This window comes from Thalassobellus sediminis (genome assembly GCF_044386045.1).
In the GTDB taxonomy this organism is placed as follows: domain Bacteria; phylum Bacteroidota; class Bacteroidia; order Flavobacteriales; family Flavobacteriaceae; genus Thalassobellus; species Thalassobellus sediminis.
Window position 1 is genome coordinate 1 of record NZ_JBISCD010000039.1, and the last position, 57,671, is coordinate 57,671.

The following is a 57,671-nucleotide window of genomic DNA, read 5'->3' on the forward strand; positions in this document are numbered from 1 at the left end:
AAACTACTGCCAACAAAGTATAAGAAATAATGCTTAAATTTATTCCTAAATCAAAAAGTTAGCGCGTATTTGGTCTCTCTGATTTTCCTGCGGAAAATCCTCGGACACAAAACCGCACTATTCTTATACACAACCGTTGTACACAATATAAACCAACAGAATGAACAGAAAAATAATCACACTTTTACTTTTATTAATTACAAATTTTGGATATTCTCAATCTGACAAAATCGATATCAAAACCGAAAATTTGACAGAAGTGAATTATCTAAAAATGGATCATTTTTATTTAACTCATTACTTATACATTGACTTGTTTTTAAGAGAAAATCTGTATCCAGAAGCAAGTCATGAAGACGTTTCATCTATTCTAGAAGCATTGAAAAAATACGTTTCAGTTGAAAATAAATTGGATATCGAAATTGAAAAATCTGGAAAAAGGAATTACTTAATCCGATTCGCAATTTTAAAGAAAGATGACGGAACCGAACTTTTAATAGCTTTCACGAATTGGAGCGTTAAGACAAAAGTGTTTGAAAAAGATATTAAAATGGAAAATGATTCCTATACGAGATGGTATTTTCTAAATGGTAACAAAATGACTTACCGAAAAGATATGTCTGACCAAAGCGATTATTCAACTTTAAATAAATCTGACTTGGCTAATGCTTATCTATTCGATGAAATATCTGAAAATGATTCTGAGATAAAAAATACAATAGACCAGTATCTAAATCAGAGCGAATTAAGTGTTTCAGATAAAATTATGGCGAATTTAATTTTATTGAAATACCAAATTTTTCAAAAAGAGAACGATAATGTAACTAAACAAACTGAATACTTAACTGAACTATTTGAGAAAAATAAGTCAGAATCTAATTTAAGAGGTTTACAAGCAGCATTTAATGCGACAAAATTTCAAATAGAATTAAGTAAATAAATACTGTGTACAACAAAGTATAAGAAATAATGCTTAAATTTATTTCTTAATCAAAAAGTTAGTGCGCATTTGGTCTCTCTGATTTTCCTACGGAAAATCCTCGGACACAAAACCGCACTATTCTTATACACAACCGTTAGCTGTAATTTGATGAAAATCACAAACGAAAAATATAAAAATCTGAATTTAGCCAATGAAGAAGAACGTGGCGAAAATCTAATAATTGATTTTATCATTTCATCAATTTTTGGACTTGTAATTGCTTTTCTGACTTTTAAAAATTTTACTCTTGCATTTCTGATTTATTTAATCGTGAGATTTATTTACTATTTAGCTTTTGAGTCTTTACTTGGCAGAACACCTGGCAAATATCAAACCAGAACAAAAGTTGTAAACAGAATCAGAGAAAAACCGACTTTAGTTCAGTTATTTAAAAGAAATTTAAGCCGATTTATTAGTATTCTTTCTGGAATTAGTGACGACGAAAGAGCTATTCACGACAACTTATCAAACACTTTTGTGATTAAGAATAATGAATTAAAAAAAATTGAGTTTAAGCAACCCTTGATTTTGATTTTTAATCTCTCTTTGGTTGGATTTTGGATATATTATTTCGGAACAAAATCTAAATTAGAATCGATTGATAGAATAATGTTAGTAATATTGATTTTAGCATTTATTTACGGTTTGGTATTCGGAATTAAAAAGATAAAAAACTACAGCTAACAAAGCATAAAATTAATGGCTAGTTTTAGCTTACTTGGAAAATTCCTTCGGAATTTTCCGCTGGCAAGTTTCTATTTATTAAATTAGTGCTTAAACGCGCCACTAATATTATACGTAACCGTTGTGTGTAATTTGAGAAATGAGACAAACGATAACGAAAAGTGATAAAAATTTAAAGATTCTGAACAAGTTAATTGAGAACGGATTCTATAATGGATATATTGGAACTGAAAAGTTTGAATTAATGCGGAATTGTTTCCCGAATAATCACAGAATAATCGGAATTGTAAATGACACAGGTAATTACGATTTGAAATTTGACTTTAAGTCACCAATGAATATTTTAGCGAAAGTTTTACTCGGACTCGGAATTCTGATTTCAATAATTTCACTAATTAAAGGAAATTGGGTTTTGCCAATTGTGTTTTTTGTTTTCGGACTGATTATGTTTGCGAACTTTAAACTAAAAGAGAAAAAAGAAATAAATATATTTACTGACAAACTTTTGGGATTTCATAAAACAGAATTTGAGTAAATGGAAAAAGATTGGAAATTAAAACTGCGTTATGGAAAAACAACAACAGAATACAAACACTTTACTGTGCTTGCGGACGGAATTCTTAGAGAATTAGTTGATGGGTTTGACTGTCAATCAGGAAATGCGTGGATGTCAATGAAAACTTGGTCAAAATCTGCAGATGAATCGGCTGATATGATTAAATATGTTGCTGAACAAATCGGATTTGAATGCAAAGGAAAAATTGAAATCTATGAAACCGAGCCAAATGAACCACCAAAAGAAGAACCATTTGGTTATGGAATTAATTTCACACCATATGATTCTGAATAAAAAAACTACACACAACAAAGTATAAGAAATAATGCTTAAATTTATTTCTAAATCAAAAGGATAGTGCGTATTTGATCTCTCTGATTTTCCTACGGAAAATCCTCGGACACAAAACCGCACTATCCTTATACACAACCGTTGTAAGCAAGCTGAAAAATGACTAATAGAATGAAATTTAAAAGTAGAAAAGATATAATAATTCATTTCCTAGCATTAGGATTTGGCTTGATTTCAGTTTTTTTTATTTCCCGAATTTTTTCTGTGGGAATAGAAAATTATGATTTTACACCAGCTGAAATAATTCTATTTTTATCCACTTCATATATTTTATGGTTATATTTTGGAACTGAATATGAACTTACCTCAAAAGAATTCATTTATAAATCAGGACCAATTAGGGGAAAGGTAAACATAGAAAATATTAGTGAAATAATTACGAATAAAAATGTTTGGGCTGGAATAAGACCTGCATTATCGATAAATGGAATGCTAATAAAGTTCAATAAATATGATGACATTTTTATCAGCACGAAAAATAGTGAAAAGTTTATAGAAAAAATTTTAGAAATAAATAATGAAATAAAAATAACGAGAAATTGAAAGAAAAGTAAAAAGCCTGCTTACAACAAAGTATATAAAAAATTGCTATTTTTAGCTTAACCAAAGTTTGTTGCTTTGTTTGCTAGCTTCTGATTTTCCTTCGGAAAATCCTCGCACACAAACACGCAACATTTCATATACATAAACGTTGGCAACAATTTAAGAAATGACAAAATACATTCAAATTCTTATAATCTTTTTGACATTATCTGCTTGCGGACAAAAAGAAACTAAAAAGAAAACACCAGAAAATGTGAATGAAAAGTCTGCGGAATTGGAACAAAAAACTGAATCCGAAAAAGTGAAAAAATGGACTGATTCTAATGGAAATGTTTTCACCGAAAAAGGAAATGAAGTTTCTATAATTCCTGCCGAATACAATAAAACTGGAAAAATATATAAAGTGTTTATTTACAATAAAACTTCTGACGAAATTGGAGTTATTGAAAACCTAAAAATAAAACCGAATGAGTTCCGAGTTTTTAACTTAAAGGACATTGACACACTTAAATTAGATAATGGAGTGAAATTTATGTTTGGAGAAACTTATGGACTTGAAATTGAGGATAAGCAATCTCAAGTTAGTGGTCTTGGAGGAAAATTTTTAGATGAATATAAAGTTCCTGACGAGGCTGAATGGGCTTTTGTTATAGTTCCAAAAGGACAAGGAGATTAGAAATAAAAACTGTTGCCAACATACGTATAAAATTAATAAAAAGTCCCTTTTTAACTATCAGTAGCAGGTCTAATATCAACCGCAACATGCATTTTATTTTTACCAGTGCTGTAAATAACACCTTTTAATGGTGGTACATCATAATAATCGCGTCCGTATGATACTGTTATGTGTTGGTTTTTTGGTATTTGGTTGTTAGTAGGATCGAAATCTACCCAGCCAAAACTAGGTATGTATAAGGAAAACCAAGCATGAGACGCATCGGTACCAACTAATTTTTCTTTTCCTGGTGGCGGTAAAGTTTCAATATAACCACTTACATATCTGGCAGGCAAACCAACCGAACGCACACAAGCAATAGCAATTTGAGCAAAGTCTTGACAAACGCCTTTTTTTTGTTTTATAACATCGTGAATAGGCGTTGCAACATTGGTTACTTGGGTGTTAAACTCAAACTCGGTATAAATACGTTGCATAAGCTCGTAAGCAGCTTCAAATATAGAACGCTCTGGTTTAAAAGATACTTCGGCATAGGCTCTAATTTCGGGTGTAATTTTAGCCACCAAAATAGATTCTAATATAAATTGTTTTATATCTAATAATTCAGGGTCCGGTTTTTTTAAGCTTGCTAAAGCTTCTTTTAAAGTAATACTTTTTCCTGTTTCAGACTCGTAAATATTAGGTTCTAAACTGGTATCTCTTTCTATTTTACTAAAAGCCGTTACTTCTAGTTTTTTATGATGTTGTTGTATAGAAAACCGCGTAACAGTATTACCAAAAAAATCTAATTTCTCTGAAAATTCGGTAGGCGTAGGGCTTATTTCTAAACGGTAGTCTAAAACCTTTTGTCCAAGCATATCTTTAGGTTTTAAAGTCGCTATGTTATGGCAAAAAGTAACGCCACTTTCATAATTATAACTGGTTGTATGAAATATTTGAAAGGTCATGTTAAGAAAGTGGGAAATTTTGATTTACCAATTGTTTTTGTTGGTAAGCATGATTGAAATAGGTATCGGAAACCGCTAAAGAGGTTTCGTGTAATAAATCACTTAATTCTGCTAACGTATCATCAAGATTTTGTCTTAATGTTTTATCGTCATTTAATTCTAAAAGTGCATTGATATCTAAATTTTGAATTTTAGTATAGGCTTCAGAAATATGTTTTTTACAAATAGAAACACTTTCTGAGTTTTCAGAATTAGGTAATCGGTCTATATCTTTTTGTATGCGCCTAATTTGATAGGTTAAAGATTTTGCATACTCTTTATCCAGTAAAATTAAATTAATAACATTTTCTATATTTAAATAAGAACGGTAACTGTATCTATAAATATTTAAACTTTCATGACTTGTAAGTAAGGATTCTAAAATGTCATACTGTGTATGTTCATCTAGGTTAAAAACAAGTAAAGATCTGCATTTAGCAACATTCATCATGGCTTGTTCAGACTGTAAACCTATGAAATACAGTAGCAAGCCTTGGTTTACCAAAATACTTTCTTCAATAAGTCCCATAAAGGCAATTAAACGTGTAATAATACGGTCTAATAGTTTAGAAAGATTAGCAATTGTATAATCATCTTCTTCTTTAAATTTTCGCCATTGTTTTTTTATACCATCAAAAACGCGCCACATATCTTTAGACCATAAACTTCGTAAGGAATAATAAGCATTGTTAAAGCTAGAAAAGGTTTGAGCAAAACTTCCAGGTCTGTTTTCGTCCATGATTAAAGAAATGATTTCTTTAAGCGGATTTTTTAAAAGCTCTTCGGAACCTTTACCAACAAAACCAGGAAATGTAGATGTAATATGTGTGATAGATTGATATAAGAAAACCAAACTTTCTGATTCATTTCGGTCGTTATATTCTACATTATTCATTCTATTCAGCACCATACGTAAGTAACGCGCTGTAACGAGTGCTCTACCTAAATAACGCCCAGACCAGTATAGGTTTTCGGCTGTATTACTAGGTAAATCATTAATGTCTGAAATAGAAATTCTACAAGAACTATCCCATGAATAATTTTGAATATTGGTTTGTGTATCGTCTGAAACTACCCAAAAATCTTTACTAATGCCTCCACGTTGATTGGATACAAATAAGTTTTCGCGTTCGGCAGCAACACGTACTAAGCCACCAGGCATCACACTATAACTATCGTTTTTAGCAATAGCAAAAGTGCGGCACATAATTTTTCGAGGTTCTAAAGTATCTTCTACAAGGTTTGGAGCTGTAGAAAATGATATTTTTTCTTGAGCAACAAATTTATAAGGAGATAAACGAATTTCTCTTTTTAACGCATTTAAAGCTTTGGTATCTAAAAATTCACAGAAAAAAATGTTTTCTCTATTAGAGCGATCAATACGTTTAACAACCAAATCTTTTAAATGAGTGAGCACATAATCGCGTTCTTTTTTTTGTCCGCACCACCAAGAGGCTATTTGCGGTAAAATTAAATCTTCTTTAAAGAAATATTTACAAATAACATTCATAAAAGGAATAAGGCCAGAGTTTTCTAAAATACCACTACCTACAGGGTTTACAATAGCTACTTGTTGTTCTCTAACCACATCTAATAAACCAGCAACGCCTAAATAGGAATCTTCTCGAAGTTCTAACGGATCCATAAACACATCGTCTACACGTCTTAAAATAACATCAACTTGTTTGAGTTCTTTTAAAGTTTTCATCCAAAGTTTACCATTTCTAACCACTAAATCGTTACCAGTAACTAACGGATAACCTAAAAATGAAGCCATATAAGCATGTTCAAAATAAGTTTCGTTATGCGGTCCCGGTGTTAAAATTACAATATTAGGATTCTCTTTGTTTTGTGGAGCTGCTTCAATAAGCATTTGATTAAACTCATAAAAAAACTGAGAAGGTTGTTTCACATTAATATCTTGAAACATATTAGGAACCACTCTACTTAATGAATATCTATTTTCTAAAGCATAACCCATGCCAGAAGGTGCTTGCGTTCTGTCGCTTACAACCCACATTCGGTCGTCTGGTCCTCGAGCTAAATCTGCCGAATAAACCAGTAAATTTTTGGCTGTTTTATATTGAATTTGATCGCATTGCCTTAAAAATCCTCGATGCGCAAAAATAACCTCTTGAGGAATAATTCCGTTTTTTATAAGCTTACGCTCGCCGTAAATATCTTTTAAAATTAAGTTTATTAATTCTGCACGTTGGGTGATGCCTTTTTCAATGGTTTCCCATTCTTTTTGATGGACAATAAAAGGTACAATGTTTAAATCCCATGTACGTTGCATGCCTTTAGGATCGTTATAAACATTGTATGTTACGCCGTTTTCGTCCATAAGCCAATCAATTTCATTTTGTTTGGCTAATAAATTGTCTTTTCCAATTTGTTTAAGATTACCAAGTAATTTTTCCCAATTAGAATTTATGGACATATCAGGTTTCAATACCTCATCGTATTTTTTGGCATTAGAAAAATAATTTTTAAATAATATATTACTATCTGTAATCATGTATTAATAAAGGTATGCTATTTTTTTCTTAAATCGAGTGTGTATGGGAATTCAAAATTAATAGGGAGCTCTTTATAGCTGAATTTTTTAGAACTTCCTTGTTTTTTTACTGTTTTTGCTCCTGTACTATCTTGATTTATAATTTCTTTTTCGGTAATATTACCTTGTGTATGACCAAATTCCCAGAAACGATTGATTCTTCTCGATTCTGCTTCAAAACTGTTTACCGGGTAACTATCATACGAACGTCCTCCAGGATGTGCTACATAATAGGTACAACCACCAATAGAACGTTTGTTCCAGGTATCAACAATATCAAACACTAACGGTGTATCTGGCTCAATAGTTGGATGTAATGATGAATAAGGATTCCAAGCTTTATAGCGTATGCCTGCAACATATTCGCCTTTAACGCCAGTGCTATTTAATTGTACTTTAACACCATTACAGGTAAGAACAAAACGATCTTCAATAAAATGAGCAACTTTTACTTGTATGCGTTCTACAGACGAATCTACATAACGGGCAGTACCACCACCTGTCATTTCTTCACCTAAGACATTCCAAGGTTCTATAGCTGCACGTAATTCTAAATGAATATTATTAATTTCAACCATTCCGTGAAGTGGAAACCTAAACTCGAAGAAAGGATTGAACCAATCTTCTTTAAACGGATAACCAGCTCTGTTAAGTTGATCTACAATATCTTTAATATCTTCTCTTACATAATGTTCAATTAAGAATTTATCATGTAATTCTGTGCCCCAACGAACCAAATCATGTTCATATGGTTTTTTCCAGAACCAAGCTACCAATGTTCTAACTAGAAGGTTTTGCATCAAACTCATTTGTGGATGCGGCGGCATATCAAACGCACGAAGCTCTAAAATACCTAATCTTCCTGACGAAGAATCTGGTGAGTATAATTTATCTATACAGAATTCTGCACGGTGTGTATTTCCTGTTAAATCGGTTAATAAATGACGGAACAATCTATCGGTTAACCAAAATGGTACCTCTCCATTTTTAGGAATTTGGCTGAAGGCAATTTCTAGTTCGTATAGATTTTCCATACGAGCCTCATCAATTCTAGGTGCTTGACTGGTAGCACCAATAAATGCTCCAGAAAATAAGTATGAAAGTCCAGGATGGTGTTGCCAAAAGGTAAGTAAACTTCTTAGTAAACTTGGTTTACGAAGCAACGGACTATCGGCAGGAGTTAATCCTCCCAATGTAACGTGGTTTCCGCCGCCAGTACCTGTATGCTTACCATCAAGCATGAATTTTTCGGTTCCTAAACGTGATTTTTTAGCGTGTTCGTATAGTGTTAACGTATTATTTACAAGCTCTTCCCAGTTTTTTGCTGGGTGAACATTTATTTCTATAACACCCGGATCTGGTGTTATTTTCATAGATTCTAATCTGTGGTCTTTAGGCGGATCGTAACCTTCTAAAACAACAGGGATGTTAAGTTCTTTCGCCGTAGCTTCAATAGAAGCTATTAAATCTAAAAATATTTCAGCAGAATCTACCGGTGGTAAAAATAGATAGAGCTTACCATCTCTAACTTCAGCACATAAAGCCGTTCTTATAAAATAATTATTCGTTGTGTCTTTTGCTCCATTTGTTTCAATATCTTGATAGCGTTCTTTAGCTATTTTTTTAAAACTAGGTAGTCTTCCTTTGGTTGAAAAATTATCGGGATCGTATTTAGGAAATTCACCGTGTTCAGGTTTTCTAATTAAAGAATCTAATGGTAGACGTAAACCAATAGGGGAGTTACCTGGGATTAGGAATAAGTGGTTTCTTCTAAAACTCCAATCGGAGGTATACCAAGTTCCCATGGAATTATTTAGTGGTAAAACATAACCAACCGTTTTAGATTTACCATCCTTTAAAATTTCTTTTAACTTGTTTTTTACTAATAAAGCACCGTCATCTTTTGTAGGATCGATATCTACTGGTAATTTGCCTTCTTCCCACATAAAATAAAAGGCATCTTCGTAGGTAGGAACCAAATGCTTATTGGTTATTCCTAGATACTTTGTAAGCGTTTCTAAGAATTTTTTATCGGCATCTTTTGGGATTTCAGTATTTTCAGAAAATAAAGCAAATAGGTTTTTATTGTGCCATATGTTTCTACCGTCTTTTCGCCAGCATAACTCAATAGACCAACGTGGTAAATGCTCTCCAGGATACCATTTACCTTGTGCTTGATGTAAAATACCGCCTTTGGCAAATTCATCATATAGTTTGGTAGATAAATCTTTGGCTAAGGCTCTTTTGTGAGGACCATCGGCATCCGTATTCCATTCAGGAGCTTCCATATCATCAATAGAAACAAAAGTAGGTTCACCACCCATGGTAAGGCGTACGTCGCCTTTTTCTAGTTGTTTTTCAACTTTAAAACCTAGTTTATGAATAGCGTTCCATTGTTGTTCTGTATAGGGCTTGGTAACTCTAGGTGATTCAAAAATTCGTTTTACAGAATTTTCAAATTCAAATTCTGTTTCACAAATATCTGTGGCTCCAGAAACAGGAGCAGCACTTTCAAATGAAGGTGTACAGGCTAAAGGAATATGACCTTCGCCAGCTAATAAACCAGATGTGGCATCGAAACCTATCCAACCAGCTCCAGGTAAATATACTTCAGCCCAAGCATGTAAGTCGGTAAAATCTTCTTCAGGACCAGAAGGACCATCTAACGATTTTTCATCAGACTTTAATTGTACTAAATATCCAGAAACAAAGCGTGCTCCAAAACCTAAATGACGCAGTGTTTGTACAAATAACCAAGCGTAATCTCTACAAGAGCCGTTTTTCTGATTTAAGGTTTCTTCGCAAGTTTGCACACCAGGATCCATCCTGATGTTATAGTTTAAATATTCATATATTTTTCTATTAATATCTATTAAAAAATAGATGGTTTTTCTAGGCGTATAATCTATAGTTTTAATAAAATCTTCTAATAACTTACCCTTGTCTGTAATTTCTAAATAGGGTAGTAGCTCTTTCTTTGTGGTTTCGTTGTAAGTAAACGGATATTCTTCAGCATACTCTTCAACAAAAAAATCAAATGGATTTATGGTTTTTAAATCGGCTATAATTTCAACATCAATAGATAGTTCTGTTGTTTTTTCCGGAAAAATTAATCGTGCTAAATAATTTCCAAAAGGATCTTGTTGCCAATTAAAGAATTGATTTTCTGGAGTTATTTTAATTGAATAAGCTTCAATTGGTGTTCTACTATGTGGCGCAGGACGTAATCTAAAAATATGTGGTGATAGAGATACAGGTCTATCGTATTTGTATGTTGTTTTGTGAGAAATTACAATTTTTAACGCCATAAATTGTGTTTTTTAGAATGAATTAAGCAAAATATATTAACATAAAAATAAGCTATTTTTATAGCTTTAAGACTTTTGTTATTAAAAGAGAATCCCTCTCTTTAAATATTTATAAGATTTTAAATATTGTTTCTTAAAAATGATAATTTGATGATTTTTGGCTTATGTATTTTTATATTAACAATAGCGTTTCTGTAATAATAAAGTATGTTTAAAACTAAAACTATGTATTGTAGACTCTATTTTCTTGTTCGTTAACTCTAATAAAAGTGGTGCGTTTAGTTAGTTCTTTTAAACGTGCAGCTCCTACATAAGTACAGGTGCTTCTTAAACCACCTAAAATATCTTGGAGCGTGTTTTCTACAGAACCTTTATATGGCACTTCAACTGTTTTACCTTCACTAGCTCTATAATCGGCTACGCCACCAACATGTTTTTCCATAGCTGTTGAGGAGCTCATACCATAAAACTTTCGGAAAGACTTTCCATCGCGTTCTACAATGTCTCCACCACTTTCATTATGTCCAGCAAGCATGCCGCCAAGCATCACAAAATCGGCACCAGCACCAAATGCTTTTGCTATATCACCTGGAGAGGAACAGCCTCCATCGCTAATTATTTGTCCGCCTAAACCATGAGCAGCATCGGCACATTCAATAATAGCAGAAAGTTGCGGATAACCTACTCCTGTTTTTACACGCGTAGTACAAACAGAACCAGGACCAATACCAACTTTAACAATATCGGCACCAGAAAGAAGAAGTTCTTCAACCATTTCGCCAGTAACAACATTACCTGCAATTATAACTTTTTCTGGATAAAGTTCGCGTGTTTGTTTCACAAAGTTTGAAAAATGTTCAGAATAACCATTAGCAACATCTATACATATAAATTTTATTTGAGGATTTGCAGCAATTATAGCGGCTAATTTTATAGAATCTTGCTCACTTATACCAGTACTTACTGCAATATAATTTAAGGCATTCTCTGAGGTGTTAGAAATAAAATCTATCCATTCATTCTCTGAATAATGTTTGTGTATAGCAGTGAATAGGTTTTTGTTAGATAAAGCTTTAGCCATTTCAAAAGTTCCTACAGTATCCATATTTGCTGCTATTATGGGAATGCCTGTCCAAGTTAAAGGGCTATGTAGAAATTTAAAGCTACGTCCTAAACTAACCTCCGATCTGCTTTTTAATGTAGAGCGTTTTGGTCTAATCATGACATCTTTAAATCCTAGTTTTATATCGTATTCTATTCGCATATGTAATTTAGATTATCTTTACTTAAAAAGTGTTCTTTTTAGAATTTGAAAATTAGTAAAAATACAAATACTATAACAATTAATTAAACATAATAGTTTTGTTAGTTATTATAATAATAGATAAGTTTGTTTAAAAACATTCCAAAATTAATGAGGTTACTTCCTAAATCAATTAAATCAATCAAGAAAAGAAAAGTTTTATCTTTCTTTATTTTTGTTTCAATAGCTATTATCCTTTTTTTAGGATACAGTTTTATTGAAAAGAAGATTGATTTAAAAAATATAATCTTGTTTTTGTTTGTGCTTGCTATACTTCAAGTTTTTGCTTTGCAGTATTTTTATAAAAATCAGTTAAAAAACGGCTTGATTATTTTAAACCTTAAAGCGCGAATTGACGAACTTATACAGGAAGTTAAAAAAGCAAAAGAAATAGCCAATCATAAATCTATTTATTTGGCTAATATGAGTTATGAAATACGAACGCCACTTAATACGGTTTTAGGAATGTTGAATATGTTGAAGCAAACCGAATTAGATGACGATCAAAAAGCACAAGCTGAAATTGCCGAATATTCTTCAAGACATTTGTTGCAACTTGTCAACCTAGTTACCGATAATGCTAATGTTGATTCAGGTAATGTTAAGTTTAATATGTTAGCCATAGATTTAAAATCTGATTTATCACATCTTTTTAAAGTTTTTGAATACCAAGCTTGGGAAAAGGGATTAGAATTTGAATTTAAATTTTTATTTGAAGAAAAAAATAGAAAATTTTCGCTTTTAGGAGATACCGTAAGAATTCAACAGGTTATTATTAATTTAATTAATAATGCTATTAAGTTTACAAATTCAGGAAAAATATCAATTATTGTAGATCAAACAGTTGGTATAGATGATGATCAAATTGTTACTTTTTATATTAAAGATACGGGAGTTGGTATGCACGCCAATGAAGTGAAACACTTTTTAAATAACTCTACAACGTTTAATCCTAAAGTTATTAAAGATTACAAAGGAGGTGGTTTAGGTTTGTCTATTTCTCGTCAATTGGTAAGTTTAATGGGAGGAGAATTAAAGCTTGAAAGTAAAGAAAATGAAGGGTCTACATTTTATTTTAGTTTACAATTAAAAAAGACACTTAATATTAAAGCAGAAGATGAAGAAGCAGCTCCTATATTACAAGAAAAGTTTAGTGTTTTAGTTGCAGAAGATAACAGAATGAATCAAAAGGTTATTAAGTTTTTATTAGAAAAACAGGGGGCTGATTGTACGTTTGTTAAAAATGGTATTGAAGCTGTAGAATTGTATAAAATACTAGATTTCGATATGGTATTTATGGATATTTACATGCCGGATATGGATGGATATCAAGCAACAAAAGCAATTAGACAAACTGATAAATATAAAGCCAATAAAACTCCTATTATAGCGGTATCAGCCAGTGCTTTTGAAGAAGATATTGTTAATGCCAAACGTTCTGGTATAGATGAGTTTTTAGCAAAACCCATAGAGCTTGCTAAGCTTAAAGGTTTATTGATTAAATATGCTGATAAAAAAGATGCTTCTGCTTAAAATTACTTAACAGCAATCACACTTATTTCTACATTTACATCTTTTGGCAACCTAGCAACTTGTACTGTTTCACGTGCAGGCGCTGTAGCATCGTCAAAATAACTTCCATAAACATCATTTATTTTTGTGAAGTCATCCATATTACTAATAAAAATAGATGATTTAATAACGTTATCAAAAGTCATATCTGCAGCTGCTAAAACAGCTTTTAAGTTATTCATAACCTGCATGGTTTCAGATTTTATATCATCTAAAACTAATACGCCTGTTTCTGGATTAAAAGCAATTTGTCCAGATGTATATAAGGTGTTTCCACTAAGTACAGCTTGGTTATATGGTCCAATAGGAGCAGGAGCATTGGGGGTTGTAATAATTTTTTTCATGTTATATACTTTATTAACTCTTAAAGTTGAATGTCTGGTTGATTACGTTTTTCGTATTTTAAATCTTGTAAAATACTAGATTTTATACCAATAAAGAAATTCCAAGAAGCTCTAGTACTAAAAGGAATCCAACTAAAATTCATTCGCCAACTCATCAAATCGCGTTCAAAACGTAATTGTGTATAGGTAAACCCTGCGTTTTTTAAATCGTATCCAGAAGAAGCCCCTATTTTCCATTTTTCACCTAAACTAATATCACCAGAAAACATAAGAGAGTGTGATGATATTTCATTTTGTCTTCTTGAGTTAGAGTAATTTACTGAGTATGCAACACGTAAACTCCAAGGCACTTGGAAATTATAAAACTCACTAGGAACTTTATCATTATCGTCTTCTTCCTCTTCCTCAGGCCTTAAACGGTTAATTTGGTCGTTGGTAAAGTCTAAATCTTTGGGGAGGAAGTCTTCTGGTTGATTAAGGTTTTCATTATTGTTATCCTTTTTATCACCTTTTTTACTAGAAAAAGAATAGCTAGTTGTAAGATTAGCGCTTGTTAATCTAAATAAGCTACCGCCATTATCAATATTAAACTTGTCTATTTTATTATTGTTGTTATCTAATGCATACGGATCTAAAGTTGCACCAAAATTAATGCTCATTTTGTTATTTAGAATTTGAGTGCTACCACTCATTCTAACAGGACTCCATTGAAGCGAGTCGCCTGCAACGTTATAAGATGTAGAGAAGTTTAAATTGTTTAAAAGAATAATCTTTTTTGCTTCAGTAGCGGTGCTATCTTTATCTCGTACTTTAGCCTCTATATTGTTTGAAACAGACATGCCTATTGAACTTGAGAAATTTTTTCCAGGCACACCAAAAATACCTTGTTCAAAACGTGAATAGTCTACGTCACTTGTAGTTAATCCATCGGCACTAACAACTTCATAAGTATCATAATACTTTTCAAAAGCGGGGTTTATGTTGTAACTTAACGAAGGACGAATAATATGCCTTATAGCCTTAATCTTGCGGTCTTCTCCATTTTTTTCGAAGTTAAACATACCATATACTGTGGTTCCTACACTTGTACTAAAATTGTAAGTTCTATAAGAATCAAAACCATTTATAGTTTCTGTTACTGCTTTTCTTTCTATAGGGTCAAATGTCTTTTCAATTGTTTTAAAAGTCCAAACTTCATTAAAATTAGTACTTGCACTTAGACTAAAATATTTAAAGACTTTAAAATTTGTTGTTAAAGGAATGGTGTGTTGAAAACCAGCTTTGGCATCATCAAACATTTCTTTTTTAAAGAAAAGAGAATCTGTTGTTTGTATTCTGTTTTCGCCTCGTAGGTTATATTGTAAATTTATATTTTGTATGATACCTTTTTTTGCTCCAGTTTTTGATGCGAATGGATACATTCTACCAACACTTCCTTGAAATGTAGGTAGCGTCATGTTTATCTGTTGGGTGTTGGTGTTTTGTGAGTGTGTTGCTGTAACACTAAAATTAACCTGTGGCTCGCCTTGAAAAGTTTTTGAATAGGAAACCGAAGAGGCTAAGGTGTTGGTTAAAAAAGAAGCCCCCGAATTTATTTGATTAATGGAATTTCTATAATATTTGCTACTACCTAAGTTAACAGAAGCAGAGAAACGTGAATTCGGATTCGCTTTAGAGTCTTGACTGTGTGACCAGCGTAAGTTATATATAGTATTTTTAGCATAATCAGGAAAACCTTTTTCGCTTGTTATTAAGCTTTCGTATCTAAAACCTAAATTTCCACTAAATTTATAACGTTTTCTATAGGTGCTTTCTGTTCGAATACCATAACTTCCATTAGTATAATAGTCTCCAAGAACAGCTAAGTCTACGTGGTCATTTATAGCAAAGTAGTACCCACCGTTTTGTAAAAAGAAACCACGTGCGTTATTCTGACTAAAAGTAGGCATTAAAATACCAGACGTATGTTTTTCAGACTGAGGGAAAAAGCTAAAAGGGAGCCAAATAGGTGTTGGTATATCATATATATATAAACCAGCTGGACCTGTTATAATTTTTTTACCAGGAACAATTTTAGCTTTTAGAAGTCTTATGTAATATTCGGGATCTTCTTGGTCTTCTGCAGTGGTGTATTTTGCATTTCTTAAAAAGTATATCGAGTCATTTTCTTTTTTTGTAATCGATGCAATAACATGCCCTTCGCCTTGTTCTGTTTTAGAATTGTATATAAGAGCTTTTTTAGTTTCAGTGTTAAAAATAATCGAGTCTGGTTCTACAACGTTTGTACCTTGAGTAAACACAGGCTTTTGTGTGTAGCCGTCTGTAGAATCAATAATTCCTTTGGCATAAACAGTATTGTTCGTATAATCAAAAATAATACTTCCTGCAGTAATATTCATATCACCATTAGTAATACTTGCTTCGTTGAATAAAAACAATTTCTGCTTTTTTTTGTTGAATTTTGTTGAATCCTTGGCGTGGTAAACAATAATATGTTCTAAAAAATCTTTTTTAGGCTTTATAGAGTCTGTAAGAGTAGAATCCTGAATTTTTTCAGAAGCAAGAGGGTTGATTAGGCTATCAGAAGGTTTTAGAATAACAGTATCCTCAACACTAGGTTTGATAGGTTCCTTTGTTTCTGGAATATCTTGGGCGAAGCTTAACGTGTTAATAAACACTGTAAAACTTAATGCAAAAAGTATTTTAAAGTTGTTTGTATGCAACGCTTTTAAATGTATTTTTGTAAAAGTATGGCTCGGTTTTTGAAAAGCCAAAATTACATATATTTTTCTGTGATTGATTTATTATTCAGTTAAAAATTTAAAATTAAAATAAACCGAATTTTTTAGTCGTTAAATCGCTAATACATCATCTCTAATTATACTTTGTAAAAAGTAAAAATATACTTGATGTTACATAGGTTCGATTAAGCACAATATTTATACCAAGATGAAAACGAATTCAATATTAATTTTCGTATGCTTTATAATAGTATTAACATTTTCTTCATTTGTTGATGATGAGCAAGATGTTAATAGAGATAAATTTATTGTTGTTTTAGATGCAGGACATGGAGGTAGAGATCCAGGTAATTTAGGAAATGGTTATAAAGAAAAAAACATTGCTTTAAAAGTAGTGCTAGCAGTAGGTAAAGAGCTAGAGAAAAACCCTAATATAAAAGTTGTTTATACACGTAAAACCGATGTTGCTGTAGATTTAAAAGAACGACCTAAGATAGCAAATAAAGCGAAAGCAGATTTGTTTGTATCAATACATTGTAACTCGCATCATACACAAGCTCATGGAACAGAAACTTTTGTTTTAGGAGTTGCAAATACAAAGCGTAATTTTGAAATAGCAAAAAAAGAGAACTCGGTTATTCTTCTCGAAAATGATTATAAAAAAAAGTATGAAGGATTTAACCCTAATTCGCCAGAGACTACAATTGGTTTAACTTTAATGCAAGAAGAATATACCGATCAAAGTATTCAACTGGCAAGTATTATAGAGAAGAATTTCACAAAAGGACCCAAAAGATATAGTAGAGGCGTAAAACAGGCAAGTTTATGGGTTATTCATCAAACGGCAATGCCAAGTGTTTTAATTGAACTAGGTTTTTTAACAAATAACAAAGAAGGTGTTTATTTAAATTCAAAAAAGGGACAACAAGAAATTTCAAAATCTGTAGTAAAGTCTATCTTAGAATATAAGGCCTCTTTAGATAATAATGTAGGCGATTTTGTTTATGAAAGTGATGATGTTAATTTGGAGCCAGTTATAGAAAATGAATCTATTTACAATAATATCACATTCAAAATTCAAATAGCGGCAAGCTCAAAAAAACTAGAAACAAAACCATATAATTTTAAAGGTTTGAGCAATATCTCAAGAGTTAAAGAAGGAAACTTATATAAATACTTTTATGGAAGTACTTCAAATTATAATGAAACAAAAAAGTTAGCAAGCGATGCTAAAAGAAAAGGCTATGCCACTAGTTTTATTGTTGCTTTTAAAGATGATAAAAAAATATCACTAACAGAAGCTTTAAAAACAACAAGTAATTAAGTGAGTTCTTTTTAAATTTATTTTAAATTTGTACATCTAAAACATTATAGTTTGAAAATATCAAAAGAAGTTAAAGTTGCTTTATTAGTTGTTTCAGGAATTATTCTTGTTATTTTTGGGTTTAACTATTTAAAAGGCCAAAATTTATTAGTCCCTAACGATGTTTATTATACAGAATTTGATTATAATGCTTTATCAAAGTCTTCTATTGTAACAGTTAAAGGTAACCAGGTAGGTAAAATTCAAGACATTGAATATGACTATAAAACAGGAAAAACTATTGTTACTTTTTTTGTAAATGAAGAATTGAAATTCTCAAAGAATAGTATTGTTAGAATGTATGAAACCGGATTAATGGGAGGTAATGGTCTTGCTCTAATTATAAGTGAAGAAGGTGAGACTGCAAAGCCTGGAGATAAACTTAAATCGACTATTCAAGTTGGTCTAGTAACAAGTCTTTCAAAAAACTTCTCAGGTTTAAGTACAGATTTAAATGCAACTTTAAAATCTACAGATACATTAATGTCTAGTTTAAACGAGCTTGTAAACGATGAGTCTGATAAAGGATTAAAACATACTATAGCAGAATTGAACGAAACTTTAAAATCGTTTAAAAACACTTCTAATTCTGTAAATGGTTTTATCTCTGATAAAGATGGAAACATTACAGCTATGTTAGAAAAATTTAAAACATCAAGTGAGAATTTAGCAGCTTTAACAACAGAATTAAAAGACGCTAATGTTGGTACTACTGTAGCATCATTAAATAAAACCTTAGATAATTTAAATACTGTATTAGCTAAAATAGATAACGGTAAAGGAAGTTTAGGGAAGCTAATGAACGAAGAAGGTTTATATAATAATCTTGAAGGGGCAACTAAAGAAATGGAAGAACTTCTTAGAGATATAAAACTACACCCGAAACGCTATTTTAGAGTATTATCTAAAAAAGAAATACCTTACCAAGAGGAACAAACTAACTAAATAACCAAATGGAATACATTCCTAACATAATTTTTGCTGTCTTATTAATTTTAGGGATAGGCTATTTTACTAAAAATGTAAAGACGCTTATTCGTAATATTAAATTAGGGCAAGATGTAGATGTAAGCGATAATAAATCGCAACGTTGGAAAAACATGGCAATGATAGCCTTGGGGCAAAGTAAAATGGTTCGCCGCCCTGTTTCAGGGTTTTTACATGTTATTGTTTATGTAGGTTTCATAATTATAAACATTGAAGTTTTAGAGATTATAATTGACGGACTCTTTGGTACGCACAGAATTGGTTTAAGCATATTGCCACAAGCTGTTTACGGATTTTTAATAGGAGCTTTTGAGGTATTAGCCGTTTTAGTATTAGTATCTGTTACTCTTTTTTGGATTCGTAGAAACGTAATAAAAATAAAACGTTTCTGGAAAAGCGAAATGACCAGTTGGCCAAAAAACGATGGTAATTACATTCTGTATTTCGAAATGGTATTAATGACCTTGTTTTTGGTTATGAATGCTACCGATATTCATTTTCAAGCAGCCAATTCAGGTAATGTTATAAGTCAGTTTATAACACCTCTGTTTAGTGGTTTAACCGAAAGCACACTTCATATTATAGAACGCGGAGCCTGGTGGTTACATATCATTGGTATTTTAATATTCTTAAATTACTTATATTTTTCAAAGCACCTTCATATATTATTAGCGTTTCCAAACACCTATTATGGTAAAATAGCTCCAAAAGGGCAGCTAAATAATTTAGAAGCTGTTACCAACGAAGTAAAAATGATGATGGATCCAAACATCGATCCGTTTGCAGCACCAGCCGAAGGAGCAGACGAAGAAGTTCCTGCAAAGTTTGGAGCCAGCGATGTGCAAGATTTAAGTTGGGTACAATTACTAAATGCCTATACCTGTACAGAATGCGGACGTTGTACAAGCGAATGTCCAGCAAATTTAACAGGTAAAAAACTATCGCCACGAAAAATAATGATGGATACCCGCGACCGTTTAGAGGAAGTCGGGAAAAATATTGATGCTAATAAAGGTGAGTTTGTAGACGATAACAAACAGTTATTGGGCGATTACATTATGCCAGAAGAACTTTGGTCATGTACCACCTGTAACGCATGTACAGAGGCTTGCCCAGTAAGTATAGATCCTTTATCCATTATTTTAGAAATGCGTCGTTATTTGGTTATGGAGCAAAGTGCAGCACCAACCGAGTTAAATAATATGATGTCTAATATCGAGAACAATGGAGCACCTTGGCCATATAATCAAATGGATAGATTAAACTGGAAAGACGAGTAAAATAATTTGGGCGTTACCCGTAAAGGGTCGGGCTTTTCGCTGTATCTTTTTTGTGAAAAAACAAAAAAGGATGCCGCTACAATCCCTAACGCGCAGTACAACAACCTAACAAATTAAGAACATGAGTGAAGCTTTAAAAGTGCCTACCATGGCAGATTGTATGGCAGAAGGCAGACAACCAGAAATTTTGTTCTGGGTAGGTTCGGCAGGAAGTTATGATGATAGAGCTAAAAAAATAACGAGAGCTTTTGTTAAAATATTAAACAACGCTAAGGTCGATTTTGCTGTTTTAGGAACCGAAGAAAGTTGTACAGGCGATGTTGCTAAACGTGCAGGAAACGAGTTTTTGTTTCAAATGCAAGCCGTAACCAATATAGAAGTTTTAAATGCTTACGAAGTAAAGCGCATTGTTACTGCATGTCCACACTCTTATAATACACTTAAAAATGAGTATCCTCAACTAGGAGGAAATTACGAAGTACAACATCATACACAGTTTCTAGAAGAGTTAATCTCTGCAGGACGTTTAAAAATAGAAAGCGAAAATACCTTTAAAGGCAAACGTATTACATTTCACGATCCTTGTTACTTAGGGCGTGCAAATAGTGTGTACGAAGCTCCAAGAACATTATTAAAGGCTATGGGCGTTGAATTGGTTGAAATGAAAAGCCACAAAGGAACAGCATTATGTTGCGGCGCAGGAGGTGCACAAATGTTTAAAGATGCAGAAAAAGGCGATAAAGAAATTAATGTTTTGCGTACCGAAGATGCACTTGATACAAAACCAAGTATCATAGCAACAGGTTGCCCATATTGCAACACCATGATGACAGATGGTGTAAAATTTAAAGAAAAAGAAGCAGAAGTAACAGTTTTAGATGTTGCCGAATTAATTGCTAATGCTCAAAATTTATAAAAAATTAAAAAAAATAATATGCTTAAGTACACATTTCTTTTATTCATAGCTCTATGTTTTACTAGTAATATTTTTTCTCAAGACAAAACTAAAGACGAGGTTTTACAACTAATAGCAGAAGATACTTGTGAGTGTATAAAGAATGATGAGACTTCATTTACTTCTGATAAAACTTTAAACCAAAAAGAAATTGCATTAGGGTTGTGCTTGATGAAAAGCTTTAATGAAAGAAAAGCTGAATCAAAAGAATTAGCAGATACAGGAATGGATCAATTTGAAGCTATAGGAGAAGAAGTTGGTTTAAAAATGGTTGGAACATGTGGTGTTGAGTTTATGGCAATTTTTACTAATGATCAGTTGGCTGAATTTGTTAATGATGAAGTTACACCAGCACCTCCAGCTGTAAAAAACGAGAATGATCTTCAATTAGAAGCTCAATTAGTAGCGCTAAATAACGACGTTATATCATATTTTGAAGTTAATGATGATTTTGATAAGTCTCATGTTTTTTTAATAAATGAACAATTTGAAGGTTATCAATTATTAAAAAAGTCTAATTTTAAAAAGTCATTTAAAATTTATTATAAAGAAATAGACTTATTTGATTTGAGTGTGCGTAAGTATGTAAAAAAGAATGTTGTTAAATATTTAGAATTACTTTGATAAAAATATGTTAGTAGACTTTAATAGATTACCAGAAGAATCTCGTGTTTGGATATATCAAGCAAATCGTTCGCTTACCGAACAAGAAATAGAAGAAATTCAGGGTAAAATAGAAATTTTCATAGGGAATTGGACCGCTCATGGTGGTGATTTAGAAGCGGGTTATTTGGTTAAATATAAGCGCTTTATAGTTCTTGGTTTAAATCAAAATTTAAATAAGGCAACTGGCTGTTCTATAGATGCGTCTGTGCATTTTATTCAGCAGTTAGAAAAAGAATACAATATAGATTTAATGGATAAAATGAATGTATCCTACAAACAAGGAGAATACATTGCATATAAAACACTTACCGATTTCAGAAAAATGGCAAAAGATAAAGCCATTTCAAAAAACACCATTGTTTTTAATAACTTAGTTAATAATATTGCTGAATTTAATGAAAATTGGGAAGTACCTGCAAGTGAAAGCTGGCATAGTCGCTTTTTAGCTAAATAATTGTTAATTATTCTTCACTAGAAAATATTATGTAATTTTTTGCGTTTTTTTGAGACTTAAGTTGTTTATAGTATAGCTAACAAAAATTACTGTCAGATTTAAAAAAGTAATTTGCTTTTATTTTTAAAAACGTTTTAATGAAGAATATTTATTTTACAAGTTTATTCTTGTTTTTACTCAGTTTATCAACTTTTGCTCAAGATTGGACAACAAATTTTGAAGCAGCAAAGCAACAAGCTTCAACTAAAAATCAGAATATAGTTTTGGTGTTTCAGGGCTCAGATTGGTGTGCGCCTTGTATCAAGTTAGATAAAGAAATTTGGAGTTCTCAAGAATTTCAAAAATTAGCTAAAGATCATTTTGTGATGCTTCAAGCCGATTTTCCTAGAAGAAAAGCAAACAAATTATCAGAAGCATTAACAGCTCAAAACTCTAAGCTAGCAGAGGCTTATAATAATCAAGGTTATTTTCCTTTAGTTGTTGTTTTAAATGACAAGGGAGAGGTTTTAGGAAAAACAGGTTATGAAAAAATAACACCATCAGCTTATTTTAAAAAACTAACAGCTTTTGAAAAATAAAGTAATATTCACATGTCTTTTTGTTTTTATAGTCAGTATTTCTGGGTTCTCTCAAGAGGTCTATAAGCGAACGCTTAAATTAATGGGTAGTCGTTTTGATATTTCCGTGGTTGCCGGAAATCAAAAAGAAGGTGATGCTTATATAGATTTAGCGGTTAATGAAATTTCAAGAATAGAAACATTAATTTCTTCTTGGGATGTAAACTCACAAACATCTCAAATAATTAAAAATGCAGGTATTAAACCTGTTGTGGTTGACGACGAGTTATTTCAACTTATAAAACGAGCCATTAAAATTTCAGAGTTAACTAAAGGCGCATTTGATATATCGTATGCATCTATGGATAGAATTTGGAAATTTGATGGAAGTATGACGCAAATGCCTTCCGCGGAAGCGATAAAAAAATCAATAACTAGAGTCGGGTATAAAAACATAGTGCTAGACGAAAGTGATCATTCTGTCTTTTTAAAATTAAAAGACATGAAAATTGGTTTTGGAGCCATAGGAAAAGGCTATGCTGCAGATAAAGCTAAAATTTTGTTACAAAAAAATGGTGTAAAGGCAGGTATAATAAATGCTTCGGGTGATTTAAATGCTTGGGGAAAACAACCAGACGGAAAAGATTGGATGGTTGCTATTGTTAATCCGTTAAATAAAAGCAAAGTTTTTTCATGGTTGCCTGTAAGTAACGGTGCAGTTGTTACATCTGGTAATTATGAGAAATACGTAACATTTAATAATGTTTTGTATTCACACATTATTGATCCTAGAACGGGTTATCCGAGTACTGGTATTTTAAGCGCTACTATTTTTACTAAAAATGCAGAGTTAGCTGATGCTTTGGCGACGTCAATTTTTGTAATGGGTGTAGATGTGGGCTTAGATTTTATAAACCAGTTAAAAGGGGTGGAATGTATTCTTGTTGATAAGAATAATAAGCTTCAAACATCAAAAAATATAAACATAAATCAAACAAATTAGTATGAGAAAGTTTGTAACAGCATTATTAATTATTGCTTCGTTAACATCATGTACGGTTGTTAAAGAGTATGAAAAAGTAAATATAAACGACCCTGATATGGCTTTAACTAAAAAAGGCTCTGATAGGTTTATAACAAACTTTCAAGTGTATAGGGAATCAGCATCAGGTGCCAATGGAGGTAAGTCTGGTGGAGGTTGTGGTTGTAATTAATTTTTGATTAGGTTTTATATATGAAAAATATATTTATAGTTATATGTGTTTTAAGTGGTTTGTTTTCTTTTTCGCAAGAAGATCAATCTACAGCATATAAAAAGCGTGTTTTAGAAACTACCGAGGTAGATTTTTTAACAAGTTATTATTCGCAAGATGGAGATAATGCTTCGGTTACAGGAGGAATTGGAGATGAGCATTTAACCGATTTTACACCAACATTTGTAATAAGTGTACCGTTAAATGATGATGATGTTTTAACAATAGACGCAGGTATATCTGCATATACATCAGCTTCTTCAAGTAATTTAGATCCGTTTGATAGAACTAAAGATGTTACAATAACCAGCACTACTGTAGTTTCTGGTGCATCAAGTTCAAGGTCTGTAAATAGTAGTTCTGTAGCTAAAGTAGTTTCTCCAACACCTTGGGCAGCTTCTACTGGAGCTTCAAGTAGTGATACTTGGGCTAGCATAAGTGCAGATTATAGTCATAGTTCTGATGATAGAAATACTATTGTTAATGCCGATGTGTCTTTTGCTAGCGAATATGATTATATGTCTATTGGTTTTGGCGGAGGCATAACCAAGCTGTTTAATGAAAAAAACACAACATTTAATATAAATGCTAAAGTATATTTAGATGCATGGCAACCAAAATATCCAACAGAATTAGATACTTATTTTGTTGATGCTAATCAAAGCTTAAATAACAGCTTTTTTGCAAATGTTGATATATTAGACCAAAGTGGAACCGCTATAGATAAAAACGGAACTAATGTTTGGGCTCCGGTAAAATCTCCAATTATAAGTAATAAGGCTAGGAATTCGTATTCATTATCATTTAGCTTTTCTCAAATACTAAGTAAGAATGCTCAAATGTCATTGTTTTTCGATTTGGTGCAACAAGATGGTTGGTTGGCTAATCCAATGCAACGTGTATATTTTGGTGATGTTGATAATTTTTATATTGGTAATGCATCAAGTATTCCAAACTACACATCACGCTCTAATGATGATGTATTTCAATTAGCTGATGATATTGAACGTTTACCAAGTAAACGATTTAAAATACCAGTAGGCATGCGTCTTAATTATTATTTAAGTGAAATTTTTACACTTAGAACCTATTATCGTTTTTACTCTGACGATTGGGGTATTACATCGCATACCGCAGAGATTGAGTTACCTATAAAAATTTCTAGCAAGTTTACGCTATATCCATCATATCGTTATTACAATCAAACAGCAGCCGATTATTTTGCACCTTATGAAGTACATGTGTCTACTAGCGAATTTTATACTTCAGATTATGATTTATCTAAGTTTATTGCCAATCAATATGGGTTAGGTGTTAGCTATACTGATATTTTTGCAAAAACACATATTGGTAAATTTGGTTTAAAAAGTATCGATTTAAAATATAATAGTTACGAGAGAAATACAGGTTTAACGGCTGGTATTATCTCAGCAGGATTTAAGTTTGTAATGGATTAAATTTGTTTACAACCTTATTATAATTCTATCTTAAAGTCTTTTTATCTTCTTAGTAAAAGTGTTATTTTGGCATGATTATTAGTATTATAACTAATACTAATAGTCTGCTTAATTAATACACTTTTATGCGCCATACTATATATATACTTTTTTCTTTTTTTATAACGTTTACTGTAGTTGCTCAAAAAACAGATAATCCATTAAAAACCATAGATGTAGAACTACAACAAAAATGGGTAGATAGTGTTTATACATCAATGACTTTACAAGAAAAAGTAGGTCAATTATATATGGTTCAGGTTATGTCCGACCAAGATAATACGACTAAAAACAAGGTTGTAAAATTAATAAATGACCATCATATAGGAGGGATAATTTATTCAAACGGAGGTCCTGTTAGGCAAGCTAAATTGAATAATGAGTTACAGGTGCTTTCTAAAATCCCTTTGTTAATAGGAATGGATGCCGAGTGGGGGTTAAGCATGCGTTTAGATTCTACCTATGCATTTCCTTGGAATATGACATTAGGAGCTATAAAAGACAACAAACTTATTGAAGAAACAGGTAAACATATTGGCGAGCATTGCAAGCGTTTAGGGGTTCATTTTAATTTTGCACCTGTGGTTGATATTAATACCAATCCGTTAAACCCTATTATTGGAAACCGTTCTTTTGGTGAAGATCGTGATAACGTTACTGAAAAAGCACTGGCTTTTATGAAAGGTATGCAAGGAGCTGGTGTGTTAGCCAATGCAAAACATTTTCCAGGTCATGGCGATACCGATCAAGATTCTCATAAAACATTACCAACTATTAATTTTAATGAAAAACGTATAGATTCTATTGAGTTATACCCTTATAAGAAATTAATTAAAGAAGGACTTTCTAGTGTTATGGTAGCACACTTAAATGTGCCTAGTTTAGAACTTCGCGATGGCTATCCTTCATCCTTATCAAAGCACATTGTAACAGATATATTAAAAGAGCAGTTAGGTTTTCAAGGTTTAATATTTACCGATGCTCTTACCATGAAAGGAGCTGCTAATTTTAGTGAAACAGGGGATATAGATTTAGCTGCCTTTAAAGCAGGAAATGATGTCATGTTAATGTCTGAAGATGTTGGTATTGGTGTTTCTAAAATTATAGAAGCTTATAATAAAGGCGATATCACTGAAGCACGTTTGGCTCATTCGGTTAAAAAAATACTTCAAGCAAAATATAAAGTTGGTCTAAATAATTACGAACCTATTGGTATTCATAATTTGGTTCAAGATTTAAATAGACTAAAAGATGATATGTTGTATGAAGAGCTTATTGAAAACGCTTTAACTATTTTACAAAACAAGACAGCTATATTACCAATTCGGCAGTTAGAAACAAAAAATATAGCTTATGTTAAAATGGGAGATGCTGATGGTTCTGTCTTTTTTAATGAACTAAAAAAGTACACGAAAGTACACGAAATTAAAGCCGATAACTTAGATGATTTAATGGGGCGTTTACAAACATATAATACCGTTGTTATTGGTTTCCATAAGTCTAATGAAAGCCCATGGAAAAGTTATAAGTTTACAGATAAAGAACTTGTATGGTTATATGAAATAGCTAGAAAACATACGGTTGTTTTAGATGTTTTTGCAAAACCATATGCGTTAATGGATTTAAAATCTATTGAAAACATTGAAGGTATTATAATAAGCTATCAAAATAGTAGAATAGCTCAAGAAAAATCGGCGCAACTTATTTTTGGAGCTTTAGGTGCAAAAGGACATTTGCCGGTATCTGCTGGCGATAATTTTGTTGAAGGAGAAGGAGTTCCTTCTTTTGGAATAAAACGTTTAGGATATACTATACCTGAACGAGTAGGAGTAAATTCAGAGAAATTAAATAAAATAGATTCTATTGCTAACATGGCTGTAAATAGAAAAATGACACCAGGGATTCAAATTTTAGTTGCTAGAGAAGGTAAGGTTATTTACAATAAGAATTTTGGAAAGCATACTTATAAGGGTAAAGAAAAAGTGTCGTTTGATGATATTTATGATGTCGCATCTTTAACCAAAATACTAGCCACTTTACCACTTTTAATGGAATTAGAAGAACAAGGTGTGGTTACTTTAGATGATAAGTTATCTAAAATATTACCAGAGTATAAAGGTTCTAATAAAGCCAACGTTACTATAAAAAAAATGTTATCGCATTATGCTAGATTAAGACCTTGGGAACCTTTTTATTACCACACATTAGATACCATTACTAAGCGTCCTAGTAAAAAGTATTATAGAAGCGAACGAAGTGCCGAATTTAATATTGAAGTATATAAAAATTTGTATTTACGTTCAGATTATCAGGATTCTATTCAGAAAATAATTAAAGATTCAGACTTGCTTGAAACTTTAAGATACCGTTATAGTGATTTTCCTTATTACATTTTAAAGAAATTTATTGAGAATTATTACGACAGAACATTAGATGAGTTAGTACAAAGACATTTTTATAAATCATTGGGAGCTAATAACACCATGTATAACCCTTATAGAAGAATAAGTAATAAAAAGATTGTACCTACTGAAATTGATGATTATTACAGGCATCAAAAGGTACAAGGGTATGTACATGATATGGGAGCAGCTATGCAAAATGGCGTAGGCGGACACGCTGGTGTATTTAGTAATGCCAATGACGTAGCTAAAATTATGCAAATGTATTTGCAAAAAGGTTTTTACGGAGGTAAACAATATTTTAATTCAGAAACCTTTGATAAATTTAATACCTGTTATTATTGTGAAAGCAATAATAGAAGAGGAATTGGTTTTGATAAACCTCAATTAAGTGATGAAGGGCCTACTTGTGGCTGTGTGTCAATGACCAGCTTTGGCCATTCTGGTTTTACAGGAACTTATGCTTGGGCAGATCCTGATGCTGAAATTGTATATGTATTTTTAGCAAATAGAACTTATCCAAATGCAGGTAAAAATCTATTGTTAAAAGAAAATATTAGAACAGAAATACAACGCTTAATTTACGAAGCGATTGAAGAATAAAAAAAGTTAGTCTTGAAAATTTAGAATAAATTTTTATGAAAATAGGTATTGTTTGTTATCCAACATTTGGAGGTAGTGGTGTAGTTGCTACAGAGTTAGGCTTAGAACTTTCTAAGCGCGGACACGAAGTGCATTTTATCACCTATAATCAACCTGTTCGGTTAGAGTTAATAAGTAATAATGTGCATTATCATGAAGTAAATGTACCAGAATATCCATTGTTTCATTATCAGCCTTATGAGTTGGCTTTATCTAGTAAGTTAGTAGATATGGTTAAGCTTCATAAAATTGAAATATTACATGTGCATTATGCTATTCCACACGCTTATGCGGCGTATATGGCTAAAAAAATGCTAATAGAAGAAGATGTTTATGTACCCATTGTTACAACCTTGCATGGTACCGATATTACGCTTGTTGGAAGTCACCCCTTTTACAAACCCGCAGTAACATTTAGTATTAATAAATCAGATGCAGTAACTACAGTTTCTCAAAGTTTAAAAGACGATACTTTACGGTTGTTTGATATAAAAAACGATATTTCTGTAGTGCCTAATTTTATTGATTTAGATAAGTATAATCATAATTTTACAGATTGTCAGCGTGCTATGATGGCAAATGATGATGAAAAAATAATTACACATATTAGTAATTTACGACCTGTAAAACGGGCACAAGATGTTATTTCTGTTTTTTATAATATTCAAAAAGAAATGCCTGCAAAGTTAATGTTGGTAGGCGAAGGTCCAGATCGAGAACAAATAGAGATTCGTTGTCAAGAATTGGGTATTTTAGATAAAGTAATTTTCTTTGGAAGAAGTAATGAAATTGATAAAATTCTTTGTTTTAGTGATTTGTTTTTATTGCCTTCAGAAACTGAAAGTTTTGGTTTAGTAGCATTAGAAGCTATGGCTTCTGGTGTGCCTGTAATATCAAGTAATACTGGTGGGATTCCAGAAGTTAACATTCATGGTGTTTCTGGGTTTTTAAGTAATGTTGGAGATTTAGATGATATGACCAAAAATGCATTGCATATTTTAAGTGATTCTGAGCGTTTAAAAACATTTAAAAAGAATGCTAGAACAGAAGCTTTAAAATTCGATTTACATGCCATAGTACCACAATACGAAGCTATTTACGAAGATACTTTAGCTAAATGCCTCGTATTGTAGTTTTTATCTTTATAAATTAAGTACGCTTTAATTGTTTTTTAATTTTTTTAATAGCCGATTCAATTGATTTTTCTGGTTCAATAATATTGTATTCTCCCCAAAATTCGGGGTCTGAAAAACCAGAAGTTTCATCAGTTAAAATCGTAGTTGGCCTAATAATGTTTTCTCTTGTTCTGGCGAACTTAGTGTCATTAGTTTTCCAATCTGTTATGGCCATTTCGCTATTTAAGGTGTATATACTATTAAAAAGTTTCCCTTTCCAATTTACTTTAAATGTTAGTAAAATATTACTATAGGCATAATGCCATTTTCCATTTTGTGTTCTATAGTTAACTCTGTAAGTTGCTTGAGTTGGGTAAACATCAACTTTTCTTGGCTTTTTACGAATGTACATACGGCTAGAAAGTTCTCTGTTTTCAACATTTAAACTGTAAACGGCATTTGTAAGAGCTAAGGTTTCAGAATCTATATAGAGTTTGCCATAATATAGAGGAGTAGTAACACCTAATTTTTGTTTAAAGTTTATCACATAAACCATGTTTTTGTTTATTTGTGTAGATGTATCAAAACTAAAATCATATAAATCGATATCTTCTTTATCAAAAATATATTCTGGATATTTTATAATATCAGTATATAAGTTGCTAAAAGGGCCTCCTTGAAGCTTAATAGCTAGCGTATCTAGTTTTGTGTAATCTGTTTTTTTTCTAGATTTTATTAATTCAATTCCATCTCTTTTTACACTGCCATAAGGACTCTTGTGTATTTGTACAACAGCTTCAGATAAAGAAGCATTTTTTTTTCTTTTTTTTATGGTTTCTCTGTAGAAGGCTGTCATTAAAGCATTGTTATTATTGTAATTAGAGCTTTTGTTTTTTAGAGTCTCTTTTAAAAGCGCCTTGGCATCTGTATAAGTGGCAATACTAATAGGAGTTAGTTCTGTTGCAGCTTGTGTTAATTTTATTTTTTGATTACTTTTTAATGTAGAAATTAAGATTTCTTCTTTTTGATAACCTAAACGAGAAATCGTAAGTATGGCATTATTTAGAGTGTTAGGTATTTTTAAAACAAATTCACCATCTGTATTAGAAATGGTACTGATATTTGAGTCTTTAATAACTAAATCTGTAAATATTAATGGGTCATTTGTTTTACTGTCAATTACTTTACCTTTAATTTCAGTAAATGAATCTGTAGTTTGTCCATTTATGTTTAAAATATTACATAAAAAGAACGCGCTAAATACTGTAAGTGTTAAGAATAGCTTGTTTTTCATGACTTATTTAGTTTTATAAAAATTAACGTTTATTAAATTACTAAAAACCAAGCATAAAACATACTGTATTATGTTAATTTTAACTTTAATGTGTTGTTTTGTAGTGTTTTAGTTTTGGGTTTTTAGTGTGTCTATGTAAAGGTTTGATTAATCGAGAGGTAGGTTTGTTGAGGTGTGATGTTTTAAATATGGTTTTCTAACCGTTAAATATAAATGATAATTAAAGGGGGAGTTTTATTTTAATAAAAGTTGTTAATTATACATTATATCGCAATTTTTTACCATCTGGCTATTTTTATTTAACATCGAATTTTAATGAAATATATTACGTTTTTAATAAATCAAAAAACTTGAAGCTAACCAACCTTTTTTTTATTAGTAGTCTTTTTTCTTTTATAGTTTCTAATTCTCAAAGCCTTGTTAAACAAACACTAGCTATTCAAGGGGATTCTCATGCCGTTTATTTTAATAATAAGAGTTTTTATTTAATAGAAAGCATTGGTCAAACTAGTGTTATTAATACTTTTAACGCTAATAGTCATATAGTTAGACAGGGTTTTTTACAACCAGTATCTGCCTCGGTATTCTTTAGCGATTCAAAAGCTTCTTTAAAAGCTACTGTTTTTCCAAATCCATTTTTAAATCAGGTTCAAATTAAATTTAAAGAACCTATTATTGATGTTTTAAACCTTGCTCTTTATGATGTCATAGGTAGAGTAGTTATAAGACAAGAGTATAATCCTATACAGTCTATTCCTTTAGATTTAACAAATTTAAGTAATGGCAGTTATTTTCTTAAAATCAAGATGCGTTCTAAAGTTCTAAGCGCTAAAATTATTAAAAGATAGTATGCAAAAACAATTATTAATTTATGTGTTTTTTTTAATTACAGGTTCAATATTTAGTCAACAACTGTATTTCGAATATGGTGTGACTGTTTCTTCTTTCGATTATCAAAATTCACAATCAGAATCTTTAGATAACTTATTGTCAGAGTCTAATAATTATATAGGAATGGGATATCGGGATAATATTAATGAAGCTAAAACCGTGTTTTTATCAATTGGAGCTACATATAATGGTTATGGAGCCGTAGGTAGCGATAGAACTTTAGATAATTATTTTGAATGGGATGTATCGTACTTGGGCATTAACGCAGGGTTGGATATTAAATTATTTCAATCTCGAGATTTTTCTTTTTATTTAAAAGGAACATTAGGCGAAGAATTTTTAATTAGAGGCAATCAAACTATAAACAATCAGATTTATAATTTGGTAGGTGAAGACGAGTTTAATAATAATCTTTTTTTTGTTAAAGGAAGTTTAGGCATGCAATATCCAATTTCTAGAAATACGGCCATTTATACCAGTTATACTTATGGTAAAACTTTATTATTTAATAGTGGTGAAAGTGAAGAAAAATTAAAATTAAATACGCATCAATTTGGAATAGGATTTATAATTAGTCTGCCAAATTGTAATTGTGACTTTTAAACTAACCAATATCGATATATTATTATGAAACATATTTTACTCAGTTTATTACTTATTCTATTTAGTTTATTTGGCTTTACTCAAACCGATGGTATTTCTTATCAAGCTGTAATTATCGATAATAATCCACAGGAAATCCCAGGAGTGGATATACCTGCTAATAATTTGCCTAATGTAGCGTTAAGTGTGCAATTTTCAATTATTGATAATTCTAATGCTGTTGAATATCAAGAATTACATGATACGACTACAGACCCTTATGGAATGATTAATTTAATGATTGGTCAAGGTAATGCAATTATAGGTGTCTTTAATCAAATTTATTGGAGTGATGAAAAATTTTTAAAAGTTGAAATTAACTTGAACGATGGTAATGGGTTTGTAGAGTTTAGCTATCAAGACTTAACTTATATCCCTTATGTAAAACATAGAGAAATTATTGCTACATCTACCTTAGATGTTGATGGTGCTACTAATTTAAACGATAGTTTTACCGTTAACAATGCAAGTCCTTCTTTATTAACAGGAGATTTAAAAGTAGAAGGTATAGTTAGTTTTGATGGAGGTTTAGACGTAGGTGGTGATACGCAGTTATATGCAGACTTAACAGTTGATGGTATTACAAATTTAAATAGTGAGTTAAATGTTAATAACGGAAGAACTACTAACTTATCTGGAGATTTAAACGTACAGGGAGCTTCTGTATTTCAAGACGGAAATTTTCAAAATATTACTGTGTCGCAAAATTCAAATTTAAATACATTAACCACAAGTGGAAGAAGCAATTTAAATGGGCAGGTTGTTATTGATGTCGATTTGGATGCTAATGGAAGTGATTTAAACTCCGGAGCTCATCCATTAAGAGTAATGGGGAGTCAACAGGGAATCGTAATTGAATTAACAGGGATGTCTGGTAATAATCCAAGTAACAGTAATAACTTTCTATCTTTTAATAATGCTAATAATGTTAGGTACGGTCGTATTGAAGGGCAAACACAAACAGAACTTACAAGTAGTTTTGAATATGTATGGTATAGTGTACAAGAAGGGTTACAATATGCTTTTCAATTAGCAATGATAGTTGTTGATTTAATTGGAGTAGATGATGCTGATGCAGCTGTTGTTGAAGGTATTGAGATGGTTGATATTATTGCTAATTGGGCAGTGATGAATACTCATAGATTTAATAATGTTGGAGTTGCTTTTGAATCTGGCTTTGGAGATTATGCTGAATGGTTAGAAAAAAGTGATGTGAATGAGGTATTTAGTTATGGTGATATTGTTGGTGTAAGTGGAGGGAATATTTCAAAAAATGCTACTAATGCAGATCATTTTATGGTTATTTCTAAAAATCCTATTGTTTTAGGTAATATGCCAGCAAAAGAAAATTCTAAAAACTTTGAAAAAGTAGCCTTTATGGGACAAGTTCCTGTCAAGGTAAAAGGTATTGTAAATATAGGAGATTATATAATTCCATCAGGTTTTAATGACGGATTTGGAGTCGCTATAAACCCTAATGCACTCTCAATTTCCAATTATAACAGTATTGTAGGTGTAGCATGGTCATCATCATCTAATAAAGGTGTCTCTCTTGTTAACTTGGCAGTTGGTATAAACACTAGAGATACTGCTATCATGTTAGAAAAGCAGAATAATGAAATTAACATGTTAAAAAAAGAATTGAATAGTATAGTTAGTTATTTACAAAAAAAAGATACTAGTTTTGAAGGCAAGATATTCGAAGTTAACAAAAGTAAGCCTTTCTTAAATGAAAATATTTCAGAAAAAGAGGCATCTGAAAATGTAGTGATTGCAAAATCTAATTTTGGTAAGTCATTATCTAAGTCACATAAGAGTAAACTTAATAAAGTGATTAAAAACTTAAAAGAGAATCCAGATGTGTTAAATCAAATAATGTTAGACACAAAAGAGTATTTAAATGCTAAAGGGGTAGATTATAAATTATTTGATCAAACTAATAAAATGTTAACAGATAAGACGTATTTTTTAAATTTTTTAAAGTCTTTATCTAACTAGGTTTTTATAGAATTAACGATTTTTTTAGATTTCAAAAATTAGAATAGCTGTATATTTACATTATTAATATAAAACATGCAGTTAAAACATATTCCATTTTCTAAAACAGGATATTTTTCATCATTAATATGTAATTATTTAAATGAAGATTATGAATTGAAGCCGTTTTACAATCGCTTTCCTAATCTTGATAATTTTAAATTTCAGATAGAAGAAAAACAAGCGTCGTTTAAATTACAATCTCGCACTGCTTTATTTGAAGCTTTAACAAACCAATACAAAACCTTAGAAGCTTCAGAATTAACGCTTCAACATATTAAAAGTTTACAATTAGAAAACACTTTTACAGTAACTACAGGGCATCAGCTAAATTTATTTACAGGACCGCTTTATTTTTTATATAAGATTGTATCAACAATAAACTTATCAAATCAATTAAAAGAAAAATACCCTGAATCTAATTTTGTACCTATCTATTGGATGGCTACTGAAGATCATGATTTTGAAGAAATAAATTATTTCAATTTTAAAGGAAAGAAAGTACATTGGAATAAAGATGCTAGTGGCGCGGTAGGAGAGTTAAATACAAACGGATTAGAAGCTGTTTTTAATTTATTATCAAAAGAATTAGGTACCACCAAAAATGCCGAATATTTAAAAAATCTTTTTGAGAAAGCTTATTTAAAACATCAAAATTTAGCAGATGCCACTCGTTTTTTAGCTAATGAATTATTTAAAGACTACGGATTAGTTATTATTGACGCTAATGATAAAGGTTTAAAAAAGCAATTTATTCCTTTTATAGAAGATGAATTATTAAATCAAACATCTTTTAAAAAGGTATCTGAAACCAATAAACAAATTAGTACATTACCTAACGAGCCTTATAGAATTCAAGTAAACCCTAGAGAAATAAATTTATTTTATTTAAAAGAAAATTTAAGAGAGCGCATTGTTTTTGAAGATGGTATTTATAAAGTACTCAATACAGACAAACAATGGAGTAAGAGTGAAATACTAAAACACCTCTATGAGGTGCCGGAAAGGTTTTCACCTAATGTTATTATGCGTCCGTTATATCAAGAAGTTATTTTGCCAAACCTTTGTTATATTGGTGGCGGCGGTGAAATAGCGTATTGGTTTCAATTAAAGCAATTTTTTAATAAAGTGAACGTGTCATTTCCAATCTTGCTTTTGCGGAATTCGGTTTTAATTAAATCAGAGAGTCAATCTAAAAAACTTCAAAATCTAAACATTTCTGATGAAGATGTGTTTTTAAAGCGAGATACTTTTATTAATAAAAAAGTAAGAGAAATATCGAATATAGAAATTGATTTTTCTAAACAAAAAGAAACCTTAGAGAATCAGTTTGAAGCATTGTTTAAACTTGCAGAACAAACTGATAAATCCTTTTTAGGCGCTGTAAAAGCTCAAGAAGTTAAGCAGGTGAAAGGACTCGAAACACTAGAGAAGCGCTTGCTTAAAGCACAAAAAAAGAAATTGTCAGATCAAGTTTTAAGAATGACTGATATTCAAAATGAATTGTTTCCTAATCAAAGTTTACAAGAGCGTAATACAAACTTCTCTGAATTTTATTTAGAATATGGAGACCAATTAATCCCTAAACTTATAGAAACCTTAAAGCCTTTACAAGGCGAATTTATCATAATAACATTATAAAAAAGCAAGTCAATAACTTAAATTGAAACTTGCTTTTTTTTAATTTAATAAATATATAATTTAATTACAATTAGGTTCAACTGATTCTGCTTCACTTGTAGTATGTATAGCATTTTCAATAGTAGTTTTGCCTCTAACTGTTAAATGTATAAAATCAGATCCAATTCTAGTAACTACACCGCCATTAGCGTTGGTAAATAAAAACTGAGTGAATATTTCATCTCCAGTTAATTCTTCTGAGCTATTTATGTATGTGCCTTTAATTCTGTATTTCTGTATATAGGGCATTTCAATCTTACTATATTTTTGAAATGTATCGTACACCAATACAGCATTTCCAGGAGGAACACTTATTTCTCTTGTTCTAGTAACTGTTTGTTGTTTAGTTTCTGATTGACCTGTAAATTGAGTATTTACACTTGTTATAGAAGATTGAGACTCGTAAGATGCTGTTGCTTCTCCACTAACAGTTACACCTTGACCAAAAAAACTAGCTTTAGTTTCTGCTTTTATTGTTAACGATCCTCCGATGGTTTCTGTGGATGTCATGCTAAAGGACTCTTCAAATGAAACGTTAGATGTTTTACTTTCATCTATTAAGATTTCAAAAGATTCTTTTAGTGGGCCGTTGGTACAATTCGTTAATTTGGCATTACTCTGAAAAGAATCAGCATTTCCAGCAGGAGGTAAAATTGGGCTTGTATATATAGCTTCTATTTCTTGAATATCCCAATCTATTTTCGGAGTTAAAATTCTAAAATAAGCGACTTCGTAATCTTGATTTGATGTCGCTATAAGTCGAGTTTTTCCATCAAAAACCTTTTTTCTAATAATGCCTTTTGCTTTTGGAGAAATTTTATAATAATTTGTATTATTATCTCGAACAAATTTAAATCTATGATCAACAGGTAATGCATTTAGGTCTGTGTCTTCAACAAATCTAGATTGATCTTGAAACAAATATGCATCTCTTATTCTCAAGAATAAATGTTTAGAACCAGATGTTACACCACTAATAATTGCAAAATATTCTGGATCATTTGGAATCCTTTTAAATGTAAATTGATGAAGGTTTTTTGAAGGATTATTATCATCAAAATCATAATTATCTCTTAAGTTAACTGGAACACCAAATGTACCCCCGCTGCTATAGTTAACATAGGCAACCAATTTACTTTCATTTTGGTTTTCTTTTACTAATTGAATATAATAAGGAATATCCTCTTTAAAAGTTAAATTATTTCTAATATCGCTTAATGTATTATTATCTAGTTCTTGAGCTTCAGGATTACTCCTAAAGGATAATATTGAAAAACTTTTACTTGCCAGTATATTATCATTTTCATCTAAAATAGAAACATCTATGGGGACACCATCTTTTAATTTGTCTTTATCTGCTTCAGTTAAATCTTTTAAGTCTTCAGGTGTAAGAGATAATTGAGCTAAATTAGTGTCTGGATCAATTGGAATAGTTTGGCTAAAATCCCCTACATCCGTATTTACAGTAATATTTGCATTAGTGGCTTGATGTCCCTTTTTTGCAATCTCTCTAGCACTAAAACTTAAGCCTAAGTCTCCAGCATAGGTATCTAAATCATCTGTAGTTAGTATATCATCTTCTTTTACTAGTTTATCATTTTCATTATTTGGGTTTTTCGTAGGTTCATCTTTACTACAGCTTATCGCAGATACAATAGCCAATAGCAATATGAAAGTTTTAAATACATTGTTTTGTGGTTTCATAATATATTGTTAATAGGTTATTAATACTGTTTTGTGTGACCTTGCGCCTTAAAGGTCTGCAGTCCAGTGTAGCGCAAGACACCACAAAACGGTTCTGTCAAATTAATGACAAAACAAACCTATAGTATAAATATGCTGAATTAAAAAAAGGTGAGTGGACATATAGTGGACACACCAAAATTGTCTATCAGACAAAAAGGGGACATCAAAATATAAGTATCTTACTCTAAAGGTTTAAGATTAAATCTTGAAGAGAATCGTCTGTATTAATATTTAGTTTTTTTCTGAGTCGATAACGTGCCTTTTTGATACCTTCTGGTGAAATATTGAGAATATTTGCGATCTCTTTTGACGAGAGATTCATTTTTAATAAAGACATTAAACGTAATTCATTTGAAGTAACTTCAGGGTATTTTTGTTTTACATTACTATTAAAATCTTTATGGACATCTTGAAAGTATTTGCTGAAATTCTTCCAGTTATTATCATCCTTTAAATCAAAATTTATAGTTCTAATAAGTTGTTGATAACCATTAGAATTATTTTCGGAAGTTTTAAGCTCTTTGGCTTTTTGTCTTAAACCCGCTAATACTTCATTTTTTTTGGCAAGATGTAAAGCATGGGTGGTAAGTTCTTTCTTTTTAAATGCTAATTCAGTGTTCAACTTTAGTTTTTCAAGTTTGTTACGTTTTAATTTCTGTCTTATGCCATAAAACCCAATTAGAGATAAAAAAAAACCTATAGCTAATAATAAACGTTGTAAATTATTGTTTTCTTCTTTGTGCTTTAATAACTCAATTTCTTTGTCTTGAATCAGGATTTGTTGTTCTTTTATTTCTGTTTGATACTTTATCTCTAACTCATTTATTTTATCAATGCTTTCTCTTTTAAAAATACTATCTTTTAATTTAGTCTGATATGATCTATTTATATATGCTTTTCTATAATCTCTCTTTCCAAAATATGCCCTAGATAAATTAAAGTAGACATCTATTAATAAGTGTCTATGCCCTATTTCTTGACCAATTTTTTTAGAATCTTCTAAATACTCTATAGCATCATTGAATTTTTTTTGACGATTACTTATTACACCCAGATTATTTAATGAAACTGCAATTGTTGGTTTATCCTTAACAGCTTTTCCTAAATTTAATGCCTCTTTTAAATAGCGTTTTGCTAACTCAAGACTATCTTTAGAAATATAAAGGCTACCTAGATAATTATAGTTATGTGCTAATGCATTCTTATTTTTTAAAACTTCATATATTTTAGAGCTTTTTTTATAATACTTAAGAGCGTTATCGTAATCTTTTGCTTTTTTATAGCTTAATCCAAAACTACCCCAAACTGATGCTAAACTTGTTGAGTCGTTGCTTTTAGTATATATATCTTCTAGCTTTTTGTTATAAAAATTTGATTTTTCGTAGTTTAATATTTTTCCATATAATGTTACTAAAGACCTATAGCTAAAAGCTTTTTTATTTTCTGCATAACCAAGTTCATCTTGTAGTTTCAAAGATTTCATGACACTCTCAATAGATTTTTCAAATTTGCTAAGCCTTTGTTGAGTTCTACTTATATTATTATAAGCCACAGCAAGTTTTTTTTTGTTCTCTTTTTTGAGGTAAATCGAGACTATTTTTTCATCAAGTTCTTCAAGTTTTTTAAAATCAGATATCCGATAATAATATTCTCCTAAATTGTCGTATAACTTTAAAGTTTTAGATTGTTTAGTTTTGATTTCTTTTAGATTATTAGAAATATAAGTTGCTGAATCCAAATATGTTTTTGATAGATCGGGTTTCTTTCTTAAAGTTTTTTTAAAAATTAAAATGTAAGAGTCAAATTTTAAGCTATCATGTAATGTTGGAATTAACTTTTGTATACTATCAATAACTTTATCACTTTGTGCATTGGAAGTTTGGGTAGTGTAGGCTATTAGAAAGAAAATAAATATTCTAAATGTTAAGTTTATTTTAATAAGTCTTAAAATAAAATATTTCATAATTATTACTAGCTGTTTTTTATAAAATTACTTATTTATTAATAGCAAGCCAAATAGATTTGATAATAGTAATAATGATTAGTGTTTTAAAGTCAATTAATTCATTAGTTAGTGTTAAATTTGTAAGCTTAAAACAATTTTTTAAATTTAATTATAGGTATAATGCACAAAATAGATATTGAATTAGTTGAAATGACTATGGATATTATGAAATATGCAATTAGTAGAATTTCAGAAACTAATCCTAAAATAGGAAAGCCAAAAAAGGAAGAAGAACTTAGAGCACTAGTAGGAGATACTATAACCGAAGATGGTATTGGAGGTGAGTATGCCTTTAAGTTATGGAAAGAGCATTTAATGAAAGCCAATGTTCCTGTAGATCATCCTAGGAATTTAGCCTTTGTACCAGCAGCTCCAACAAGAGCAGCTATTATGTTCGATTTAGTAACATCAGCCTCTAGTATTCATGGAGCATATTGGATGGAAGGTGCAGGCGGTATTTTTTGTGAAAACGAAGCTATGAAATGGATTGTGTCTTTAACAGGCATGCCAGAAGGCGCTTTTGGAGTATTTACTAGTGGTGGTACGGCAGCTAATTTGTCAGCTATGGTTACTGCTCGTGAACATTGGAGAGAAAATGACGAGTTTAAAGGCGAAAAAGGACTGGTTATTACATCTATAGGAGCGCATTCGTCTATAAAGGCCATGGCAAAAGTTATTGATGTCGACGTTTTTTTAGTTGATACAGAAGATGTTTTACATGGTAAAGAATTACAAGGTGCTATAGATTCACTAACAGAACATCAACGGAAACGATTATTTGCTGTTGTAGGTACAGGAGGTACAACCAATGCTGGTATTATTGATGATTTAGAAGGTATTGCAACTATTTGCGAAAAAGAAAATTTATGGTTTCATATTGATGCTGCTTATGGTGGTGGTGCTTTGGCAGCCGGTTCTGTAAGACATTTATTTAATGGTGTTGAAAAAGCAGATAGTATTACTATAGATCCTCATAAATGGATGTTTTCACCATACGATTGCGGTGCTGTTATTTATAAAGAACCAGAATTAGCTAAAAATGCGCATTCACAACAAGGATCTTATTTAGATATTTTTAAAGATGAAGGTGCTCACGGATTTAATCCAACCGATTATCAAATACAATTAACACGACGTGTTAGAGGGTTGCCTTTGTGGTTTTCATTAGCAATGCATGGTACAAATGAATATAAACTAGCTGTAGAACGTGGTCTTGAATTAGCACAAATTGCAGGTAAAATGATTGAAGAAAATCCGCATGTCGAGTTAGTACGAGAACCTAGTTTGTCTTGTGTTTTATATAGAAGAATAGGGTGGAAGCCTGAAGATTATACACATTGGACTTATGAGAATCACAAAAAAGGTTTTGCTTTAGTTACACCAACAAAATGGAAAAACGGCGATGCTTTTGAAACCGTATCGCGCTTTTGTTTTATCAATCCAGACACCACAGAAAAAGACATTGAAATGATTTTAGATTCAATGCAATAAAAATTTATTTAAAAAATTACGAATCCAAATTCGTCAATATAAAATCAATTACTATTTTTGCGCATGCAACACGACAAGGTATTAATTTTAGACTTCGGATCGCAATACACACAACTTATTGCCCGTAGAGTTAGAGAACTCAACATATACTCCGAAATACACCCATTTAACAAAATTCCAACCAATATAGAAAGCTATAAAGCTATTATACTTTCTGGCAGTCCAAACTCTGTAAGAGGCGAAGACGCTTTACATCCAGATTTATCTGAAATTCGAGGAAAAAAACCAATGCTTGCTGTATGTTACGGCGCGCAATATTTAGCTCATTTTTCAGGAGGTAATGTAGCACCGTCTAATACAAGAGAGTACGGGCGTGCTAATTTATCGTTTATAAAAAGTGATGAAGCTTTCTTTTCTAATATAAACGAAGGAAGCCAAGTATGGATGAGTCATAGTGATACTATTAAAGAATTACCAACCAATGGTGTTTTAATAGCAAGTACTAATGATGTTGAAAATGCAGCTTATAAAATAGAAGGAGAAACCACTTATGCTATTCAGTTTCATCCAGAAGTATATCATTCAACAGATGGAAAACAATTATTAGAAAACTTTTTAGTTAAAATAGCAGGTTTACATCAAGATTGGACTCCAGATTCTTTTGTTGAAGAAACCGTAGAAGCCATTCAAGAAAAAGTAGGAAATGACAAAGTTGTACTAGGTTTATCTGGTGGAGTAGATTCTACAGTAGCAGCTGTACTTTTAAATAAAGCTATTGGCAAGAACTTATATTGTATTTTCGTTAATAACGGATTGCTTCGTAAAAACGAATTTCAAAGTGTGTTAAATCAGTACGAAGGCATGGGACTTAACGTAAAAGGCGTTGATGCTTCCGAAAGATTCCTTGCAGCATTAAAAGGTATCGAAGATCCTGAGAAAAAACGTAAAGCTATTGGTAATGCTTTTATTGAAGTTTTTGATGATGAAGCACATAAACTAGAAGACGTAAAATGGTTAGCGCAAGGAACCATTTACCCAGATGTTATTGAGAGTGTTTCTGCCACAGGAGGCCCTTCGGCAACTATTAAAAGTCATCATAATGTTGGTGGATTACCAGATTTTATGAAACTTAAAATTGTTGAGCCGCTTCGTGCTATTTTTAAAGATGAAGTAAGACGTGTTGGGGCAACCTTAGGGATTGATCCAGAACTTTTAGGTCGTCACCCATTTCCAGGACCAGGATTAGGAATTCGTATTTTAGGAGATATTACTGCCGAAAAAGTAACCATGCTTCAAGAAGTTGATGCCATTTTTATTAACGGATTAAAAGAATGGGGCTTGTATGACAAAGTTTGGCAAGCAGGCGCTATGTTACTACCCGTAAATAGTGTTGGTGTTATGGGAGATGAGCGTACTTACGAAAAATGCGTAGCATTAAGAGCTGTAGAAAGTACAGATGGAATGACTGCAGATTGGGTAAACTTACCTTACGAGTTTCTTCAAAAAACATCAAACGATATAATAAATAAAGTAAAAGGCGTTAATAGAGTAGTTTACGATATCAGTTCAAAACCACCTGCAACCATCGAGTGGGAATAAAACATACCGTGACTTTTTAATCTATTTTGGGTCTTATAAAGTATAGTTGTAACAATCAATTTTATTGAAGAATTTTGGGCGTTCCAATATTTACAAACTATATTTATTATTTTAAGTTGACTTATTTATACAAAATGAACGTATATAAATAAGTCAACTTAAAAATATTGGCGGGCTGTTCGTTATATCTTTTATTTTTTTGGCATGCTATATGTATTTAATATAGCGTATAAAAATAAAAGGATGCCACTGCCATCCCTAACGCAATAAAAAAATAATTAGATGATTAAATTTTTTTCCGTTTTATGTTTAGTACTGTTGTTTAGTTTTAATACAGTAAATGCACAAAACTTTAGCACCCACCAAGTTAAAAAAGGAGAAACCATAGAAAGTATCGCAAAGCGTTATTATGTAACACCCATCGATATTTATAGTCTAAACCCAGATGCTAAAAAAGGATTAAAACCAAGTACTGTTTTAATAATTCCTATTTCTAAAGCAAATAAACCTAAAGTAACTATTGTAAAAGAATTACAAGGCTTTAAAAACCATAAAACAAAGAAGAGAGAGACGTTATATAGTTTATCTAAACTTTATAACATAAGTCAAGATGATATAAAAAAGTATAACAAGTTTTTATACGCAAATCCGCTTAGAAAAGGTGATAAGCTTCAAATCCCTGTATTTAAAACAACTGAAGTTGTAGAAGAAAACAAAGCTACCAAAACATATACAGTATTACCTAAAGAAGGGAAGTGGCGTATCGCATATAAGTTTGGTATTACATTGGAAGAACTGGAAACATTAAACCCAGAAATGGGAGTTGTATTAAAAGAAGGACAAGAAATTAATGTGCCAAATCTTGATGAAACTCAAGAAAAAGTAGTAGACGAACAATTTAGCTATTACAAAGTATTGCCTAAAGAAGGCTTTTATAGATTAAAACTTAAATTAGGTTTAGAACAATCTCAGTTAGAAGCATTAAACCCAGAGTTAAAAGAAACAGGTTTAAAAAACGGCATGATTTTAAAAATACCGTATTCTAACCTAGCAAATGGGATTATTGAAGCAGATTCAGGAAGCATTAATTTAACCGATAGTATTTCTGATTTTAGTTCTAAACATATTGCGGTTATGTTGCCTTTTAGATTAAATCGTGTTGATTTTGATTCTTTAGCAGATACTAAACGTAGTATAAAAAAAGACCCTTATTTAAGAGCATCTTTAGATTTTCATTCGGGAGTATTAATTGCTATTGATTCTTTAAAAAAGCTAGGAGTTTCTCTAAAAGTAGATGTATACGATACAAAAAGAGAAGAAAGCGAAGTAGCAAGAATTATAGTAGATAATAATTTTGAAGATGTAAATGCGGTAATAGGTCCTTTAACGCCTCTTAATTTTGAGAAAGTAGCTTCTGAATTACGTCAGTATAATATTCCAGTTGTCTCTCCCATAGGGACAAACTTAAAGTTATATGACAATGTATTTCAATCAAGACCATCTGATGATTTATTAAAAAGTAAGATTATAAATTACGTAAGAAGAGATTCTTTGGTAAAACATGTAATAGCTATTTATGATGGTGAAAATAAAGAAGTAGCAAATGGTATTAAACGCGAATTTAATTTTGCTACTTTAATAGAGTCTAAAAAAGATAAAGAAACAGGAAAAGACAAGTATTATGTTTCTGTTGATGCAATAAAAAATGCACTAAAACCCGGAGAGAATATTGTGTTTTTAGAAACAAAAAATGCTGGTTTTGTGTCCAATGTTACAAGCGTTTTAGCGTCTTTAATTCAAAAAGAAAATACAGAAGAAAATCAACCAGCTATTGATATTGTATTAGTTACTACTAACAAAAATAGAGCATTTGAAGATGATGAAGTTTCAAATGAAAATTTATCAAAATTACAGTTTCATTTTGTAAGTACAACAAAGGCTTATAATGAAACTGAGAATAACTTTTTTGTAAACAACTACAGTCGTTTATATAATATTACACCTAACAAGTGGGCTGTAAAAGGTTTCGATTTAACAATGGATGTTGTATTGCGTTTGGTGTCTTCAGAAGATTTATATGTATCAGTAAACAACGCGCCTCTTACAGAATACGTTGAGAATAAATTTGCTTACAAAAAGAAAATGTTTGGCGGGTATTATAATGATACCGTTTATTTAGTTAAATATGACGATTTAGCTATTGTTGAGGTAAAACAATAATTGTGATTCCAGACAAACAATTTCTTATAACCTTGGCGCATACTAAAATGCCCTTTGGTAAATATAAAGATAGGTACTTAATAGATTTACCAGAGTATTATGTGGTTTGGTACAATCAAAAAGGCTTTCCTAAAGGAAAATTAGGCGATATGCTTAAGCAAGTGTACGAGCTTAAATTAAATGGCTTAGAAGATTTAATTAGAAATATAAAAAAACAGTACCCTAAATAATTTGTTTTAAAGGCTTATTGTATAGTCCTTGAAAAATAATTTTAGCAATGGTGTCATCAACTATATCTCTGTATTTTGTGCCAGAACAAGCACCTTGAGATATGAAATCTACCCATATTACTGTATCATCTATATAGTCTAAATTTATATAAGGTTTGCCTTCAGAAACCTGACTTAAAAATAGAAATTTAGAATTTGGATTTACCTGCTTAATATATGAAACTAAGGGTTTGAAGCTTTCTAGTGATTGATTAACTGGTTGGTCAATTTTCTTATCAAAACCATTACTCCAATCTAACCGTTTTTCGGGTTCTTTTATAATTGTTATAACAAATACACTGTGTTTTTGTGTTTCTAAAACAAGTTTTAATCTGTTAACTGCTCTTTCATAATAATTATAATCCTCATCCGATTTTAAAGGGCTCCTATGGTTGAACATTTTTGAGTGGTAAAATTGATGTCCAGCCTTATTTTGGGTTACTTGAAAAATTTGATCTTTATCTAAAAATAATTTGAAATCATCTTTTAATGCATGTAAAATAATTTCGGGAGAAGAGAATATCCAGTCAAATGGATAAGAAGCATTTTTATTAGATGTTTTTTTTAAATATGTTGAAGTAGTACAGTTTTCTCCAAATGAAATGTTTTCATGTATTTTATTGCCTAGCCAAACATTAATTTTATTACTAATTGTATTAGCCTTAACTATTAAATCTTGCTCTGTGTTAGATAGAGGTTTTCTTTTTAACTTGTTTTTACTGTTAACAACTTTTTTAAATATTTTCAAAGATTGATTTGTTTAATGAATTGCAATATAAATAAAATTTAAAGTTTCTTTAAATATAAAACGACTAGAGTTTTTAGATTTGTAAATTTTATATAAAGTTAAAGTCATGTATTGAGTATAATTAAATTTTAGGCTTTTTCATTGTTAAAAACTAACTATAAATAACTAAAAACTTATTCAAGAATAACTGTTTTAATTTTGTAAATTTGCCTGCGTTTATAAGCGCAACATGACACATACAACAAAATATATATTTGTAACCGGTGGGGTTACATCTTCATTAGGAAAAGGTATTATAGCAGCATCACTTGCAAAGCTATTACAGGCTCAAGGATATAGGGTTACTATTCAAAAATTAGATCCATATATAAATGTAGATCCAGGAACGTTAAATCCTTATGAACACGGTGAGTGTTATGTAACGGAAGATGGTGCCGAAACCGATTTAGATTTAGGTCATTACGAACGTTTTTTAAACGTACCAACCAGTCAAGCAAATAATGTAACTACTGGTCGTATTTATCAAAGTGTCATTCAAAAAGAACGTCGCGGAGAGTTTTTAGGTAAAACAGTTCAGGTGGTTCCTCATATTACCGATGAAATTAAAGAGCGTATTCAAATTTTAGGAAAGTCTGGAGATTATGATATTGTTATTACTGAAATAGGAGGTACTGTTGGAGATATTGAGTCATTACCATATATTGAAGCCGTACGTCAATTACGATGGGATTTAGGAGAAAATAATGGTATTGTTATTCACTTAACGTTAGTACCTTACTTATCTGCCGCAGGCGAATTAAAAACGAAGCCAACACAGCATAGTGTTAAAACACTTATGGAAAGTGGAGTGCAAGCAGATATTTTAGTTTGTAGAACAGAACATAATTTACCAAAAGATTTACGTCGAAAATTAGCTTTATTCTGTAATGTTAAGGAAGAAGCCGTTATACAATCTATTGATGCATCTACTATTTATGATGTGCCTAATTTAATGTTAGAAGAAGGCTTAGATAAAGTGGTTCTTAAACAATTAGGTTTAAATAGTTCGGTACCAGATATTTCTATATGGAATAAGTTTGTACACCGTTATAAAAACCCAAAAACCGAGGTTACTATTGGGTTAATTGGTAAATATGTAGAATTACAAGATTCTTATAAATCTATTTTAGAAGCTTTTATTCATGCAGGAGCAGAAAATGAAGTTAAAGTTAATATAGAATCTATACATTCTGAGTATTTAAATGATGATAATATAAAACTTAAACTAGGGCATTTAGATGGTGTTTTAGTAGCTCCTGGTTTTGGAGAACGTGGTATAGAAGGAAAAATAACAGCTATTAAGTTTGTGCGTGAAAACAATATTCCATTTTTAGGAATTTGTTTAGGCATGCAAATGGCAGTTATAGAGTTTGCTAGAAATGTGTTAAACATTGAAGATGCAAATTCTACCGAAATGGACGAGAATACAAAGAACCCTGTCATTGATTTAATGGAAGATCAAAAAACAATAACAGACAAAGGAGGAACTATGCGTTTAGGAGCATGGGCTTGCGATTTAAAAACAGGTAGTAAAGTACGTGATATATATAAGGTAGAAAGTATTAAAGAGCGTCACAGACATCGTTATGAGTTTAATAGTGAATTTAAAGAGCAAATGGAAACTGCAGGTTTGTTAGCAACTGGTTTAAATCCAGATACAGACTTGGTAGAGATAGTAGAGATTCCAGATCATCCTTGGTTTGTAGCTGTTCAGTATCACCCAGAATATAAAAGTACAGTGGCGAATCCACATCCGTTATTTGTAGCGTTTGTTAAGGCAGCATTGAGCTCTAAAAAGAAGTAAGCTAATGCCAGAATGTCACAAAATTAAAATTGGATACATTTTTGACATAAGCATAACAATATATATTTAAAAAGACCTGTTAGGTTTACAAGACTTGACAGGTCTAAAATTTGAAATACATGGAAGAAAAGAAATTAGACATTAATTCGATAATAGGGTTTGTACTTATTTTCGGAATTTTAGCTTATATGCTTTGGCAAAACCAGCCAACACCAGAAGAACTTGAGGCGCAAGAAAAAGCAAAACAGGAACAGGTTGAGGCAGAACAAAAAAGTAAAGCTCAAGAGCAAACAAAAGTTGTAACTGCCAATGATTTTGTAGTTGGCTCGCAAGTCGATTCTCTTCAACAAATTAAACTACAAAATAAATTAGGTGCTTTTGCTTATTCAGCAATTCACTCAACTAATAAAGAAACGGTCGTTGAAAGTGATTTATTGGCTTTAAAATTTAGTAATAAAGGAGGTTACCTTTCTGAAGTAAAATTAAAACAGTTTGTAAATTACGATTCGGTGCCAATTTATTTAATAAAAGATAATAATGCGTCTTTCAATATTAATTTTGGAACTTCGGATAGCCGAATTTTAAATACTAAAGATTTACCATTTATACCAACTGTTACTAAAAACGGAGATATTACTATAATTTCTATGAAGTTAAAAGCTTCAGAAACTAAGTTCTTAGAATTCCGTTATGAGTTAAAAGAAGGTGATTATATGATGGGATTCACCGTGCGTTCTCAAGGATTAGGAGATGTTATAAATCAATCTCAAGCTATTAATTTAGATTGGAACCTTAAAGGATATCGTCATGCAAAAAGTATTTCTTATGAAAATAGATACACAGATATACATTACGATCATGAAAATGGAAAAGCTGATTATACAGGCGCAAGAGATGCAGATGAAGAACTAGAAGATGTGTCTTGGATAGGGTTTAAACAACATTTCTTTTCATCTGTATTATTAACTGATTCGCCATTTAAAACAGCAAATATAAAAGCTGAGAATTTAGTAAAAGATGAAGATGTTGATACACTTTATACTAAGAATTTTGAAGCTACAATACCTTTGCAATTACAAGGTGGAGAAATTAATCAATCAATGGATTTGTATTATGGACCTAACGAATACAAAACATTGCATGCTTATAATAGAAATTTAGATGAAATTGTACCATTTGGTTGGGGTATTTTTGGTCTTATTAACCGCTATCTATTTATGCCGTTTTTCGCATTTTTAGGAGGCTTTTTACCTTACGGAATTGCTATTATAGTTATGACAATTTCTATAAAACTGTTAATGTCTTTTGTACAATATAAGCAGTTTTTATCACAAGCAAAACTTAAAATTCTAAAACCAGAATTAGATGCCATTCGTGAAAAGCATAAAAACAATAAAATGAAAGCGCAACAAGAAACAATGGCGTTGCAAACTAAAGCAGGAGCAAGCCCAATGGCAGGATGTTTGCCAGCTTTAATTCAGTTGCCAGTGTTTTATGCATTATTCCAATTTTTTCCATCGGCTTTTGATTTAAGACAAAAAAGCTTCTTGTGGGCAGATGATTTATCTTCATATGATACTATTTATGAATTCCCTCCAGGGTGGAGTATTCCATTTTACGGAGACCACGTAAGTTTGTTCCCGTTATTAGCGTCTATTGCAATTTTCTTCTATATGCGTTTAACAACAGGACAAAATATGCAAGCACAACCACAACAAGAAGGGATGCCAGATATGGGTAAAATGATGAAGTATATGATGTACTTCTCTCCAATAATGATGTTGTTTTTCTTTAATAACTACGCATCAGGATTAAGTTTGTATTACTTTATTTCAAACTTAATTAGTATCGGAATTATTTTAGTTATTAAGAATTATATTCTTGATGAAGATAAAATTCATGCTCAAATTCAAGAGAAAAAGAAACAGCCTAAAAAGCAGAATAAGTTTCAAAAGAAAATGGCTGAAATGATGGAGCAGGCAGAGCAGCAAAAGCAAGCACAAAAAAAACGTAAATAATTACGATTGCATATTAAAAAAAAAGCTGTCATTAATTATAATGGCAGCTTTTTTTTATATACAATTTGAAAATAATATTTTCGTTTATATTTTACTATTTTATATCAATTCTATTTTAATATTATGAAGTTTATAGCTTTTAGTTTTCAGTTATTATTCACTACTATAATTACTGCTCAAAGTATTAATCAATTTGATGCAGAAGGAAAACGAGATGGTGTTTGGAAAAAAACATTTGATAATACGAAAGTATTAAGATATGAAGGTGCCTTTTTCCATGGAAAAGAAGTGGGGTTATTTAAGTTTTACAAGAACGTAAATGGTAAAGCTGTTTTGGCTGCTACCAGACAATTTAATGAAAGTAATACTATAGTTGATGCAAAGTTTTATTCATCTAAAGGAAAGCTTATTAGTGAAGGGCAAATGGATGATAAAATATATATTGGTACTTGGAAATATTATCAAAAAAACTCAGATGCCTTATTAATTTTAGAGCATTATGATAATTTTGGCAAACTTGATGGAGAGCGTTTTGTGTATTATAAAAACGGACAAATAGCAGAGAAACAGTTTTATAAAGCAGGAAAATTAGAAGGCGAATCATTTTTGTATTCAGAAGAAAACAAGGTTTTAAAATCCTTTGTTTATGTTAATGGTGAGTTACACGGTATATCTAAATATTATAGTCCTGATGGAGGTTTATTAGTAGAAGGCAATTATAAAAGAGGTAAAAAAGATGGCGTTTGGAAATATTATGAAAATGGTGTTTTAAAAGAAGAAAAAGATTTTACCTATAAACCTAAATATAAAAAGAAAACTCCTTAATAATTTAAGGAGCCTTCTTTTTCATAAACAATTTTTAATGAGTATTAATAATTGTCTACAATTATAAAAAACCAAACAAATTTAATTTATTAATTAGCAGCAGGTAATAAAACTTGATCAATTACGTGTACTACACCATTTGTTGCCAATACATTTAATAAGCTACCAACTAATCCAGCAGGAGGATTTGTTCCTGCAGCATCTTGAATTGTTAAAGTATCTAAATCTATTACTACATTTTGTCCATTTAGCATGGGAGCTTGTAAATCATCTGTTAAATCTGTAGAAAATATATATGCATTTGGCTCAACAACATGGTGCGTTAATATGCCAGCTACTGCTGTTGGGTCAGTATCGTTTATAACAGCCTCAGTTAAACCAGCAGCTATAAAAGCGGCATCAGTTGGTGCAAATACTGTGTATGGACCATCTCCAGAAAAGAAATTAGCTAAACCTGCTCTTCCTAAAGCGGCAGCTAATAATGTAAATTCTCCAGGTGTACCAGAAGCAAATCCAGCAACAATTTCATTTATAGTTTGAGTTGGTGGTACTAATGTTCTATCAATTACATGTACAATCCCGTTTGAACCAGGTATGTTTGTTGCTACTACAGTTGTAGTTCCGTTTATTGAAACTGCACCTCCTGCATTAGTAACATAAATATTCCCTCCTAAAGTTTGTACTTCAGCAGCAGCAATACCTGAGACAGGTAGCATATCTTTCATAACTGTTCCATCAACTACGTGGTAAGCCAATACAGCATCTACAATGTCTGCTACGGCTGATAAATCGGTAATTCCAGCAGCAGTAAAAGCATCATTAGTTGGAGCAAATAAAGTTAAACCATTATCATTCGGCCCGTTACTTAATAAAAGTTCTAATATACTAGGGTCAGCAGCTTGTACAGCAGCTATTAAAGTTGTAAAATCTTTATTAAAATAAGCAGGAGCGACTATAGTACCAACAATTGGTAGAATAGATGGTGGAACCATAACACTATCAATTATATGTACTACACCATTTGTGCCTATGGCATCAACCAAAATTACTTGAGCATTAGCTATAGAAACACCATTACTGTCTGCAACTACATCAGCATTTTCTCCGTTAGCCATTGTTATTGTGCCACTTGTTACAGCACTTGCTTCAAGAGCTGCAGATGCAAAAACATGATATTGTAAAACGTTTTTAAGTACATCTTCTGGAATATCATTAATATCGGTTTGACCAAGAGCTGTTAGTAAATCATCAAAGGCATCGTTATTTGGTGCAAAAACTGTAAAATTACCATCACCACTTAGTAAAGTTATTAAATCAGGATAGTTTGTTAGAGCTGCTTCCAGTTTAGATAATTGCGGAGTTGCTTGTGCTAACTCTACAATGTTGTTAGTTGGTATAAATTCGATAATATCATCGTCATCATTACATGATGTTAACATGATTAATCCAATTAAAAGGATAGATAATTTTTTAAAATTTTTCATAATATTTTTATTTAGCTTTAATATTGTTTAACAAAAATATAAAATAATTAAACAAAAAACCAAATATTGTTTAATTATTTTTTAAAAAAAATCAACAAAATAAATTTTTGTTGATTTTAAAGAACGGATTTTTCATTAACAAACAAATCAATTATATGTATATTTGCATCTTAATTTTTCATGATGAAACGAGTTATTATTGGTCTTTCAGGAGGTGTAGATTCTAGTGTTGCAGCATATTTGTTACAGCAGCAAGGATATGAAGTTATAGGTTTGTTTATGAAAAACTGGCATGATGACTCTGTTACTATTTCTAATGAGTGTCCATGGTTAGATGATAGTAACGATGCTATGTTGGTGGCTGAAAAATTAGGAATCCCTTTTCAAACGGTAGATTTAAGTGAGCAATATAAGGAGCGTATAGTAGATTATATGTTTAATGAATATGAAAAGGGGAGAACACCTAACCCTGATGTGCTTTGTAATAGAGAGATAAAGTTTGATGTCTTTATGAAAATTGCCTTAGAGCTTGGAGCAGATTATGTTGCGACAGGGCATTATTGCAGGAAGGGAACGATTCAAAAGGACGGAAATGAAACATATCAATTATTAGCAGGTGTTGATGATAATAAGGATCAATCTTATTTTTTATGTCAGTTGTCACAAGAACAATTAGCTAAGTCGTTATTTCCTATTGGTGAGTTAACAAAACCCGAAGTTCGTGAAATAGCTATGGAACTAGATTTAGTTACCGCAGAAAAGAAAGATTCTCAAGGACTTTGTTTTATTGGTAAGGTGAAATTACCTGATTTTCTTCAGCAGCAATTAAAGCCAAAACAAGGTATTATCGTTGAAATACCTAGTGATATAGATGTTTATAATCAAGACGAACCTCAATTTGATTCAGAAGAAGAAAAATTAAAATACTTATCACGTAAAATTGATTACAATGTAGATTTAGGAAAAGTAGTTGGTAAACATCAAGGGGCGCATTATTTTACAAAAGGACAACGAAAAGGGTTGGCTGTTGGTGGTACTATTGAACCATTATTTGTTATTGATACCGATGTAAAAGAAAATGTTATTTATACAGGTCAAGGAAAAAATCATCCAGGTTTATATAAAAAAGCCTTGTTTATAACCAATGAAGAATTGCATTGGGTGCGTACAGATTTAGCTTTAAATAGTAATGAAACAATGCCCGTTACGGCAAGAATTCGTTATAGACAAACTTTAGAAAAAGCAACGTTACATAAAGTTGAAAGTGGTTTGTATATTGAATTTGAAAATGTTCAATCTGCTATAACAGAAGGGCAATTTGCAGCTTGGTATTTAGAAGATGAGTTAGTAGGTTCGGGAGTAATTTCATAACTTGCAATAACTTAAATTTATTTTAATGAAAGGGAATTTGTTTCTTTTATTTGTGTTATGTTTTCAATTTGCACTTTTAGCTCAACAAGATGCATGGGTTTATTTTTCAGATAAGCAGAATGTAGCTACATCTATAGCTAACCCTATTTCTATTTTATCTCAAAAAGCTATTGATAGAAAAGCATTATATGGCGTTATTATTGATGAACGCGATGTTCCTGTAAATGAATCTTATATATATCAGTTAAAAATAACTAAAGGAATTACTGTATTAGCTAAATCAAAGTGGTTTAATGCTATTCATGTTAGAGGATTAGAGGCGGATATAAATGCGCTTGCAAGTTTAAGTTTTGTAAATTATATTGATTTTGCTGATAAAAATTTAAATACATCTAAACAGGTTAAGCAAAAAAAGGAATCTAAATTTCAAGAAACTTTTACGGTCTTTAATTATGGGAATACTGCTAATCAAATTGAAATGTTTAATGGCGATCAATTGCATCTTATAGATTATACAGGAACAGGAATGACAGTTGCAGTTTTAGATTCAGGTTTTCCAAATGTGAATATAATGTCTTCTTTTCAGAGGTTAAGAAATTCAGGTCTTATATTGGGGAATTATGATTTTGTAAATAGAGAGGAGGATGTATTTGCAAACACCAAAGATAATCATGGTACATGGGTATTAAGTACTATGGCTGGTTATGTAGAAAATGAATATGTAGGTACGGCTCCAGATGCATCTTATTATTTGTTTATAACAGAAGATGTTCTTAATGAAAACCCCGTAGAAGAAAGTTATTGGGTTGAAGCAGTTGAAAGAGCAGATAGTTTAGGAGTTGATGTAATAAATACATCTTTAGGATATGGTAGCTTTTATGACAATGCTAATTATAACTATAATGTTTCTGATTATGATGGGCAATCAATATATATGACAAAAGCTGCTAATATTGCCTTTGAGAAAGGGATGTTATTAGTTGTGTCAGCAGGTAATGAAGGGAGCTTAGGTGTTAATAGTCCTGCAGATTCTCCAAATGTACTATCAATTGGAGCTGTAAATTCTACTGGACGCTATGCTTCTTTTAGTTCAGAAGGAAGTGCAATACAGCCTACTCAAAAACCAGATGTTGCTGCTCAAGGACAAGCGAGTTACGTAATTAACCCAAATGATGTAATTGGAACGCTTAATGGTACTTCGTTCAGTTCTCCAATTATTGCTGGTGGCATAACATGCTTATGGCAGGCTTTGCCTAATAAAACCAATGCAGAAATCATGCAATTAGTCAGAGAATCTGCTTCCCAATACAATAATCCTGATTATTTTTTAGGTTATGGTATTCCAGATTTACAATTAGCTCTAAATACAGCACTATCTGTTAATGATGTTAAAGGAGGTGGTGATTTAAGAGTTTATCCAAATCCAACCACAGGAAAAATATTTTTTAAATTTCCTGATAGAGAAGAAGAGTTATCTGTTTCTGTTTATGATATTTTAGGAAAGGAAGTAAAGGAAGTAGTTCTTACAACTGTTTCTAATCAAATAGATTTGTCATCATTACCTAGAGGTATCTATCTTTCAAAAATTGAATCCAAAAAATTCTCTAAAACAATAAAGCTTGTTAAAAATTAAATGACTAATAAAATTACAACACTATTTAATATAAAGTATCCCATTGTTCAGGCAGGTATGGTTTGGAATAGTGGATGGAGATTAGCTTCGGCATCTAGTAATTCGGGAATATTGGGTTTAATTGGAGCAGGTTCTATGTATCCTGAAGTTTTAAGAGAACATATACAAAAATGCAAAAAAGCTACTGATAAGCCTTTTGGTGTTAACGTACCTATGTTATATCCTAATATCCAAGAAATTATGGATATTATTATTGAAGAAGGGATTAAAATTGTTTTCACTTCTGCTGGAAATCCTAAAACTTGGACGTCTTGGTTGCAAGAACGTTGTGTTACTGTTGTTCATGTGGTGAGCAGTGTCAAGTTTGCATTAAAAGCACAAGAAGCAGGTGTAGATGCTATAGTAGCTGAAGGTTTTGAAGCTGGTGGTCATAATGGACGAGATGAAACCACTACGCTGACACTTATACCAATGGTAAGAGAGCAAATTATAATTCCTTTAATAGCTGCAGGTGGTATTGCAACAGGAAGAGCTATGTTAGCTTGTATGGTTTTGGGTGCCGATGGCGTACAAATTGGAAGTAGGTTTGTAGCAAGTGAAGAAAGCTCTGCGCATCAGGCTTTTAAAAAAGTTGTTATAGATGCAAAAGAAGGCGATACCCAGTTAACTTTGAAAGAATTAGCGCCTGTACGTTTAATTAAGAATAAGTTTTATAATGATGTTCAGCAACTTTATAAAGCAGGTGCAACACCAGAGCAACTTAAACAATTATTGGGACGAGCACGTGCTAAAAAGGGAATGTTTGAAGGTGATTTAGATGAAGGAGAATTGGAAATCGGTCAAATTTCTGGGTTAATACATAATATAAAACCTGTTGCTCAAATTGTTGATGATATAATTAAAGAGTTTGAATATGTAAAAAAAAATCACTTAGCTTTTTAAGTTTAATTATAAATTTAAAAGTAAAAAATGTTAAATATGAAATTTTTTTTTAAAAGACTATTAGTTTATTTTAATTTTTCAGTCAAAAAAAAAATTAATAATAATTATTTCAAAGTTCCTATTTTATCAGGTCTAGGAGTCTCCAATTTGTTCTTACAGGAATTGTGGATGATTGAATTACTTGGCAGAATAGTTAATATTGGTGTAGTTAAGTTTGTAGATATAGGTGCTAATATTGGTCAAACACTTTTAAAAGTAAAGAGTGTCGATAGAGAAATTGAATACATTGGTTTTGAACCAAATCAAAATTGTATATATTATTTAAGAAAACTTATTAATAAAAATTTATTTAAAAATGTTATTTTAATTCCTGTTGGGATTTCTACAGAAACAACATTAGAAGAATTAAATTTTTATAGTGTAAGTGATACTGATCCTTCAGCTTCTATAATAAAAGACTTTAGAAAAACGAGTGTTGTAAAAAAAGAATATATCTCTTTATTCAACGTAATTGATTTAAAAACAATTATTAATTTTAATGAGACGTCAATTATAAAAATTGATGTTGAAGGATCTGAATTAGAAGTTCTTGAAAGTTTTTTTGAAATTATAAAGAAAAATAATCCATTAATATTAATAGAAATATTACCGATTTATTCTGAAAAACAAAATCCGAACAGGCTTAAAAGACAAAATAAAATTGAAGAAATTCTAAAGGATTTAAAATATTCTATATTTAGAATTAATAAAAGTAAAAACAAACTTTTAGGAATAACTCAAGTTGATGATATTGGAATTCACTCTAATTTAAATCATTGTGATTATATATTTGTGCCCAGTACAAAAAGATCTAAATTTTCAGGTTGTTTTAAATCATAATTACTTGTTAAAATTTAATTTAATAAAAAAAGAAGGAAATTACTTTCCTCCTTTTTAATATCGAAACGATAAACTTTAATATTTAAAATCCCTTAATAAATGAAAAGTTAAATGTTTCTATATGTGGTATATACCTTTTTTAAGACTGTTTTTTTTAAGCTGAACAAATATAAGAAAAAACTGTTGTTTTTGTTGGAGCAAGTTATTCTAAGTTATTAACAATTAAAAGATTAAATAGAAGTTAAAAGCTTATTTATAAATTATAAAATGCAAAGTTTTAA

The 57,671-nt window shown here is 31.0% G+C and carries 44 protein-coding genes; 33 read left to right on the forward strand and 11 right to left on the reverse strand.

Annotated features, from left to right (window positions below; genetic code table 11):
* The first annotated feature begins 160 nt into the window (after window positions 1–160).
* The 5 genes from ACH5TW_RS04790 to ACH5TW_RS04810 all read left to right on the forward strand — a co-directional run bounded on the left by ACH5TW_RS04790 (window position 161) and on the right by ACH5TW_RS04810 (window position 3,792).
* Window positions 161–940, forward strand: a complete 780-nt coding sequence (locus ACH5TW_RS04790; protein ID WP_439335351.1) for a hypothetical protein — start codon at window positions 161–163, stop codon at window positions 938–940.
* A gap of 150 nt (window positions 941–1,090) precedes the next feature.
* Window positions 1,091–1,666: an RDD family protein gene (locus ACH5TW_RS04795; RefSeq protein ID WP_439335352.1), complete on the forward strand. Its 576-nt coding sequence runs from the start codon at window positions 1,091–1,093 to the stop codon at window positions 1,664–1,666.
* A 535-nt stretch (window positions 1,667–2,201) separates the two neighbouring features.
* Window positions 2,202–2,516: a hypothetical protein gene (locus tag ACH5TW_RS04800; RefSeq protein ID WP_439335353.1), complete on the forward strand. Its 315-nt coding sequence runs from the start codon at window positions 2,202–2,204 to the stop codon at window positions 2,514–2,516.
* 168 nt (window positions 2,517–2,684) lie between these two features.
* Window positions 2,685–3,116, forward strand: a complete 432-nt coding sequence (locus tag ACH5TW_RS04805; protein ID WP_439335354.1) for a PH domain-containing protein — start codon at window positions 2,685–2,687, stop codon at window positions 3,114–3,116.
* Window positions 3,117–3,282: 166 nt separating this feature from the next.
* Complete coding sequence (locus ACH5TW_RS04810; protein WP_439335355.1) at window positions 3,283–3,792, forward strand: hypothetical protein; 510 nt, start codon at window positions 3,283–3,285, stop codon at window positions 3,790–3,792.
* A gap of 50 nt (window positions 3,793–3,842) precedes the next feature.
* On the opposite strand, the gene ACH5TW_RS04815 is transcribed toward ACH5TW_RS04810, so the two are convergent.
* From ACH5TW_RS04815 to ACH5TW_RS04830, 4 genes are all read right to left on the reverse strand, one after another.
* Window positions 3,843–4,739 (reverse strand): transglutaminase family protein, encoded by an 897-nt coding sequence (locus tag ACH5TW_RS04815; protein WP_439335356.1) that lies wholly within the window; start codon window positions 4,737–4,739, stop codon window positions 3,843–3,845.
* Between the two features lies 1 nt (window position 4,740).
* Window positions 4,741–7,296, reverse strand: coding sequence for a circularly permuted type 2 ATP-grasp protein (locus ACH5TW_RS04820; protein WP_439335357.1), 2,556 nt, complete (start codon window positions 7,294–7,296; stop codon window positions 4,741–4,743).
* Window positions 7,297–7,313: 17 nt separating this feature from the next.
* The gene (locus ACH5TW_RS04825; protein WP_439335358.1) at window positions 7,314–10,643 is read right to left on the reverse strand and encodes a transglutaminase family protein; all 3,330 of its coding nucleotides are present in this window, start codon (window positions 10,641–10,643) and stop codon (window positions 7,314–7,316) included.
* A 223-nt stretch (window positions 10,644–10,866) separates the two neighbouring features.
* Window positions 10,867–11,907, reverse strand: coding sequence for a GMP reductase (locus ACH5TW_RS04830; RefSeq protein ID WP_439335359.1), 1,041 nt, complete (start codon window positions 11,905–11,907; stop codon window positions 10,867–10,869).
* 150 nt (window positions 11,908–12,057) lie between these two features.
* Between ACH5TW_RS04830 and ACH5TW_RS04835 the strand changes: the two genes are divergently transcribed.
* Window positions 12,058–13,479 carry a response regulator gene (locus tag ACH5TW_RS04835; RefSeq protein ID WP_439335360.1) on the forward strand — a complete coding sequence of 474 codons (1,422 nt, stop codon included), beginning with the start codon at window positions 12,058–12,060 and terminating at the stop codon, window positions 13,477–13,479.
* A 2-nt stretch (window positions 13,480–13,481) separates the two neighbouring features.
* On the opposite strand, the gene ACH5TW_RS04840 is transcribed toward ACH5TW_RS04835, so the two are convergent.
* Complete coding sequence (locus ACH5TW_RS04840; protein WP_439335361.1) at window positions 13,482–13,862, reverse strand: RidA family protein; 381 nt, start codon at window positions 13,860–13,862, stop codon at window positions 13,482–13,484.
* A gap of 20 nt (window positions 13,863–13,882) precedes the next feature.
* Window positions 13,883–16,636, reverse strand: a complete 2,754-nt coding sequence (locus ACH5TW_RS04845) for a putative LPS assembly protein LptD (RefSeq protein WP_439335362.1) — start codon at window positions 16,634–16,636, stop codon at window positions 13,883–13,885.
* A 175-nt stretch (window positions 16,637–16,811) separates the two neighbouring features.
* Here ACH5TW_RS04845 and ACH5TW_RS04850 point away from each other — a divergent pair, with 175 nt between their 5' ends.
* The 12 genes from ACH5TW_RS04850 (at window position 16,812) to bshA (ending at window position 29,791) form a co-directional block, all read left to right on the forward strand.
* Entirely contained in the window at window positions 16,812–17,927 is a 1,116-nt protein-coding gene (locus tag ACH5TW_RS04850; protein ID WP_439335363.1) for an N-acetylmuramoyl-L-alanine amidase family protein, read from the forward strand.
* Between the two features lie 51 nt (window positions 17,928–17,978).
* Window positions 17,979–18,911 carry an MlaD family protein gene (locus tag ACH5TW_RS04855; RefSeq protein ID WP_439335364.1) on the forward strand — a complete coding sequence of 311 codons (933 nt, stop codon included), beginning with the start codon at window positions 17,979–17,981 and terminating at the stop codon, window positions 18,909–18,911.
* A gap of 8 nt (window positions 18,912–18,919) precedes the next feature.
* A complete protein-coding gene (locus ACH5TW_RS04860) occupies window positions 18,920–20,233 on the forward strand; it encodes a 4Fe-4S dicluster domain-containing protein (RefSeq protein WP_439335365.1) in 1,314 nt (437 codons plus the stop codon).
* 121 nt (window positions 20,234–20,354) lie between these two features.
* On the forward strand, window positions 20,355–21,149 hold the full coding sequence (locus ACH5TW_RS04865) for a (Fe-S)-binding protein (protein ID WP_439335366.1): 795 nt from the start codon (window positions 20,355–20,357) through the stop codon (window positions 21,147–21,149).
* A gap of 18 nt (window positions 21,150–21,167) precedes the next feature.
* The gene (locus ACH5TW_RS04870; protein WP_439335367.1) at window positions 21,168–21,812 is read left to right on the forward strand and encodes a hypothetical protein; all 645 of its coding nucleotides are present in this window, start codon (window positions 21,168–21,170) and stop codon (window positions 21,810–21,812) included.
* 7 nt (window positions 21,813–21,819) lie between these two features.
* The gene (locus ACH5TW_RS04875; RefSeq protein WP_439335368.1) at window positions 21,820–22,308 is read left to right on the forward strand and encodes an ABC transporter ATPase; all 489 of its coding nucleotides are present in this window, start codon (window positions 21,820–21,822) and stop codon (window positions 22,306–22,308) included.
* A 137-nt stretch (window positions 22,309–22,445) separates the two neighbouring features.
* Window positions 22,446–22,886: a thioredoxin family protein gene (locus ACH5TW_RS04880; RefSeq protein WP_439335369.1), complete on the forward strand. Its 441-nt coding sequence runs from the start codon at window positions 22,446–22,448 to the stop codon at window positions 22,884–22,886.
* Window positions 22,876–23,868 (forward strand): FAD:protein FMN transferase, encoded by a 993-nt coding sequence (locus tag ACH5TW_RS04885; protein ID WP_439335370.1) that lies wholly within the window; start codon window positions 22,876–22,878, stop codon window positions 23,866–23,868. Before ACH5TW_RS04880 ends, ACH5TW_RS04885 begins: the two co-directional genes overlap by 11 nt.
* A gap of 1 nt (window position 23,869) precedes the next feature.
* Window positions 23,870–24,079 carry a DUF4266 domain-containing protein gene (locus tag ACH5TW_RS04890; RefSeq protein WP_439335371.1) on the forward strand — a complete coding sequence of 70 codons (210 nt, stop codon included), beginning with the start codon at window positions 23,870–23,872 and terminating at the stop codon, window positions 24,077–24,079.
* A 20-nt stretch (window positions 24,080–24,099) separates the two neighbouring features.
* Entirely contained in the window at window positions 24,100–25,575 is a 1,476-nt protein-coding gene (locus ACH5TW_RS04895) for a DUF3570 domain-containing protein (protein WP_439335372.1), read from the forward strand.
* 125 nt (window positions 25,576–25,700) lie between these two features.
* Window positions 25,701–28,619: a serine hydrolase domain-containing protein gene (locus tag ACH5TW_RS04900; protein ID WP_439335373.1), complete on the forward strand. Its 2,919-nt coding sequence runs from the start codon at window positions 25,701–25,703 to the stop codon at window positions 28,617–28,619.
* Window positions 28,620–28,654: 35 nt separating this feature from the next.
* A complete protein-coding gene (gene bshA / locus ACH5TW_RS04905; protein ID WP_439335374.1) occupies window positions 28,655–29,791 on the forward strand; it encodes an N-acetyl-alpha-D-glucosaminyl L-malate synthase BshA in 1,137 nt (378 codons plus the stop codon).
* Window positions 29,792–29,807: 16 nt separating this feature from the next.
* Here the strand turns inward: bshA and ACH5TW_RS04910 are convergent, their stop codons facing one another.
* Complete coding sequence (locus ACH5TW_RS04910) at window positions 29,808–31,067, reverse strand: carboxypeptidase-like regulatory domain-containing protein (RefSeq protein WP_439335375.1); 1,260 nt, start codon at window positions 31,065–31,067, stop codon at window positions 29,808–29,810.
* Window positions 31,068–31,417: 350 nt separating this feature from the next.
* Here ACH5TW_RS04910 and ACH5TW_RS04915 point away from each other — a divergent pair, with 350 nt between their 5' ends.
* The 4 genes from ACH5TW_RS04915 (at window position 31,418) to bshC (ending at window position 36,278) form a co-directional block, all read left to right on the forward strand.
* Complete coding sequence (locus ACH5TW_RS04915) at window positions 31,418–31,915, forward strand: T9SS type A sorting domain-containing protein (RefSeq protein ID WP_439335376.1); 498 nt, start codon at window positions 31,418–31,420, stop codon at window positions 31,913–31,915.
* 1 nt (window position 31,916) lies between these two features.
* Window positions 31,917–32,561 (forward strand): outer membrane beta-barrel protein, encoded by a 645-nt coding sequence (locus ACH5TW_RS04920; RefSeq protein WP_439335377.1) that lies wholly within the window; start codon window positions 31,917–31,919, stop codon window positions 32,559–32,561.
* A gap of 24 nt (window positions 32,562–32,585) precedes the next feature.
* A complete protein-coding gene (locus ACH5TW_RS04925; protein WP_439335378.1) occupies window positions 32,586–34,598 on the forward strand; it encodes a hypothetical protein in 2,013 nt (670 codons plus the stop codon).
* A gap of 75 nt (window positions 34,599–34,673) precedes the next feature.
* Window positions 34,674–36,278 (forward strand): bacillithiol biosynthesis cysteine-adding enzyme BshC, encoded by a 1,605-nt coding sequence (gene bshC, locus ACH5TW_RS04930; protein WP_439335379.1) that lies wholly within the window; start codon window positions 34,674–34,676, stop codon window positions 36,276–36,278.
* Window positions 36,279–36,338: 60 nt separating this feature from the next.
* On the opposite strand, the gene ACH5TW_RS04935 is transcribed toward bshC, so the two are convergent.
* Window positions 36,339–38,021, reverse strand: coding sequence for a hypothetical protein (locus ACH5TW_RS04935; protein ID WP_439335380.1), 1,683 nt, complete (start codon window positions 38,019–38,021; stop codon window positions 36,339–36,341).
* Window positions 38,022–38,247: 226 nt separating this feature from the next.
* Window positions 38,248–40,026, reverse strand: a complete 1,779-nt coding sequence (locus ACH5TW_RS04940) for a tetratricopeptide repeat protein (RefSeq protein WP_439335381.1) — start codon at window positions 40,024–40,026, stop codon at window positions 38,248–38,250.
* A 162-nt stretch (window positions 40,027–40,188) separates the two neighbouring features.
* On the opposite strand from ACH5TW_RS04940, the gene ACH5TW_RS04945 reads away from it, so the two are divergent.
* The 4 genes from ACH5TW_RS04945 to ACH5TW_RS04960 all read left to right on the forward strand — a co-directional run bounded on the left by ACH5TW_RS04945 (window position 40,189) and on the right by ACH5TW_RS04960 (window position 45,608).
* Window positions 40,189–41,559 (forward strand): pyridoxal phosphate-dependent decarboxylase family protein, encoded by a 1,371-nt coding sequence (locus ACH5TW_RS04945; protein ID WP_439335382.1) that lies wholly within the window; start codon window positions 40,189–40,191, stop codon window positions 41,557–41,559.
* A 63-nt stretch (window positions 41,560–41,622) separates the two neighbouring features.
* Window positions 41,623–43,158 carry a glutamine-hydrolyzing GMP synthase gene (guaA, locus tag ACH5TW_RS04950; protein ID WP_439335383.1) on the forward strand — a complete coding sequence of 512 codons (1,536 nt, stop codon included), beginning with the start codon at window positions 41,623–41,625 and terminating at the stop codon, window positions 43,156–43,158.
* A gap of 282 nt (window positions 43,159–43,440) precedes the next feature.
* The gene (locus tag ACH5TW_RS04955) at window positions 43,441–45,378 is read left to right on the forward strand and encodes a LysM peptidoglycan-binding domain-containing protein (RefSeq protein WP_439335384.1); all 1,938 of its coding nucleotides are present in this window, start codon (window positions 43,441–43,443) and stop codon (window positions 45,376–45,378) included.
* A 2-nt stretch (window positions 45,379–45,380) separates the two neighbouring features.
* The gene (locus tag ACH5TW_RS04960) at window positions 45,381–45,608 is read left to right on the forward strand and encodes a DUF3820 family protein (RefSeq protein WP_439335385.1); all 228 of its coding nucleotides are present in this window, start codon (window positions 45,381–45,383) and stop codon (window positions 45,606–45,608) included.
* Here the strand turns inward: ACH5TW_RS04960 and ACH5TW_RS04965 are convergent.
* Entirely contained in the window at window positions 45,601–46,395 is a 795-nt protein-coding gene (locus ACH5TW_RS04965) for a DUF1796 family putative cysteine peptidase (RefSeq protein WP_439335386.1), read from the reverse strand. The genes ACH5TW_RS04960 and ACH5TW_RS04965 overlap by 8 nt on opposite strands.
* Window positions 46,396–46,624: 229 nt before the next feature.
* Between ACH5TW_RS04965 and pyrG the strand changes: the two genes are divergently transcribed.
* The 3 genes from pyrG (at window position 46,625) to ACH5TW_RS04980 (ending at window position 51,081) form a co-directional block, all read left to right on the forward strand.
* Window positions 46,625–48,238 (forward strand): CTP synthase, encoded by a 1,614-nt coding sequence (gene pyrG, locus ACH5TW_RS04970; protein ID WP_439335387.1) that lies wholly within the window; start codon window positions 46,625–46,627, stop codon window positions 48,236–48,238.
* Window positions 48,239–48,357: 119 nt separating this feature from the next.
* The gene (gene yidC, locus ACH5TW_RS04975) at window positions 48,358–50,256 is read left to right on the forward strand and encodes a membrane protein insertase YidC (RefSeq protein ID WP_439335388.1); all 1,899 of its coding nucleotides are present in this window, start codon (window positions 48,358–48,360) and stop codon (window positions 50,254–50,256) included.
* A gap of 123 nt (window positions 50,257–50,379) precedes the next feature.
* Window positions 50,380–51,081 carry a toxin-antitoxin system YwqK family antitoxin gene (locus ACH5TW_RS04980; RefSeq protein ID WP_439335389.1) on the forward strand — a complete coding sequence of 234 codons (702 nt, stop codon included), beginning with the start codon at window positions 50,380–50,382 and terminating at the stop codon, window positions 51,079–51,081.
* Window positions 51,082–51,170: 89 nt separating this feature from the next.
* Here ACH5TW_RS04980 and ACH5TW_RS04985 read toward each other — a convergent pair whose 3' ends face one another.
* Window positions 51,171–52,565, reverse strand: a complete 1,395-nt coding sequence (locus ACH5TW_RS04985) for a fasciclin domain-containing protein (protein ID WP_439335390.1) — start codon at window positions 52,563–52,565, stop codon at window positions 51,171–51,173.
* A 183-nt stretch (window positions 52,566–52,748) separates the two neighbouring features.
* On the opposite strand from ACH5TW_RS04985, the gene mnmA reads away from it, so the two are divergent.
* The 4 genes from mnmA to ACH5TW_RS05005 are packed head-to-tail and all read left to right on the forward strand — an operon-like array spanning window position 52,749 to window position 57,390.
* A complete protein-coding gene (gene mnmA / locus ACH5TW_RS04990; protein WP_439335776.1) occupies window positions 52,749–53,936 on the forward strand; it encodes a tRNA 2-thiouridine(34) synthase MnmA in 1,188 nt (395 codons plus the stop codon).
* A 25-nt stretch (window positions 53,937–53,961) separates the two neighbouring features.
* Window positions 53,962–55,569: a S8 family serine peptidase gene (locus tag ACH5TW_RS04995; protein ID WP_439335391.1), complete on the forward strand. Its 1,608-nt coding sequence runs from the start codon at window positions 53,962–53,964 to the stop codon at window positions 55,567–55,569.
* A complete protein-coding gene (locus ACH5TW_RS05000; RefSeq protein ID WP_439335392.1) occupies window positions 55,570–56,511 on the forward strand; it encodes an NAD(P)H-dependent flavin oxidoreductase in 942 nt (313 codons plus the stop codon).
* A gap of 36 nt (window positions 56,512–56,547) precedes the next feature.
* On the forward strand, window positions 56,548–57,390 hold the full coding sequence (locus ACH5TW_RS05005; protein WP_439335393.1) for an FkbM family methyltransferase: 843 nt from the start codon (window positions 56,548–56,550) through the stop codon (window positions 57,388–57,390).
* Window positions 57,391–57,671 lie beyond the last annotated feature (281 nt).

Coding starts and splice junctions, on each gene's coding strand:
- ACH5TW_RS04995 (WP_439335391.1), top strand. CDS start 53,962: ATGAAAGGGAATTTGTTTCTTTTATTTGTGTTATGTTTTCAATTTGCA.
- ACH5TW_RS04955 (WP_439335384.1), top strand. CDS start 43,441: ATGATTAAATTTTTTTCCGTTTTATGTTTAGTACTGTTGTTTAGTTTT.
- pyrG (WP_439335387.1), top strand. CDS start 46,625: ATGACACATACAACAAAATATATATTTGTAACCGGTGGGGTTACATCT.
- ACH5TW_RS04925 (WP_439335378.1), top strand. CDS start 32,586: ATGAAACATATTTTACTCAGTTTATTACTTATTCTATTTAGTTTATTT.
- ACH5TW_RS04840 (WP_439335361.1), bottom strand. CDS start 13,862: ATGAAAAAAATTATTACAACCCCCAATGCTCCTGCTCCTATTGGACCA.
- ACH5TW_RS04980 (WP_439335389.1), top strand. CDS start 50,380: ATGAAGTTTATAGCTTTTAGTTTTCAGTTATTATTCACTACTATAATT.
- ACH5TW_RS05000 (WP_439335392.1), top strand. CDS start 55,570: ATGACTAATAAAATTACAACACTATTTAATATAAAGTATCCCATTGTT.
- ACH5TW_RS04805 (WP_439335354.1), top strand. CDS start 2,685: ATGAAATTTAAAAGTAGAAAAGATATAATAATTCATTTCCTAGCATTA.
- ACH5TW_RS04790 (WP_439335351.1), top strand. CDS start 161: ATGAACAGAAAAATAATCACACTTTTACTTTTATTAATTACAAATTTT.
- ACH5TW_RS04940 (WP_439335381.1), bottom strand. CDS start 40,026: ATGAAATATTTTATTTTAAGACTTATTAAAATAAACTTAACATTTAGA.
- ACH5TW_RS04825 (WP_439335358.1), bottom strand. CDS start 10,643: ATGGCGTTAAAAATTGTAATTTCTCACAAAACAACATACAAATACGAT.
- ACH5TW_RS04945 (WP_439335382.1), top strand. CDS start 40,189: ATGCACAAAATAGATATTGAATTAGTTGAAATGACTATGGATATTATG.
- ACH5TW_RS04810 (WP_439335355.1), top strand. CDS start 3,283: ATGACAAAATACATTCAAATTCTTATAATCTTTTTGACATTATCTGCT.
- ACH5TW_RS05005 (WP_439335393.1), top strand. CDS start 56,548: ATGAAATTTTTTTTTAAAAGACTATTAGTTTATTTTAATTTTTCAGTC.
- guaA (WP_439335383.1), top strand. CDS start 41,623: ATGCAACACGACAAGGTATTAATTTTAGACTTCGGATCGCAATACACA.
- ACH5TW_RS04875 (WP_439335368.1), top strand. CDS start 21,820: ATGTTAGTAGACTTTAATAGATTACCAGAAGAATCTCGTGTTTGGATA.
- ACH5TW_RS04800 (WP_439335353.1), top strand. CDS start 2,202: ATGGAAAAAGATTGGAAATTAAAACTGCGTTATGGAAAAACAACAACA.
- bshC (WP_439335379.1), top strand. CDS start 34,674: ATGCAGTTAAAACATATTCCATTTTCTAAAACAGGATATTTTTCATCA.
- ACH5TW_RS04920 (WP_439335377.1), top strand. CDS start 31,917: ATGCAAAAACAATTATTAATTTATGTGTTTTTTTTAATTACAGGTTCA.
- ACH5TW_RS04895 (WP_439335372.1), top strand. CDS start 24,100: ATGAAAAATATATTTATAGTTATATGTGTTTTAAGTGGTTTGTTTTCT.
- ACH5TW_RS04850 (WP_439335363.1), top strand. CDS start 16,812: ATGAAAACGAATTCAATATTAATTTTCGTATGCTTTATAATAGTATTA.
- ACH5TW_RS04935 (WP_439335380.1), bottom strand. CDS start 38,021: ATGAAACCACAAAACAATGTATTTAAAACTTTCATATTGCTATTGGCT.
- bshA (WP_439335374.1), top strand. CDS start 28,655: ATGAAAATAGGTATTGTTTGTTATCCAACATTTGGAGGTAGTGGTGTA.
- ACH5TW_RS04900 (WP_439335373.1), top strand. CDS start 25,701: ATGCGCCATACTATATATATACTTTTTTCTTTTTTTATAACGTTTACT.
- ACH5TW_RS04830 (WP_439335359.1), bottom strand. CDS start 11,907: ATGCGAATAGAATACGATATAAAACTAGGATTTAAAGATGTCATGATT.
- ACH5TW_RS04795 (WP_439335352.1), top strand. CDS start 1,091: ATGAAAATCACAAACGAAAAATATAAAAATCTGAATTTAGCCAATGAA.
- ACH5TW_RS04860 (WP_439335365.1), top strand. CDS start 18,920: ATGGAATACATTCCTAACATAATTTTTGCTGTCTTATTAATTTTAGGG.
- ACH5TW_RS04890 (WP_439335371.1), top strand. CDS start 23,870: ATGAGAAAGTTTGTAACAGCATTATTAATTATTGCTTCGTTAACATCA.
- ACH5TW_RS04870 (WP_439335367.1), top strand. CDS start 21,168: ATGCTTAAGTACACATTTCTTTTATTCATAGCTCTATGTTTTACTAGT.
- ACH5TW_RS04835 (WP_439335360.1), top strand. CDS start 12,058: ATGAGGTTACTTCCTAAATCAATTAAATCAATCAAGAAAAGAAAAGTT.
- ACH5TW_RS04865 (WP_439335366.1), top strand. CDS start 20,355: ATGAGTGAAGCTTTAAAAGTGCCTACCATGGCAGATTGTATGGCAGAA.
- ACH5TW_RS04880 (WP_439335369.1), top strand. CDS start 22,446: ATGAAGAATATTTATTTTACAAGTTTATTCTTGTTTTTACTCAGTTTA.
- ACH5TW_RS04815 (WP_439335356.1), bottom strand. CDS start 4,739: ATGACCTTTCAAATATTTCATACAACCAGTTATAATTATGAAAGTGGC.
- mnmA (WP_439335776.1), top strand. CDS start 52,749: ATGAAACGAGTTATTATTGGTCTTTCAGGAGGTGTAGATTCTAGTGTT.
- ACH5TW_RS04985 (WP_439335390.1), bottom strand. CDS start 52,565: ATGAAAAATTTTAAAAAATTATCTATCCTTTTAATTGGATTAATCATG.
- yidC (WP_439335388.1), top strand. CDS start 48,358: ATGGAAGAAAAGAAATTAGACATTAATTCGATAATAGGGTTTGTACTT.
- ACH5TW_RS04820 (WP_439335357.1), bottom strand. CDS start 7,296: ATGATTACAGATAGTAATATATTATTTAAAAATTATTTTTCTAATGCC.
- ACH5TW_RS04910 (WP_439335375.1), bottom strand. CDS start 31,067: ATGAAAAACAAGCTATTCTTAACACTTACAGTATTTAGCGCGTTCTTT.